At 45.6% G+C, this 48,623-nt stretch carries 42 protein-coding genes and 1 tRNA gene; 29 read left to right on the top strand and 14 right to left on the bottom strand.

The annotated features are described in order from the left end of the window. The first annotated feature begins 307 nt into the window (after positions 1-307). Positions 308-775 carry a DUF6918 family protein gene (locus tag QUB33_RS18880; RefSeq protein ID WP_333352510.1) on the top strand — a complete coding sequence of 156 codons (468 nt, stop codon included), beginning with the start codon at positions 308-310 and terminating at the stop codon, positions 773-775. A 139-nt stretch (positions 776-914) separates the two neighbouring features. On the opposite strand, the gene QUB33_RS18875 is transcribed toward QUB33_RS18880, so the two are convergent. The 3 genes from QUB33_RS18875 to QUB33_RS18865 form a co-directional block, all read right to left on the bottom strand. Then, positions 915-2,387: a HoxN/HupN/NixA family nickel/cobalt transporter gene (locus tag QUB33_RS18875; protein ID WP_333352507.1), complete on the bottom strand. Its 1,473-nt coding sequence runs from the start codon at positions 2,385-2,387 to the stop codon at positions 915-917. 271 nt (positions 2,388-2,658) lie between these two features. Beyond that, positions 2,659-4,065 (bottom strand): tetratricopeptide repeat protein, encoded by a 1,407-nt coding sequence (locus QUB33_RS18870; RefSeq protein WP_333352504.1) that lies wholly within the window; start codon positions 4,063-4,065, stop codon positions 2,659-2,661. Positions 4,066-4,167: 102 nt separating this feature from the next. After that, the gene (locus tag QUB33_RS18865) at positions 4,168-5,382 is read right to left on the bottom strand and encodes a DUF4331 domain-containing protein (protein ID WP_333352501.1); all 1,215 of its coding nucleotides are present in this window, start codon (positions 5,380-5,382) and stop codon (positions 4,168-4,170) included. Positions 5,383-6,005: 623 nt separating this feature from the next. Between QUB33_RS18865 and QUB33_RS18860 the strand changes: the two genes are divergently transcribed. The 4 genes from QUB33_RS18860 (at position 6,006) to QUB33_RS18845 (ending at position 9,029) form a co-directional block, all read left to right on the top strand. Next, positions 6,006-6,575 carry a sigma-70 family RNA polymerase sigma factor gene (locus QUB33_RS18860; RefSeq protein WP_333352498.1) on the top strand — a complete coding sequence of 190 codons (570 nt, stop codon included), beginning with the start codon at positions 6,006-6,008 and terminating at the stop codon, positions 6,573-6,575. Between the two features lie 141 nt (positions 6,576-6,716). After that, complete coding sequence (locus QUB33_RS18855; protein ID WP_333352496.1) at positions 6,717-7,337, top strand: cupin domain-containing protein; 621 nt, start codon at positions 6,717-6,719, stop codon at positions 7,335-7,337. A 212-nt stretch (positions 7,338-7,549) separates the two neighbouring features. After that, entirely contained in the window at positions 7,550-8,023 is a 474-nt protein-coding gene (locus QUB33_RS18850) for a DUF732 domain-containing protein (RefSeq protein ID WP_333352492.1), read from the top strand. 199 nt (positions 8,024-8,222) lie between these two features. After that, positions 8,223-9,029, top strand: a complete 807-nt coding sequence (locus QUB33_RS18845) for a hypothetical protein (protein WP_333352489.1) — start codon at positions 8,223-8,225, stop codon at positions 9,027-9,029. 256 nt (positions 9,030-9,285) lie between these two features. Here QUB33_RS18845 and QUB33_RS18840 read toward each other — a convergent pair whose 3' ends face one another. Further along, positions 9,286-9,885, bottom strand: coding sequence for a class I SAM-dependent methyltransferase (locus QUB33_RS18840; protein WP_333352486.1), 600 nt, complete (start codon positions 9,883-9,885; stop codon positions 9,286-9,288). A gap of 43 nt (positions 9,886-9,928) precedes the next feature. Beyond that, positions 9,929-10,516, bottom strand: coding sequence for an acireductone dioxygenase (locus QUB33_RS18835; RefSeq protein ID WP_190738680.1), 588 nt, complete (start codon positions 10,514-10,516; stop codon positions 9,929-9,931). Positions 10,517-10,872: 356 nt separating this feature from the next. On the opposite strand from QUB33_RS18835, the gene der reads away from it, so the two are divergent. The 7 genes from der (at position 10,873) to proC (ending at position 16,859) form a co-directional block, all read left to right on the top strand. Further along, on the top strand, positions 10,873-12,234 hold the full coding sequence (der, locus tag QUB33_RS18830) for a ribosome biogenesis GTPase Der (protein WP_333352481.1): 1,362 nt from the start codon (positions 10,873-10,875) through the stop codon (positions 12,232-12,234). Positions 12,235-12,395: 161 nt separating this feature from the next. Further along, positions 12,396-13,391 (top strand): energy-coupling factor transporter transmembrane protein EcfT, encoded by a 996-nt coding sequence (locus tag QUB33_RS18825; RefSeq protein WP_333352478.1) that lies wholly within the window; start codon positions 12,396-12,398, stop codon positions 13,389-13,391. A 186-nt stretch (positions 13,392-13,577) separates the two neighbouring features. Next, positions 13,578-14,018, top strand: a complete 441-nt coding sequence (gene acpS / locus QUB33_RS18820; protein ID WP_333352475.1) for a holo-ACP synthase — start codon at positions 13,578-13,580, stop codon at positions 14,016-14,018. Between the two features lie 60 nt (positions 14,019-14,078). After that, positions 14,079-14,348 (top strand): transcriptional coactivator PipX, encoded by a 270-nt coding sequence (gene pipX / locus QUB33_RS18815; protein ID WP_006634205.1) that lies wholly within the window; start codon positions 14,079-14,081, stop codon positions 14,346-14,348. 72 nt (positions 14,349-14,420) lie between these two features. Further along, a complete protein-coding gene (locus QUB33_RS18810; protein WP_190738676.1) occupies positions 14,421-15,086 on the top strand; it encodes a YggS family pyridoxal phosphate-dependent enzyme in 666 nt (221 codons plus the stop codon). Positions 15,087-15,203: 117 nt separating this feature from the next. Then, positions 15,204-15,821, top strand: a complete 618-nt coding sequence (locus tag QUB33_RS18805; protein ID WP_333045108.1) for a cell division protein SepF — start codon at positions 15,204-15,206, stop codon at positions 15,819-15,821. A 192-nt stretch (positions 15,822-16,013) separates the two neighbouring features. Next, a complete protein-coding gene (gene proC, locus QUB33_RS18800) occupies positions 16,014-16,859 on the top strand; it encodes a pyrroline-5-carboxylate reductase (RefSeq protein ID WP_190656554.1) in 846 nt (281 codons plus the stop codon). Positions 16,860-16,895: 36 nt separating this feature from the next. Here proC and QUB33_RS18795 read toward each other — a convergent pair whose 3' ends face one another. The 3 genes from QUB33_RS18795 to QUB33_RS18785 all read right to left on the bottom strand — a co-directional run bounded on the left by QUB33_RS18795 (position 16,896) and on the right by QUB33_RS18785 (position 24,428). After that, on the bottom strand, positions 16,896-19,292 hold the full coding sequence (locus QUB33_RS18795) for a bifunctional serine/threonine-protein kinase/ABC transporter substrate-binding protein (RefSeq protein ID WP_333352470.1): 2,397 nt from the start codon (positions 19,290-19,292) through the stop codon (positions 16,896-16,898). A 168-nt stretch (positions 19,293-19,460) separates the two neighbouring features. Further along, complete coding sequence (locus QUB33_RS18790) at positions 19,461-21,896, bottom strand: bifunctional serine/threonine-protein kinase/ABC transporter substrate-binding protein (RefSeq protein ID WP_333352467.1); 2,436 nt, start codon at positions 21,894-21,896, stop codon at positions 19,461-19,463. Between the two features lie 168 nt (positions 21,897-22,064). Continuing rightward, positions 22,065-24,428, bottom strand: a complete 2,364-nt coding sequence (locus QUB33_RS18785) for a bifunctional serine/threonine-protein kinase/ABC transporter substrate-binding protein (protein ID WP_333352464.1) — start codon at positions 24,426-24,428, stop codon at positions 22,065-22,067. A gap of 178 nt (positions 24,429-24,606) precedes the next feature. On the opposite strand from QUB33_RS18785, the gene QUB33_RS18780 reads away from it, so the two are divergent. Further along, positions 24,607-25,428: a calcium-binding protein gene (locus QUB33_RS18780; protein ID WP_333352461.1), complete on the top strand. Its 822-nt coding sequence runs from the start codon at positions 24,607-24,609 to the stop codon at positions 25,426-25,428. A 119-nt stretch (positions 25,429-25,547) separates the two neighbouring features. On the opposite strand, the gene plsY is transcribed toward QUB33_RS18780, so the two are convergent. The 4 genes from plsY to QUB33_RS18760 form a co-directional block, all read right to left on the bottom strand. Further along, entirely contained in the window at positions 25,548-26,228 is a 681-nt protein-coding gene (gene plsY, locus QUB33_RS18775; protein ID WP_333352458.1) for a glycerol-3-phosphate 1-O-acyltransferase PlsY, read from the bottom strand. Positions 26,229-26,341: 113 nt separating this feature from the next. Beyond that, a complete protein-coding gene (locus tag QUB33_RS18770; protein WP_333352454.1) occupies positions 26,342-27,673 on the bottom strand; it encodes a DUF3086 domain-containing protein in 1,332 nt (443 codons plus the stop codon). Between the two features lie 59 nt (positions 27,674-27,732). Next, positions 27,733-28,125 carry a DUF3119 family protein gene (locus QUB33_RS18765; protein ID WP_015178462.1) on the bottom strand — a complete coding sequence of 131 codons (393 nt, stop codon included), beginning with the start codon at positions 28,123-28,125 and terminating at the stop codon, positions 27,733-27,735. Between the two features lie 63 nt (positions 28,126-28,188). Further along, positions 28,189-28,983, bottom strand: coding sequence for an MlaE family lipid ABC transporter permease subunit (locus QUB33_RS18760; RefSeq protein WP_333352450.1), 795 nt, complete (start codon positions 28,981-28,983; stop codon positions 28,189-28,191). A 186-nt stretch (positions 28,984-29,169) separates the two neighbouring features. On the opposite strand from QUB33_RS18760, the gene QUB33_RS18755 reads away from it, so the two are divergent. Next, complete coding sequence (locus QUB33_RS18755; protein ID WP_333352448.1) at positions 29,170-29,457, top strand: hypothetical protein; 288 nt, start codon at positions 29,170-29,172, stop codon at positions 29,455-29,457. A 45-nt stretch (positions 29,458-29,502) separates the two neighbouring features. On the opposite strand, the gene QUB33_RS18750 is transcribed toward QUB33_RS18755, so the two are convergent. Next, positions 29,503-29,712, bottom strand: coding sequence for a hypothetical protein (locus tag QUB33_RS18750; RefSeq protein WP_333219007.1), 210 nt, complete (start codon positions 29,710-29,712; stop codon positions 29,503-29,505). Positions 29,713-29,952: 240 nt separating this feature from the next. Between QUB33_RS18750 and QUB33_RS18745 the strand changes: the two genes are divergently transcribed. The 15 genes from QUB33_RS18745 to QUB33_RS18675 all read left to right on the top strand — a co-directional run bounded on the left by QUB33_RS18745 (position 29,953) and on the right by QUB33_RS18675 (position 47,804). Continuing rightward, positions 29,953-30,396, top strand: coding sequence for an Hsp20/alpha crystallin family protein (locus tag QUB33_RS18745; protein WP_333352445.1), 444 nt, complete (start codon positions 29,953-29,955; stop codon positions 30,394-30,396). Between the two features lie 139 nt (positions 30,397-30,535). Continuing rightward, complete coding sequence (locus QUB33_RS18740) at positions 30,536-31,015, top strand: hypothetical protein (protein WP_333352441.1); 480 nt, start codon at positions 30,536-30,538, stop codon at positions 31,013-31,015. 1 nt (position 31,016) lies between these two features. Beyond that, positions 31,017-31,409, top strand: coding sequence for a hypothetical protein (locus QUB33_RS18735; protein WP_333352439.1), 393 nt, complete (start codon positions 31,017-31,019; stop codon positions 31,407-31,409). Positions 31,410-31,756: 347 nt separating this feature from the next. Continuing rightward, positions 31,757-32,158, top strand: a complete 402-nt coding sequence (locus tag QUB33_RS18730; protein ID WP_006634220.1) for a fasciclin domain-containing protein — start codon at positions 31,757-31,759, stop codon at positions 32,156-32,158. A 205-nt stretch (positions 32,159-32,363) separates the two neighbouring features. Continuing rightward, complete coding sequence (locus QUB33_RS18725; protein ID WP_333352436.1) at positions 32,364-37,469, top strand: PAS domain S-box protein; 5,106 nt, start codon at positions 32,364-32,366, stop codon at positions 37,467-37,469. 315 nt (positions 37,470-37,784) lie between these two features. Then, the gene (locus tag QUB33_RS18720) at positions 37,785-38,012 is read left to right on the top strand and encodes a hypothetical protein (protein ID WP_190656515.1); all 228 of its coding nucleotides are present in this window, start codon (positions 37,785-37,787) and stop codon (positions 38,010-38,012) included. A gap of 320 nt (positions 38,013-38,332) precedes the next feature. Further along, positions 38,333-39,418 carry an amino acid ABC transporter substrate-binding protein gene (locus tag QUB33_RS18715; protein WP_333352433.1) on the top strand — a complete coding sequence of 362 codons (1,086 nt, stop codon included), beginning with the start codon at positions 38,333-38,335 and terminating at the stop codon, positions 39,416-39,418. Positions 39,419-39,767: 349 nt separating this feature from the next. Continuing rightward, positions 39,768-40,982, top strand: coding sequence for an ABC transporter permease subunit (locus QUB33_RS18710; RefSeq protein WP_333352430.1), 1,215 nt, complete (start codon positions 39,768-39,770; stop codon positions 40,980-40,982). 48 nt (positions 40,983-41,030) lie between these two features. Beyond that, entirely contained in the window at positions 41,031-41,630 is a 600-nt protein-coding gene (locus QUB33_RS18705; RefSeq protein WP_333352427.1) for a hypothetical protein, read from the top strand. Positions 41,631-41,646: 16 nt separating this feature from the next. Next, entirely contained in the window at positions 41,647-42,846 is a 1,200-nt protein-coding gene (locus QUB33_RS18700) for an amino acid ABC transporter permease (RefSeq protein WP_333352424.1), read from the top strand. Positions 42,847-42,894: 48 nt separating this feature from the next. After that, positions 42,895-43,647, top strand: coding sequence for an amino acid ABC transporter ATP-binding protein (locus QUB33_RS18695; RefSeq protein ID WP_333352421.1), 753 nt, complete (start codon positions 42,895-42,897; stop codon positions 43,645-43,647). A gap of 116 nt (positions 43,648-43,763) precedes the next feature. Next, a complete protein-coding gene (uvrC, locus tag QUB33_RS18690; RefSeq protein WP_333352418.1) occupies positions 43,764-45,782 on the top strand; it encodes an excinuclease ABC subunit UvrC in 2,019 nt (672 codons plus the stop codon). A 151-nt stretch (positions 45,783-45,933) separates the two neighbouring features. Beyond that, a tRNA-Gly gene (locus tag QUB33_RS18685) sits at positions 45,934-46,004 on the top strand. 382 nt (positions 46,005-46,386) lie between these two features. Beyond that, positions 46,387-47,064 (top strand): actin-binding WH2 domain-containing protein, encoded by a 678-nt coding sequence (locus QUB33_RS18680; protein WP_333352415.1) that lies wholly within the window; start codon positions 46,387-46,389, stop codon positions 47,062-47,064. 29 nt (positions 47,065-47,093) lie between these two features. Then, positions 47,094-47,804, top strand: coding sequence for a hypothetical protein (locus tag QUB33_RS18675; RefSeq protein ID WP_333352411.1), 711 nt, complete (start codon positions 47,094-47,096; stop codon positions 47,802-47,804). A gap of 26 nt (positions 47,805-47,830) precedes the next feature. Here QUB33_RS18675 and QUB33_RS18670 read toward each other — a convergent pair whose 3' ends face one another. Next, entirely contained in the window at positions 47,831-48,301 is a 471-nt protein-coding gene (locus QUB33_RS18670) for a DUF4276 family protein (RefSeq protein ID WP_445299536.1), read from the bottom strand. Positions 48,302-48,623 lie beyond the last annotated feature (322 nt).

The raw sequence follows: 48,623 nt of genomic DNA, 5'->3' as shown, positions 1-48,623 counted from the left end.
TTTGTGTTTGTAAGGCAATGATCTATATATATATTGCCTTACAGATTTTTTTGAGTTCACTTTTTCAGTGCCATTGGGCTTTAGTCCTCATTAATCTCACCTAATAAGGACTAAAGCCCTTACTACAAACCGTAGGTCAATAATGAGTAGCAGATTGAACATTAATTCCTATAACATACTACTAGACAAATCTCAACATCAGCTTGTCAAGTAAAGACTTTCAAACCTTAAAAAACTTGTGTAATCCTGAGTAAAGGATCAAAATAGATATATAATCCCCTGATGGCTCTCCAAGCTAATAAGCACATTGACTATTAAATCAAGGAAAGCGAAAATGGGACTTAGCGATATTCTATTGAATGAAAACAACAGAGAAAGTTTTGTTGATGACTGTGTAAAGCTGATAGACAAACAAGTTGCAGCAGCGCCGGGATTAGGTGGTCTGGCTCTTAAAGCTGCCTACTCTACTGTCAAGGGGATACGGGCTGACTATTGCGCCCAAGTCGTCGATCAACTTCTGCCAGAAATCTCGAGCGCACTCGATCCGATATGGACTGAAGCAGTAAACCATGGCAACCCAGTCGAATATCTAGCCCAAAGAAAACCTATAGTGGCAGACGAATTGCTCCAGATTAGCGACAAAAAAGCCGAGAAGAGCACAAGAGCGGTTGTTAAAGGCGCCTATGCCAAACTCCGCCCCTCAGCTAAGACTTACGTGGAAAAGGGAGTACCGGATTTAGCCGAAATTATTAATAAATATAATAATGCGGGCTGATAAGTGAGCAACGCCTAAAAAAACAGAATACCCATATCCCCGACTTTTTCAAGAAATCGGGGATATAAAAGAAGACTTATTCGTAAGTTTGTAGTTAGGAGGCAGAGTCCTAATTTTATAGTTATCCCTTGCCAATTACTCACTGAGTCGCCCCCAATATTTTAAACATCGCCTGTCCGGTAATTCCCAACCCCAAAAACATTACAAACATCGCGCTAATCGCAGGCAGAAATTTGACTGCTGTTATCTGTTTTGGCAGTTTATCAAAATTCCGTTTGGCATAAACTAAGATTAATCCGATCGCGCTCAGCACGAAAGCCAATCCCAAACTAAATGCTACCACTAGCGTCATTCCCAAACCAACATTGCCCAAAGCCGACGCGCTCAACAGCATCACCAAAGCGGAAGGACAAGGCAACAAACCGCCGGAAATTCCCAACGCTAATAAGCTTTTCCAAGTAATAGCAGAACCGTCAGCCCCGGGAGGCAAATGCGAGTGAATCCGGCCGTCTCCGTGATGGTGGTAGTGGTGAGATATCTTGGGTTTTACAGGCTTGAATTCTCTCTCCCAACTTCCCCTACTCAAAAGATTCACTGGTTCTTCACATTCCGCAGTAAGGACTTTACTCCTTAAAAACCAGTTTTTATTAAAAATTTTAGTTTTAATTTTTTTGAGAACTTCAGTCCTCACTACCAACCTAGTCTTAATTTTTGATAAGAGTAAGTTAAACCCGATTACGGCTACTAATAAACCAGAGATTAAACTCAGCCAAGGATCTAATTTTTCCGGGTCGATCAAGTTAGAAGCAAACAAAGTAATTCCGCCCACAGCAAACACACCGGCAGTGTGAGTAATTGTAGTGGTCGCTGCTAGAAATAAAGCGTGTACCGGAGTAGCCCGCGAACCAACTAAATAAGCGCCGACTATGGTTTTTCCGTGTCCGGGCGACATCGCGTGCACGCATCCCCAAGCAAATGCTCCCGCTACTGCTAGCAGTAAACTCCAACCGGAATCCCAGATAGATTCCTTTCCTGCTAACAAAAAGTCGCGGTTTTGCGGCGTAAACACAAAGCTTTTTACAGCACCCGCTTGTACAATCGTAGCTTGGCAGCTAGCTGTCGGAACTTCGGGCAAAAACAAATTGTAATTAATCCGCAATTTCTCTGGTTGGGAGATGGAAATTGAGTCAGGTAAAGTGGGGGTTTTATCTTGAGAAGGTGCAGGCCAGGTGTAGTCTAAAATTAAGGTGCTGTGGGTATTGGGCTGCTGGATAACACTGGCGCTTTTAGCTGCTATTTCTAGCGGTTTTACTGCTACCAAGCCTTGAATGTTGCTACTGTTGGTGAGGCGGATTTGTTGGCTAAAAAACTTTTCTAGCTGTGTTTGGTGGCTGCGAACTTCAGCAGGTTGTAGCTGGCTGTCTCGATTGTCGTCGGCGAAGTTTGTTAAGCCGGTTGGGAAAGTTAATGTTATTTCGGTTTGCAAATCGTTGACTACTATTTCTGCTACGGATAAGTCTGACCAGTGCGAGTAAACTGGTCGGATTGAGGTTGTTAGTAACAAGGAAAGTGTCAGAAAAAATAGGATAAATAATTTGGAAACTCGGTTCATTTTGTACTGCATAAATACATTTTTTTCGGTATTTTGTTTTGTTGTTTGTGATTTTTTAGGCGATCGCTCTTTTCGTGAGTCTCACAGTCCGCCAGGGGTTGAAACCCCTGTCTAATAGCGAAAGTCGGTTGAAACCGACTAAAAGATTTTCTAGTTTTTAGTGAAATCTTTTAGTCCTATGCAAGAGGACTTAAGCTTTTAGGCAGGGGTTTCAACCCCTGGCGGATTGACGGAATAGCGAACTTGGCCGAATGGCTGCTATTAGCTAATCTCAAAATTCATAACTTCCCAAACCCAATGCTTGGCGGGATCGATCGTCAAAAGTCGGGTCAATTTCCTTGGACTTTTGAAAATAAGCGCGAGATTCAGCATCCTTACCTAAAGTACGAGCGATCGCACCAGCCCGGTAAAACATACCCGCATCGCGAATACCCGATCGCACTATTTCGGCCATCACTCGATCGGCCTTTTGCCATTCCCCAGCGGCGGAAAGCGCCCAAGCCAAAGTATCCAGCGTCACCGCATCCCGCCGAATTTTAACCTCCTCCTGCATTAACGCCAGCGCTTCCGTTACATCCTGCGATCGACCTTTTTCCAGCAGCAAACTCGCCAAATCCCTGCGGTGGCCAAAACCGCCTAATCCAGAAACCTGTTCCTGTCGCAGCCCCGCTTCTGCTTTGTCGCGAAGTCGCCGGGATTTGATCGCATCTCCCTGCAAATCCTTCACCCTCGCCATACCGCGATCGACAATGCGATCGAACACAGTCGCAGCCCCGCCCGAATAGGCAGAAACCTTGCTGTAATAGCCTTCCGCTTCCCGATAATTGCCCTGCCGCGTCTCCAAATCCGCCAAATAAATCAGCGCCAGCGGGTATCGCGGCACCAACCGCAGCGCTTCCAAAAACAGCGCTTTCGCCTGCACAAACTGCCCACGACGCGCGTAAAATCGACCCAAGAGCGATCGGGCCCGCGCCGAACCAGCAACCTCTCCCGGTTCCTCCGCCGCCATTGCTTGACGGTAATCCTGCAAAACCTCAGCATCTCGGCCCTGAGACTCTCTCACTAAAGCTCTCAAAGTGAGAGAACCCAAGTTCGGAATCCGGTTAACTAAAGCTTCTGCGGCTGCATTTGCCTCGCTCACTTTACCCATAGCTAAGTGAGATGTAACTGAAAGGGCGATCGCATCTTCATTGTCAGAACCCACCTGTTTAGCAAAGCGCAAAGCAGTAGCAAAATCGTGTCTTGCCTCAGCAATTCGAGCTAAAACTAACAGCGCACCTTGGTTGTCAAAAGGCAAATCGGCGATCGACCTTTGAGCCGCTTGTTCTGCCAATAAAAACCAACCTCCCTCCCCTGTAGCGCGAGCCATTTTTAAATAAGATCCCGCCAGTGACGCCCGGTTCAAACCGCTGCGGGAATCAACAGCCAACCGCTGCTGGTAAAAAGCAATTTCTTGCTGAATTGCTTCCTTTTGATTGGGATTATTTCTCAAACTTTCCGAGAAATGATAGCGGTAATTAGTATCGAGATTTTCGGGGCTTTTGTTAGAAAATTTATCGGAAATAACACGCAAATTAGGAGAAAAATTTACTACTACCATCCCCACTAAAGGAACTACTATCAGCAGCCACCACGATAAAATATCCGATTTTATTTCCTGTTTAGTTTTAGTTTTCATACATCCGCGTTAATCAGCGCTCATCTGCGGTTAAAAAAAGCATTTCCGCTCAGTCATTAGCCAAGAATAAATGACTAATGACTAATGACTAATGACTAATCACTAATTAGGCAAAGCCAAGTAAGGAAAAGTCGGTTCTAAAGGTTTGTGTCCCTGAGCCGGATTGCCCGGAGTTCCGTTATAAGAAACGTTATCGCCAACCGGAGAACCAACCAAAGCTCCCAGAGTGATATCAATAACGTCGTCCATAGGCAAACGACCTCCGATCAAGCTTCCTTGAGCATTGGTAGCGCTAGCGTAGCCGCTGGTTTTTGTGGTGTCGATCCGCATGACATCGGGTAAGAAAGCTCCGGCGATCGCATTTGGATCGACATTATCCCGACCGTCCAAAAGATCGACAGCATTCAAAGTAGCAACAGCTTCCTGACGCACCGGAGCAGCAGCAGCGCTCAAATCGGATCTCGGAGGAATATTATTGAATGCTTCCAGATAAGCGGGAGTAACTATCAAACCCTCATTAATTGCAGGTCTTGCCAAACGCTCGAATTGTTTAAAACCGCCCGCTCCATCCCGGATCGAAACTGTTGACCAAACATCAAAAGTATTCGCCCCAGTTCCTGCTTGCAAAAACGCTTTCGGAACGCGCACAGCAATTGTATTGACGTTGTAACCTTTAGTAAAGTCGATCGCTTGATTCGGTTGTTTAAAAGCAGTGCGCGGCCCTGTTCCCAAAGCTGCGGCGCGAACTCGGAAAAATTGTTCCACATCAAAGAAAAACGGGTCTTCGCGTAAACCGGCAAATACAGTCAAGTTAGAACCGCCCACAGGTACTGTATTCAAAACAGCATTAGAATTCAGGGGAGTTGTGGCAATTAGCCCGCCGTTAACTGTAGTCTTAGCAACAGTCTCCGAGCCACCGCGAACAGCAGTTACAGCTACCGCTTGCATACCTTGATTGTTAGGCGGACTGAAGGCAAACCGCAAGATAATATCGGCGCGTCCAGTCGGGGGAGAATTCACGTCACCTACCTGCGAGATGTGAACTTGGTAGAGAGCCGTAGTGCTGAAATAATATTGATAGCGAGCGACCGATCTGGGATTTGAATTCAAAATTAATACTAAATCCCCGTCGGCGGCCCCTGAATTTTGATCTTTTTCTCGAAATACGTAGAGGTCAGTTAAATTGACAGCGCGACCTTTAATATCTACTTCCCCGTCGTCGTGGTCGGAAGCAACAATTATCCCTGGAGTTAATAGAGCAATTAGAGCTACTTCAATAGCTAGTATGGTTCGGCGAATTTTTTTTGTGAGCTTCACAGTTAGCACCTTTATTTCAATGAATTTTTTGCACAAATCAATGGCAAATAGCCCGCATTCGCGGGTTTTACTTTTGTAGCAACAGGTTGAAATCTGTCAACCTGTGGCGTTTTTGCGCTGTTGCTGAGCCTTCTCCTATTGGTGGTATACGAAGGTTTGGCAATTTTGGATCTGTGCTGCCAGATTAATTTATGTAAAAAAGTGTGTTATTGAGGATTTACTCGTTCCCGGACTCTGCTTGGGAATGCCCGATCCGAGACAGAGCCTCATTCGATCTAGTGGAACCCGAGCATCGCTTATATGGGTTCCCAGGCTCTGCTTGGGAGCGAGCATTCCCAAGCTTAGGAACAAGTGAATGGCCCTGGTTTGACTGTTTAGGGTGAGCGCATTTCTTCCTTCTGGATAAAGCGGATTGTTAAGTGTCAAAAAAATTACTAATCAAGTGGTAAAATTCAATATAACTTGGAATTTTAAAAATTCAAAGCACGACAAAATTAGCCTGAAAAGGCATACTCCAGGTTGTACCTCAGACTTCAAACTTACAATTATGTTCTGTAGTGATATACGCCGAAATTTTAATTTTGGATCTGTGCCGTCAAAACAAAAATTTTGGGTACACTGAAATGACAGGCCAGAAGTCAGGCGATGAATCGCTGCTTTTAGTGCAGATTGCCCAGAAAGACCAAACGGCATTAGCTAAACTTTACGATCGCTACGGTCGCCCAAGTTACGCTCTCGCTTACAAAATTCTGGGTTCGGTAGAAGAAGCTGAAGAAGTTGTACTCGATGTTTTTTCCCAAATTTGGCAAAAAGCAGCAACTTACGATCCTTCTCGCAGTCGAGCAGATACCTGGTTGTTCATGCTTACCCGCAGTCGTTCCCTCGATCGCCTGCGAGCGATGCAGCGAACAGTCCGGGCTGCTGAAGCTTGTCTGGAAGATGCGAAGGTACCCATCTCTAGCGTTGCAGAACCGATGGAAGATGCAATGTTTAAAGAACGCAGCGAACAAGTCAAAGCAGCCTTAGAAAAACTGCCAAAAGAACAGCAAGAGGCGATCGAACTCGCCTACTACCAAGGGCTGACTTGCGCGGCGATCGCAGCTAAAACTGGTATCCCGACAGGTACAATCAAAACCAGAATTCGATTGGGTATTTCCAAATTGCGTCAAGCTTTGAGCGAACAATTTTTTTAGACTGTCAAAAAACTTAAATTTTGTTTTTTAACAATCTAAAATTATACCATTTCCCATCATCTATCTTGAGTGCGAAGGCAGCCGACAAATCTCAAATTTAAAATCAACTTAGGCTGAATTACAATTAATGGCGGAAAACAGATGGAAATGATGCCAGACGAGGAGTATAAAATCCTTGCAGCCCTTCAAGCTCTCGATACCCTCGACGAGTCAGAACGCGGCGCATTTGCAGAGAAATTGAAAGAGTCCGCAGAACTGACAAGTGAATTAGCAGCTTTTGAATCGGCAATTGCCGCGATCGCCTACACAGCCCCCCCAGTTCCCGTCGCACCCGACCTCAAAAACCGCCTGTTCCAGCGCATAGCCGAACAGCAGCCAACTCCGACAGAATCAGTCAATTTAAAGCCCATTGTGACCTCCCCAACGGAGAACAATACTCCATCTTTAATCGTGCGATCGCACGAGGTCAAATGGAAATCTTATGGCGTTCCGGGAGTTTCGTTCGGCAAGCTTTACATTGACAAAAAAAAGCGCGAAATTACCTGCTTGATGCGACTAGAGCCTGGAGTAACATTTCCCATGCACCGACACGCTGCCTCGGAGGAAGTGCTTGTATTAGAAGGAGACTTAATTGTAGAAGGGGAAATTTGCCATCAAGGCGACTACATTCGATCGGTTCCCAGTTCCACACATTCGCCCCTCACACAAGGGGGATGTTTGCTGTTAATGAAAACTTCCCTAGACAACGAAATGTTCGTCTGATATTATGTCGGTTGATTTTCCTGCAATGATTTCTTTTCGCTTAGTCGGGGCTGGTTTATGTATGCCGATTTTTAGTAGAAATTCTACAGTGTTGGTGAAACTAGCCTTTCCAAGTATTTCTTCGGTTAATTTAGCCGACACGTTCTAACTAAAGAATACCGCATTGCTCCGCATTCGGCGGTTAAAAATTCCCAATATATCACGTAATTCCCATGCTAAATTACTCGCGTTTAACTGCTGTTCTGTCCGCCGTTATTATACAATTTGTACCCAGCAACCAAAGCGCGATCGCCCAAGAACGCGAAGGATGTTTTCTTGTCAATTCAGCGGGCGAAGTAATTAACTTAAATTTGTTGTGTTCGCCTCAAGAATCAGACATTAAGCTGACAGGAAACGATGGAAAATTTCTCGAAGACTACAAACGCTTAGCAAAAAGCTACTCTCCCGAAGCCACTGATAATTTACTGCAAGCAATCCAAAGGGCCCCTGGTCAAAAAATTGCGGCTGCTAAAAGAATGTGTGCGGAAGCAAAAGCGGGACTTTCTCTGCCGGAATTTAAATTAAGAGCGATCGGGCAAGCTGTCAGTATCGAAAATCCAAGTCTCAAAGAAAGTTTTCTGGCGGATGCCGATATTATTACCACTCTTGCCGCCAACCATTATTGCCCGGAATTAGCCAGTAAGTAATATCATGAAATCTTTAGAGACACGGTAAGGAAGTATCTCAGTTTTGATTTTACAGGAGTGCAAGGGGGACGTTCGCACTCCTAAAAAACGCTTTTTACAAAACTGAGATTCTCCCACGGTAGTGCCGCGTCTCTAGTTGCAGTTACAATATTAATTGTCCTCTTGTCGCGCAACGATCCATGAAATTACCAGACATGAGATGAAACATTTAAAATCAAGTTCCGCCGACTTGCGGGATTTATTCAAAGACAGCATTACAGTTAAATACCTCGCGGAACCGCTGAAAGCTGTCCCCGCTTGCGAAGACGCAGCCAAATTGCGATCGTGGATGGAGGCCCGCGATTTTGACGTGCTCGGTATCGAAGAAAACGGCACGGTTTGCGGCTATGTAGAACGATCGCACTTAATGACAGGCAAGTGCAGCAACTACCAGCAAATTTTTCACCCCTCACAATTAATTGCCGCTTCGACTCCTTTGATGGAATTGCTGCCGCTGCTGCGAGAACAACCGAGATTATTTGTATTAGAAAGCAACAGGATCAACGGTATCGTTACCTGCGGCGATTTGCAAAAAGCACCGGTGCGGATGCTGCTGTTTGGATTGGTGACGCTTCTGGAAATGAATTTATTGCGAATCGTGCGGATTTACTTTCCCGAAGATTCTTGGCAGAAATTCCTTAAGGGCGATCGCATTTTAGCCGCAAAACACCTTTGGGAATTGGGGCGATCGCGAAATGAAGCAATTGACTTAATCGATTACCTGCAATTCTGCGACAAGCGAGATTTAATCCTGAGTTCGGCTGAAATAGTCGATCGGCTGGGGCTCAAATCCAAACGCTACGGGGAGCGTTTTTTAAAGTCAGCAGAAGCATTGAGAAACAAATTAGCTCACGCTCAAGATTTAATTAACGGTTCTTCTTGGCCGGAAGTAATTTTTTTAGCCCAGGAAATAGAAGCGCTTTTGCAGCGTTGCGAAGAAATTGAAATGGCCGCACCCGCTGAATGAGAAAGCATTTAAAAAATCAGAAAGGTTCGAGACTAAGGAATGAAAAATCAATAACTTGCACAATTAAGCCCCAGAAGCCTTGATCCCAGGTAAACTATTGCTCTATTAGTCACCTTATTTATTTTTCATTCTTTAGCCATTAGGAAGCTAATTTAACGGTAAATTCCGAAAAATTCAGTAAAAACGAGCTGCAACTTTTCCAGAACTCCGACTTCAAGAGAGTGCCGACTTCTTTAAGCAGTCGGCACTATATATATTAATCTCTCTTACGAGCAACAATGTGAAAAATATGCCAGTGTTTTTCCTCCCCTAGGGCCGTTACTCCCGGATGTTCTTCTTCGTCAAACCACTCAACATCAAAGGACTTTAGCAGCACTTGAATTTGTTCGCGAGTATGATGAGTGCGATCGGGATAAACAGCCCATGAGTCGCGATCGCCAAACAATTGACCGCAGAAATATCCTCCTGGATTTAGCGATGTCACGATCGTTTCCCAAAGATGGGGGAAATCGGCGGGCTGACAAAAAGGAAGGCAAAAACTGGCATTGATTAGATCGATCGATTGAGGCAAAGTTAACGTTTCAAAACGCATCAATTGAGTTTGGAGCCGATCGCGTTGAATCGGACGAGCCAGCAGGCGATCGAAAGCATTTTGTTCCCTGTCAATCGCTAAAACCCGCCAGCCTCGACGCAGGAGTTCCACCGTATCTCGTCCATCGCCACAGCCTAAATCTACAGCGAATCGAGGACGATCGAGCAACGGTTCCGTGTCAAAAATTGACAAGGCTTTCAGCAAAGTTTCATGCGGCGGGCGACCTTCCACCGCTTGATAGTAAGTCACCCAATCCTGTTTCATCTTCTTCTTCCTCCTCTACAAATTTCCCCTCTTCTTCTGGCTCTTAATTTTTAATTTTTAGTTTCCTGTTAGTATACTGAGGAACCCAGCCTTGAGCACTGGTGTAATACTGCAAGGCTTTCAAGTACAGCGACGGAGTGAGATAAAACCAATGTTCGGTATTGGCAGGCACTTTAATGTATTCTTCAGCTTGCAGCATTAATTGTACCTGAGAGCCGTTAGAATACACAAACCCAAAAACGCATTCCCCAGCTAAAATGTGAAGAACTTCTGCATCTGTGTGGGTATGAGTGCGATCGCTTTGAGTCATCAGCGCGTAAATCTGCTGCGAACCTGGATGCAGCACTTTTAAGTCGCACCACCGATATCCGCTGGCGCGCTTGAACTGTTCAAACTCGCTATTAAAGGCTGCGAGAATCTGCTGTTTTTCTGTAACATTGAGAATGTCTTGAACGAGCAGTTCTTGAAACGCCGGATTTTTGTTTTGGGGCAGGGAATCGATCTCAATATTTAAAACTGCCAGTTGACTCGCGATCGCCCGGATATCCGTATATGTTCTACCGTCTTCTAGTTGCAGAACAGCCATATTACCACCTAATGTGTTGAGCTTTGAGGGAAATTTAGTTTCCATTTTTAAGCTGCTGTTTTAAGCTTTCGTCAAAAACTAAACTCCTGCTTATTTTCAATAATAGCCGATCGCTAAAATCCTATATCTACCTTCATAATCATCAAAGAATTACCACACATGAGATGATTTGTTGAGTTATTTAAGTTTTATTTCTAATTCTCAGAGTCGGGCTGGGAATGCAGATCCATAGGCTGTGGCTATTTTTTAGGGTTCGATGTTTAAACGGGCGATCGGTAAAACAGCGCCTACAGCATGAAAAGACAGAAACACAGGCTCAATCTATAAAATTCCGGTCAGATTAGCTTACAATACAAGACTAAACCTCAAAATTACGGCGCAGCCTAATTGCTGCTACTTTTATGTCTCTACCTATAGTTGCTATTATTGGACGCCCCAATGTAGGCAAATCGACGATCGTCAACCGTTTAGCCAACACCCAAGACGCGATCGTCCACGACGAACCAGGAATCACGCGCGATCGCACTTACAGACCGGCTTACTGGGGCGATCGGGAATATCAAGTCGTAGACACCGGGGGGCTAGTATTCGACGACGAAACAGAATTTTTGCCTTTAATTCGCGAACAAGCAATGGCGGCCCTCGCAGAAGCCAGCGCAGCCATTTTCGTAGTAGACGGAAAAACCGGTCTCACCGGCGGCGACGAAGCGATCGCATCTTGGCTGCGACTGCAAAAAGTCCCAGTCATTCTCGCCGTCAACAAATGCGAATCGGAAAATACAGGACTCACCCAAGCAGCCGACTTTTGGCAATTGGGACTCGGAGAACCTTACCCTATTTCCGGCATTCACGGCAACGGCACCGGCGAATTGCTAGACAAATTAATTACTTACCTTCCCACGGAAGTATTACCAGAAGTTGAGGAAATTAAAGTAGCAATTATCGGTCGTCCCAACGTCGGCAAATCGAGTTTGTTAAACGCATTTCTAGGAGAAAATCGCGCTATAGTCAGCCCGATTTCCGGAACAACCCGCGACGCGATCGACACCATAGTAGAACGCAACGGTAAAACCTACCGCCTGATCGACACAGCCGGAATACGCAAAAAGAAAAACGTCGAATACGGCGCAGAATTTTTCGGGATCAACCGCGCTTTCAAAGCCATCCGCCGGGCCGACGTAATACTGCTAGTAATTGACGCAATTGACGGCGTTACCGACCAAGACCAAAAATTAGCCGATCGCATCAGCGAAGAAGGTCGAGCCTGCATCATAGTCGTCAACAAATGGGACGCAGTAGAAAAAGACTCCGACACCATCTACGAGTACGAAAGAGAAGTAAGAACTCGACTTTATTTCCTCGACTGGGCAGAAATGATTTTTGTTAGCGCCATGAGTGGACAGCGAGTTGAAAAAATCATTGAATTAGTAGACAAAGCCTCCGACGAACACAAGCGTCGCGTCCCTACCGCCGTGATTAACGAAGTCATAGAAGAAGCCACAACCTGGCACTCAGCCCCAGTTACCCGCCAAGGAAAACAAGGCAAAATCTATTACGGTACTCAAGTGCGATCGCAGCCACCGACAATCGCCCTATTTGTCAACGATCCAAAACGCTTCACCGAAAATTACCGCCGCTACATGGAAAGCCAATTCCGCAAACACCTAGGCTTTACGGGTACACCAATGCGGCTACTTTGGAGAGGCAAAAAAGTTCGCGCCAGCGAAATCAGCACAACCAACAGAGCACTGCGCGTGAAGTAATTCTAGACTTTAGATTAAAGAAAAAACGCAGTTTAATAATCAAAGCAAATTGCGTTTCTTTCTTTTCTCTTCCTTCGCGTCCTAGCGCTTACGCGCGGCTTCGCCTAACCCGTCTTCGCGGTTCAATAAATTTATATTATTAAAAATCTAAAATCGACAAAATGGATTTATTGCGATCGCTCCCTATTGGACTTTACCTAGAACAACCCGTAACCTGGCTGCACCGGTTAGACTCCCGCGTAAAACTCGCCTGGTTGATGACATTTTTGATCGCCCCAATACTCGCCAATCCCATCTGGCGGTTGATGCTAGTAGGAATGTTAATCGTACTGACACTAACAGCAGCAATTCCCTTGCGCGTGTGGAAACAGCAAATGGGACTGCTGCTGCTATTCTGTCTATTAGTATTTGGTCTCAGCGCGATCGCCCCCGACGGACTCCGCTCAGAACACCAGCCCCGCATCCCCGCCGACGAATTAACCTTTTCCCAACAGCCCGCAACCCTTCCACCCCGTCAAGAGCCCAAACCCTGGTACAAACCTTTTAACTTAGGCTCAAACTCCCAAATCCCCAATCCCAAAGCCCAAAGCCCAAATCAACTCCCCCAACCCACAAACTACCGTTACGTTGTATTCAAACAAGGCCCGATTAAAATCACCCGCCAATCCCTAGATTTAGCTATCAACGTCAGTACCCTATTTTTCACAGTAATTTACAGCACCAACCTCTACCTTCTCACCACAGCCAGCGAAGAAATCACCGCCGCGATTGAAAACTTAATGCAGCCTCTGCGCCGCTTGAACTGGCCAGTCACCGAAATAGCGCTAACATTAACTTTATCTTTGCGGTTCATTCCCCTAGTATTGGAAGAAATACAAAATTTAGTGCGATCGGTCAGAACCCGAGCGATAAACTGGAAAAAACTCGGATTTCGCAGCGCAGCTCAAGTGTGGTTGATGATAGCAGAGCGGCTGTTAGAAAACTTGCTCCTGCGAGCTGAACAAATTGCCAGCGCCATGAAAGTTCGCGGCTTCACCAGTCCCGATCGACACCGTGTAGAATGGCACCAGTTGCACTTGAAAATCCGAGACTGGATCGCCCTTGGCTGCTTGCTCGTCCTCTGGAGCGCGCGCTTGGTTTGGGGTTGGGACAGTTAAGATTTTAGATTTTAGATTTTAGATTTTAGATTGATTGATGAGATTTGAGATTGAAGAATATTAAAGAATTGGGAATGACTGATCAAGCTCGTCGTTTTGAGCACGGGTCTAGATGTGAGTAAGTTTTGTCTGGTGCGCGACAGTCCTGCTAAAGTAATGGAGACAAATATTTAGAGAACCAAGACCTTGAACATCTATCTTGGGACAGATATCGTATATGTTCCGCGCATACAAGCCGCATTAGACCGGTTTGGCGATCGCTTCCTCGAAAAAGTTTACACGCCCGCCGAACAAAGCGATTGTAGGTCACTAAATTCTCAACACAGCAGCATTAAAGGTAAAATGAATCGAGTTTCCTGCAACCAACTAGCGGGGCGCTGGGCAGCAAAAGAAGCCGTTGTCAAAGCTCTAGGCACGGGATGGCGGGGAATACGCTATGCAGATGTGGAGATTCGGCGCTCCGAAAACGGTGCTCCAAACGTCCAACTGCACGGAACCGCAGCAGCACAGGCCTCTGTTTGGGGAAATTGCCAGTGGCAATTGAGCCTCAGCCACGACGGAGACTATTGCACGGCTACGGCTATCGCTCTTTGTACCCCGCCGTCAAACAACGCCGTCGGGCGATAGAGCGAAACTAAAATCTAAAATCTAAATCTTCAATCTAAAATTGATCGATTGTGAGCGTGAATGACTACCGAAACTTACCTGAATCATCCAAACTTTGGCCTCCTCTTCAGGGTATCCCAGGTTGAAGACAGCCAAGAATTATTTACCACCCTATACGCCCAGCGCCTGTTTTTTTTGGTGACCAACGGCCCAGGGGGGCTGAGATTTGAACCAATCAGCCGCTCCGACGCTCGCCTCATGGTCGAAATTCGCCTGCGAACCCTGCGTCGCAGCGGTCAATATCAGGAGTACGACCAATTGCAGACCATTCACCAGCGCACGTTTCAATAACGAAAATCAGTAATTTGGTAACTGGTAACTGTCTTAATTTTCCTTCCCTCCCGTCAAGAGCGTTGAACACCCATGACCATTGCCTCTCGAATTAACAGCATTCGCCAACACTTGCCGGAATCAGTGCGGTTAATTGCCGTTACCAAACAGGTACCGACTGATGCTATCCGGGAAGCATACGACGCCGGTATCCGGGATTTTGGCGAGAGTAAGGTTCAAGAGACTGCCGACAAACAAAGGCAACTGCAAGATTTACCGGATATCAACTGGCACTTGATCGGCCACTTGCAAGCCAACAAAGCCGCCAAAGCCCTAGAGCATTTCCAGTGGATTCATTCTCTAGACAATTTAAAAATCGCTCAGCGACTTTCGCGCTTGGCGGGCGAACAGTCGTGCTCTCCCCAAGTCTGCCTGCAAGTCAAAATGTTGCCCGACCCGGACAAATACGGCTGGACCGTTCCAGAACTGCTTGCTGACCTTCCAGAACTCAACAAATGTCAGCATATCAAAATTCAAGGTTTGATGACAATACCCCCATTGGGGTTAAATGACTCGCAAATCCTAGAATTATTTAACAGCACCCGCGAACTTGCTGACAAAATCCAACAGCAAAATTTGTCCTGCATTCAAATGCAGCAGCTCTCGATGGGGATGTCGGGAGATTATCATTTGGCAATTCAAGCAGGTGCTACTATGGTACGGCTAGGACAAACCTTATTTGGCTCTAGGAGGGGATAAATAATTCAAATCTTCTAATAAAGACAATTTAGGTTAAATATATAGTAGTCAGCCACCCGCGATTAACGCGCAACGCGAGTATAGTCGGGGCAGCAAAGTCGTGAAGGAGAGTGAATCATGAATATTTTTTCTAAACTGCGAGATTTTGTAGGCATCAACAATGAGCCTGAGTACGATGACGTGTACGACGAAACGGAAGGGGAGCGCTATCAGAACTTCTACCAAGCGCCTGAACCCAACGCCGCTGCCGTCGCAGCAGCAGAAGAAGAACGTCGTCAAAATCGTAGAATGCGGGAGCGGTCAGTAGTAGGATCGACAGGTATGGATGTCGTTGCACCAACTGCGGGAGTAGGGTCAGTAATGAATAACGTGATTGGAATGCCTGGAGCTATGAACGGGATTTCGGAAGTAGTAGTAATGGAGCCGCGCACTTTTGAAGAGATGCCGGCAGCAATTCGAGCGCTTAAGGAACGGAAGTCTGTGGTTTTGAACCTGACGGTGATGGACCCAGACCAAGCGCAAAGAGCTGTGGACTTTGTGGCGGGCGGTACTTATGCCCTGGACGGTCATCAAGAGCGAATTGGCGAAAGTATTTTCTTGTTTACGCCTAGCTGCGTGCAGGTGAGAACTCAGTCTGGTGTGGTTCACGAAGTGCCTCCTGCTCAAGGACGCCCTCGTCCTGCTGCTCCAGCACCGACAGTCTGGCCGGCAGAACAAGCTCCAATCGCTCAGTAGTCAGTATTTAGTAGTCAGTTGACAGTGGTGAGTAGTCAGTAGTCAGTAGTCAGTAGTCAATAGTTAACAACTAATAACTGTGGAATAAACACTGCGGATTAATAACATTAGCTAACAACTAAGTAACCAATGACAACTGACAACTGACAACTGACAACTGATAACTCAAAAGTGACAAGTGACAACTGACTAATGACTAACATAAAATTTGGTACGATCGGCGGCGGGGTAATGGGAGAAGCTCTCTTATCCCGCTTAATTGCACAAAAAGTTTATTTGCCTTCTGAAATATTGGTGAGCGACCCACAACTTCAACGCCGCCAATTTTTGACGGAAACCTACGGGATTGGAACAACAGCCAGCAATCTAGAAGTTGCTGCCGCTACAGAAGTGCTGTTTTTGGCGATTAAACCGCAAGTTTTTGATACGGTAGCTTTGGAATTGGCCGTGGCGGCCGATCGCCAACAGGGCAATAATGGAGAAACGGCTAATTCTGAGCCAGAAGCGCTGGTAGTGTCGATTTTGGCAGGAGTGCCACTGAGCAAGCTCGAACCAGCCTTCCCGGGGCGGGGAGTGCTGCGTGTGATGCCGAATACTCCGGCTACGGTAGGAGCAGGAATGAGTGCGATCGCCTCGGGAAAACTTGTTCAACCGGCTGATTTAGAATTGGTAAAGCGCATCTTTCAGGCCGTAGGAGAAGTGGTAGAAGTGCCTGAGAGTATGCTCGATGCGGTGACAGGGCTTTCGGGTTCCGGGCCTGGTTATGTAGCAATTTTGATAGAGGCATTGACAGATGGCGGAGTGTGTGCAGGTTTGCCACGGGCGATCGCCTCTCAATTAGCTTTGCAAACTGTATTCGGTACGGCGAAGCTAATGCAAGAAACGGGAATGCACCCGGCACAATTGAAAGATCAAGTTACAAGTCCCGGCGGCACGACTATTGCGGGAATTGCTAAATTAGAGAGTAGTGGCTTTCGCTCGGCCCTAATCGAAGCAGTGAAAGCAGCTTGTTTGCGTTCTCAAGAATTGGGGAAATAAGTCAGGAATGACGCCCAGAAACAATCAGAAATGAGTTCAATCGCACTTTAAACCTGCCGCAGCCGCTGTCGGATACTTGACGGGAACAAAAGCTACACCAAACTGTTCTTTTCGACACTTGACAATATGCACCAATTCGCTGGGGGGATTTTTGCGATCGCCCTTCGCATCAAACTGAATAGTTCCTGTTCCTCCTTCCACAATAAAATTCGGAAGAGAAAGCGTTTTTTGCATTCCTTCGCGGCTGGGTTGCTGCTGCATTTCCATTGCCTTAATCAGGGCAATAGTTGCATCGTAAGCTAAGGCGGTATCGGTATTTACCGTTCCTCCCCACAACTTTTGAGCCTGTTGAGGAAATTTTTTATTAACACTGCTTAAGGGATGCCAGGGGACAGAGACGATTAGTTTTTCAAAAGATTTTAACTGGGATACGGCTTCCAAAGTTCTCCACTTGTAGAGTACCCAAATTCCGGCTATCCAATTGCGATTGCCGTTGGCTTTAACCATTGCGATCGCGTTATTTAATGAATTAGTAATTTGACCGTCTGGAGATAACACAATCGCAGTTTCCCCTGTGCGCTGGATTTGATTTAAAGCTGTTTGGGCGTTGAATTCATTTTTGGATAAATCAAAGTCGCGACTTCTGACTATTTTTGCTTTTTTGTCATCTTGAAACTGCCGTTTGAAAGCTTGTGTAAAATAAGAACCAGACGAACTGCCGGGATTGTATAAAACTGTCGCTTGATTTTTGCCTACTGACCGCAGATACTTTGCTAAAGTTTGAGCAGCAAACCGACTCGAATAGGATGTGCGAAAGAAAATTTTTCGATGCTTTTCTATCAGTTCTTCCGTTGTGCTTCCCGGAGAAATCAAAACCAGGTTATTTTGGTCATAAATATCTACCGCTGATAGGGTAATTTCGCTGGCATAGTGACCGACTACTCCTAAAACCTCCGGCTGTTTAACCAGTGTATTTGCTGTTTTAATGGCCTCTGTTTTGAGATTTGTATCGTCAGCAATGATGACTTTAAGACCTTTTCCGTTAATAGTTTTGGCTTCGAGAAAGCTTTGACCGGGAAAGCTTTTATTCCTCTCATTAGCAGCGCTTAATCCTAAATTAACTTGTGTTTGGGCTTGGGCAACGCCGCGCAAAATTTCTTTTGCAGAATCTGCATTAATTACAGAACCATCCTGAGTTCTCAGGATGGGAACGGCAACAGCAATTGTGTAATAATCAGCATTCTTAGCCTGAAGCCAAGCATTGTTCATGTAAATTAAAGTTTCGGGATCGATGCTGTCTTCTTCGTTCCAGGATTTTTTAAATAAATTAAAAGCAGATTGATAATTAGATTTCGCAAACTCCTCAACTCCCCTTTGCTTTAACCGAGGCGAAGAAGTTTTTACTAGGATTTCTTCGCCGCAACTCACAGCATCTCCTTGGATTAAAGGACAAGTTTTAGGTGTAATTGTGCGTAAAAAAATAGGGGTTGCTAGTCCCGCTGTCATTCCCGCAACTGCCAATGGCAACAAGCCAAAGATCGATCGAGAAAACAGCCTGCGTTTCGGTGGTGGTGAATGCAATCCTGTTAGCGCTCGCAAATCCTGTAACACTTCAGCAGCGGATTGATAGCGATCGTTAAAGTGGTAGCGCACCATCTTATTTAAAACTTTTTTTAGCTTGTCGCTAATTTGTACCATCGGGCGCTCGTCAGTGGAGTAATGCCAGACGAGTTCGCCAGTTTTTTGATGGTTGAAAAAATCAGCAATATCTAAACCTGCGATCGCTTGAATGCCGATGATTCCCACAGCATAGATATCGCTGTTAAATCTTGGCTGATTTTTCCACTGTTCCGCCGGCATATAACCCTCAGTACCAATGGCACGAGTTTGAGTTATTTGACCGTTCTCGATCGCCAAAGTACCGATCGCTTTTACCGCCCCAAAGTCAATCACGGCAATTTTGCCGTCTAGCTTGCGCCGGATTAAGTTTGACGGTTTAATATCGCGGTGAATAATACCTTGAGAGTGTACGCACTCTAAAACTGACAAAATATCCAGCAATAAATCAATAACTTCTGACTCCTGAAACTGCCTGAGAGAAGCGAGTTCTTTATTCAGCGGATTTCCTTCGATGTATTCTTGAATTAAGTAAAATTTTCCCTTTTCCAGAAAGCGATCGATTAACTTGGGAATGCGCGGACACTTATCGAGATACTTCAGGGTTTTAGCTTCTTTTTCAAATTGCACCTGCGCCGCCTGCAAAACCTCCGGATCGTTAGATTGAGGCGGCTCAATTTCCTTGACGACGCACAGGGGATTTTCGGGGCTGCCTAAAGCGTCGTTAGCCGTATAGGTTTTAGCAAACCCTCCCTCACCTAATTTAGCGATAATTCGGTAGCGCGCGCGCAGAATATCCCCTGGTTTTAGGCACATAAATTCTCCGATTCCCCAACTGGCTGCACTCGTTGAGGTTGATTTTACCATCGGGCGGGAACGGGTTTATATAGTTTACTCACGAGTATGTAACGCCGCCCTCTGGTGGTTCATGTACCGCGAGCGAGGGCGGCTAACGCAAGAAAATTGAATCAATCAGAAACGAGTTCAATCGCACTTTAAACCTGCCGCTGCCGCTGTCGGATACTTGACGGGAACAAAAGCGAGGCCGAACCGCTCTTTTCGACACTTGACAATATGTACTAAGTCCGGTCGAAAATTTTGGCGATCGCCCTTCGCATCAAACTCAATAGTTCCGGTTGCTCCTGTGGCGCTAAAATTCTGACTCGCAATAGTGTGCTGCATCCCTTCGCGGCTGGGTTGCTGTTGCATTTCTATTGCTGTAATTAGCGTCCGAGTTGCATCGTAGGTTAAAGCTGTGCGGTGGTTGACGTTTCCTCCCCAAAGCTTCCGAGCATTTTCGGCAAATGTGGGGTTGGGAGCAGCTAAGGGATGCCAAGAGGATGATGTCACCAGTTTATTAAAAGACTGTAACTGGGAGGCAGTTTCTAAGGTTTTCTGGCTGTAGATTCCCCCGGTTCCCACTACCCAATTGCGATCGCCATTGGCTTTAATAAGTGCCATCGCATTTTTGACTGCATTCGGGACATGACTCGTACTTAAGACAATGGCTGTTTTCTCAGTTCGCTCGATTTCTTGTAATGCTAATTCAACGTTAAAAGTTTTCTTACATAAATCGAATTCAGTGATGCTGACAATATTTCCTCCTGCTTGTCTAAACTGTTTTCTGAATTCTTCCCACAATGAAGAAGTAGCTTGAATTTCAGGACAATATAAACCCGCAGCTTTTTTGGAACCTGCGTTTTCAATCAGATAGTTCTTGAAGTTTTCAGCAGTAATTTGATGTCTAGGAACAGTGCGAAAGAAAAACTTGCGAGGTTGTTCTGTTAATTGTTCCGTTGTACTCCCAGGGGAAATTAAGACTAAGTTATTTTTGTCATAAATATCGATTGCATACACAGTCATCTCGCTAGTATAGTGACCGACGACGCCCAAAATTTCGGTTTGCTTGACGAGTGAAGAGGCCCTAGCTTTTGCCTCTGTTTTCAGATTGGCATCGTCAGCGATAATGATTCTAATACCCTTGCCCTTAATGGCTTTCCCTGTTAAAAAACTTTGACCTGGAAAGTCGTTATTGCGATCGGAATTAAAGAGTCCTAGGTTGACTTCTGTTTGGGCCTGGGCAATGCCGCGCAGCATTTCTCTAGCCAAATCAGAATTGACAGTACCTCCTTCGCTGTTGCTAATGGGAACGGCAACTGCAAGGGTGTAGTAATCAGCTTTTTTTGCCTTCAAAAGGGCATTATTGATGTAAATTAAAGTTTCTGGATCTTTGCGTTCTTCTTCGTTCCACGATTGTTTAAATAAATTAAAAGCTGCTTGATAATTTGCATTAAACAATTCATTTACTCCCCTTTCTTTTAAGCGAGAGCCAGAGGTTTTTATCAGGAGTTCCTCGCCGCAACTTACAGCATCTCCCTGGATTAAAGGACAAGTTTTAGGTGTAAAAACTTTGTGTATTAAAAATGCTGCTAGCCCGAGGAATCCTGCGATCGCGATCGGCAAGCTGACTCTCAATGTATCTTGCCATTGGCGTTGAGGCTTCGGCAGCAGAGGTTGTTGTGAAGGGGGCGCAGGTGAGTGCAACGCTGTTAGCGATTCCCTACGGGATAGCTTCGCTTCACGCAAATCCTGCAACACTTCAGCAGCGGACTGATAGCGATCGTTAAAGTGGTAGCGCACCATCTTATTTAAAACTTTTTTTAGCTTGTCGCTAATTTGTACCAGCGGGCGCTCGTCAGTGGAGTAATGCCAGACGAGTTCGCCGGTTTTTTGATGGTTGAAAAAATCAGCAATATCTAAACCTGCGATCGCTTGAATGCCGATGATTCCCACAGCATAGATATCGCTGTTAAATCTTGGCTGATTTATCCACTGTTCGGCCGGCATATAACCTTCAGTACCAATGGCACGAGTTTGAGTTATTTGACCCTTCTCGATCGCCAAAGTACCGATCGCTTTTACCGCCCCAAAGTCAATCATCGCAATTTTGCCGTCTAGCTTGCGCCGGATTAAGTTTGACGGTTTAATATCTCGGTGAATAATACCTTGAGAGTGTACGCAATCTAAAACTGACAAAATGTCCAGCAATAAATCAATAACTGCTGACTCCTGAAACTGCTGGCCTGAAATTAGTTCTTGATTCAGCGGATTTCCGTCGATGTATTCTTGAATTAAGTAAAATTTTCCCTTTTCCAGAAAGCGATCGATAAACTTGGGAATGCGCGGACATCGATCGAGATACTTCAGGGTTTTAGCTTCTTTTTCAAATTGCTGTTGTGCTTCTTCCAACAGCCGCGCATCCTTAGATTGAGGCGGCTCAATTTCCTTGACGACGCACAGGGGATTTTCGGGGCTGCCTAAAGCGTCGTTAGCCGTATAGGTTTTAGCAAACCCTCCCTCACCTAATTGACCGATAATTCGGTAGCGCCCGCGCAGAATATCCCCTGGTTTTAGGCACATAAATTCTCCGATTCCCCGACTGGCTGCACTCGTTGAGGTTGATTTTACCATCGGGCGGGAACGGGTTTATATAGTTTACTCACGAGTATGTAACGCCGCCCTCTGGCGGTTCATGTACCGCGAGCGAGGGCGGCTAACGCCAGAAAATTGAATCAATCAGAAACGAGTTCAATCGCACTTTAAACCTGCCGCTGCCGCTGTCGGGTACTGGACGGGAACAAAAGCGAGGCCGAACCGCTCTTCTGGACACTCTACAATATGTACTAAATCGCTGGGATGATTTTGCCGATCGCCATTTTCCGGCGAGTTAAACTGAATGGTTCCTGTTGCTCCCCAAGCCCTAAAATCAGGAGATGAAAGCGTTCTTTGCATCCCTTCGCGACTGGGTTCCTGCTGCATTTCCAATGCTTTTATGAGTGCGCGCGCTGCATCGTAACCTGAAGCTATACGAGTATTTCCCTCTTCTCCCCACAGCGATCGAGCCTGTTGAGGAAATTCTTTGTTAGGGCTGTTTAAAGGATGCCAGCCGACAGAAAGGATTAGTTTTTCAAACAACCTTTGCGGTTGCCCAGATACAAATTCTAACATTTGCGGACACATCAGCATCCATGCCCCGGCAATCCAATTGCGATCGGCGTTAAGTTTTATTATCTCAAATGCGCTGTTTAAGGCTCCCCTAATATGAGGGTCTGGAACTAACACGATCGCAGTTTCTGCGTTCGCCTGGATTTCCTCGATCGCTCTTTGGGCGTTGAAGTCTGTGTTAAATAAATCGAAATCCCGAATGCAGACTATTTTTCCCCCTTGGCGGTCTCGAAAATAGGTTGTGTACTCTTCCTTAAAAGATGCGCTGAATGGGCTTTCCTGATTGTATAAAATTGCTACTTGTTTTTGATTTTTTGCGAGGAGGTAGTCCGCTAAATCTTTAGCGATTAAACTGCTCGTATATTGAGTCCGAAAGAAAAATTTTTTAGGCTCATCTGTCAGCTCTTCCGTGGCTGCACCCGGAGACATCAAAACCAGATTATTGTTATTGTAAATATCTACCGTGTACATCGTCATCTCGCTGCTAGCGTGACCGACAACTGCTAAAATTTCCGGTTGATTTACCAGTGAGATTGCTCTTTGTCTTGCCTTTCTTTCATCGTTCCCATCGTCAGCAATAATTACTTTAAGTCCTTTGCCGTTAATGGCTTGACTTGGTAAAAAACCTCGACCGGGAAAGTCCGGGTCGCTAGCATTGGACAGCCCCAAATTAACTTCTGTTTGCGCTTGAGCCACTCCGCGCAGAAATTCTTTGGCCTGAGCACCAAGCAGAGCAAAACTGTCCGGCTTTCTCCCACAAATGGGAATGGCTACAGCAATTGTGTAATAAGGAGCGTTGCTGGCCTCCAGAAAAGCATTGTTCAGGTAAACTAAAGTTTCTGGATCTTTGCCGTATTCTTTATGCCACGATTGTTTGAATAAATTAAAAGCTTGCTCTGCATTTGAAGCTGCAAACTTTTCAACTCCTCTTTGCTTTAACCGAGGACGAGAACTGGTAAAGAGAATTCTTTCTCCGGCACTTAAATTATCTGGGAGGACTAAACGAGGGTTTGAGTCCACAGGTGTCCTGCTGTCAGTGGCGATCGAATATTCCCCTCCCACCTGCGTCGCAGTCTCAATCGGCGGTGAGGGCGATAGCACCACCGATCGCAAATCCTGCAAAACATCAGCAGCGGATTGATAGCGATCGTTAAAGTGGTAGCGCACCATCTTATTTAAAACTTTTTTTAGCTTGTCGCTAATTTGTACCATCGGGCGATCGTCAGTTGAGTAGTGCCAGACAAGTTCCCCAGTTCTTGGATGATTTAAAAAGTCTTCAATATCTAAACCTGCGATCGCTTGAATGCCGATGATTCCCACAGCATAGATATCGCTGCTAAATCTTGGCTGATTTATCCACTGTTCGGCCGGCATATAACCGTCTGTACCGATGACGCGAGTTTGAGTTATTTGACCCCCCTGAATCGCCAAATTGCTAATACCTTTGACTGCCCCAAAGTCAATCACGGCAATTTTGCCGTCTAGCTTGCACCGGATTAAGTTTGACGGTTTAATATCGCGGTGAATAATACCTTGAGAGTGGACGCAATCTAAAACTTCTAAAATGTCCTGCAATAAATCAATAACTTCTGATTCCGTAAACTGCCTGTCTGAACCGATCTCTTGGTTCAGCGGATTTCCTTCGATGTATTCTTGAATTAAGTAAAATCTTCCCTGTTCTTGAAAGTGCTCGATTAACCTGGGAATGCGCGAGCACTGTTCCAGAGATATCAGGGCTCTAGCTTCTCTTTCAAATTGCACCTGCGCCGCCTGCAAAACCTCCGGATCGTTCGATTGAGGAGGCCCAATTTCCTTGACGACGCACAGGGGATTTTCGTCGGGTTCATGTAGATCGACAGCCCTATAGGTTATGGCAAACCCTCCCTCCCCTAATTGAGCGATTATTCGGTAGCGATCGCGCAGAATATCCCCTGGATTCAGACACATAAATTGTTCTATCCCCTCGACTCGCTGCACTCGTTGGTGTCGATCGTACCACAAATATGACTTTTATGAACTCAAGGTTATGACTTTTATGAACTCAAAGTTATGAATATATGAATTGACTTTGAGAGTGGCTTATTTAATAATCTTGGCATCTGAGATTTGAGGAACAAAATATTTTATGGCTTTACAAAGAGATCTATCAGGAGTGCCTCGCTTAGTTGGCGACAATACATCTGAATCTGTTGAGTTATCCCTCGCTAATTCCCGATTCGGAGGTGTAACTAATTTCCCCTCGGGAGTATGGATGCTTGGAGGTGACGATTCAGTCATAGGCTCAACAGCTAGCGATTTGGTTTATGGCAATGAAGGGGAAGATATTATCAGAGGGAATTTTGGCAACGATTCTTTACTTGGGGGAAGAGGGAAAGACGCAATATATGGAACTGAAGGCAATGACTCTCTAAACGGAGGTCAAGATGGAGATTTACTTTTTGGTGAGAGTGGCAATGATATTTTATTGGGAGGTAAAGGCAATGATTTTTTAGTCAGCGGTAGCGGAAATGACACTCTAATGGGAGGTTTGGGTCGCGACTTTTTAGCAGGTTTGGGTGAGAGTGGTTCACTCAAAATCGGGGGCAGCAACTTGTACGTCCTTCAAGCAGAATCCGGAGTTAGAGATGTCAATAATGCCGATCTCATTGTAGGTTTCAGACAACCTTTCGATAAAATTGGATTAGCAGGCGGTTTGACTGTGAATGATATAGTGTTGGAAAACTTGACAAATGTGCCAATTACGATACAGGTAGAATTTCCGCAAGTTGCGGGTTCTATTGTCACGCCAGAGCAATCACAGCTATTAAAACCTGTATCGATAGTGAGTTCAGGGACTCTGATCAAAGTCAGGAATTCAGGAGATGCAATCGGTTTTGTTGAGGGTGTAACGCCTGTGGACTTGCAAAACAGCATTCTAAACAGCATTATCCCTGTTCAGGGATTCTGAGCTGTATAATGCGCTGCCATGCCTGCTATAAAAGCTTAATTGGAGATGCTGCTAGCGATCGCCCGCGCGCTAAACTGTGGGATTTTTAAGGCGCGATCGCACTTCAATCAAACTAATTATCACTCGCTAGCTGCTGTTTCCAATTTCTCTCCAATCCTTGGTTCAGTACCGTTCAAAAGCCGCTGAATATTGCTCCGATGCCGCACAATTACAAACACACCGCCCGCAATTCCAAACAATACATAAGCCAGCGGCTGATGTAAAGCAAACATCAATCCAGCAACGCTAATTGCCCCGATAATCGAGCTTAAAGAGACAATTCGCGATACCGCAAATACTATCCCGAAAATTCCGAAAGTTCCCAAACCAACTGGCCAGTACAAACCGAGCAAAACTCCCAAACTCGTAGCCACAGATTTACCGCCGGTAAACCCCAGCCAAATAGATTTGCTGTGGCCCAAAACAGCAGAGAAACCCGCCAAAGTTGCCATCCAAGGGAGGACAGTTGCAGTATTTTCTAAACCTGCCGCGGTTGCTAGCTGGCTGGTAAAACTGAGAGAGTAAATGTAGCGGATTAGGACGATCGCACTTACCCCCTTCAACACATCAACCAGCAACACCCCCAACCCCGGCCACTTACCCAAAGTCCTCAGTACGTTAGTCGCACCCGTCGAACCCGAACCAACCTCTCGAATATCAATTCCTAGCATCCATTTCCCCAATGCGTACCCAGTAGGAATCGAACCCAGCAGATAAGCTGCTATTAACAGTGCGCCATTTAAAATTATCCAGCTAGCCATTTTTTAATTTGAGATTTCGTGTACTTTTAAAATTTGCAATCTTTCCCCTAGCATAATTAGCAATTAGCAATTACTAATTAGCAATTACCAATTACCAATTACCAATTACTCAATCAAAAATCCTTAGCAGTCGTCAAAGTTTGCGGGTCAGAAGCAAAGGCCAACCACAGCGGAAATTGCAGCAGTGACAAACTAATTAAATCCTCAGTTTCATCAATGACAATTAGCGGCAATTTGCCATCTTTCACCAGTCGATCGGCTTTTTGAGCCAAAGCCTCCGCAGACTCAAACATAATAATCCCCCGTTCCGGGCCAAAATCGTTGCGAGTAATGCCCAAACAATCCTGCAAACCCCGGCGCCACTCTCCTAAACGTTCGGGACTGTTGGCGAGTACCAAAGTTCGCACCCGCCCGCCGTAGACGCTTCTGAGTACAGAAATAATAGTCGAAGTAATCAAGATATTTTGCAAGCGCGAACCCATAGTCCGCAAAGCACCCCTTCCTCCTTGGGTGAAAAACCAGTTAGAAACTCGTTCCGCGTGGATGGGTTCAAAAGTGCGGCGGAGTTGCCAAGGCGGGCCGTAGTAGTCGGGGACAGTGCGATATTGATCGAGGGTGCGGCGAATTTGTTTGGCTTGTTCTTGAAATCCCTGTTCGGCAAATTTGGGATTTACCGGTGCTGAGGATTGAGACTCCTCAGCAGCAGTTCGCTGTGGTGTCTCTTGCATCGGCGGTGTCAAATCTAAGAGTTCGGCGGTGGCGGCCAAATCCTGCAAACTGCCTACTAGATAGTCTTTGAAACCCTGGACTCGAATTGCTAAATCTTGGGAAACGCCGGCAAAAGTGGTTCGCATTTCCTTTTGAATTCGATCGCGCCGGCGTTCGAGTTTTTCTACTTCGATTTGTAGCGCTTGTTTGCGCTGATCTAGTTGAATCAAGCCGTCTTGTACCAAACGCCCGATCGATGCTTGAGTCTCGCCCAACGCTTCTATAGCATTGGCTTTGTCGGCTTCCAAGGCGGCAATTTTTTCAGTCAAATTTTGTTCTTGCTGCTGCAATTCTTTGACTCTCTGTGCCAACTGTTCGGTAACATTTTCTGGGATGTGCGTTACCGTTGCTGCGGTTGCTGTTGGCTGGGAGTCTGTGGGAAGCTCGATTTGAGCGATCGGACTTTCTGATTCGGCATCGTCGGTGTTGGGTGGAATTGGGGCGATTGCGCCTGCTTCATTCACGAATTCGGCGATTTCGGCATCTTCCTGGGCCAGCGGCGGGTCTGTTTCTGGCGGGAGTTGGGCTGGCAGTTCATCTTCGTCGATCCACAAATCTCGTGTTTGAGATAGAAGTTGATATTCCGTCTCATTCACGGGTAAATCGACTTCGCCGTCACCGCTTGGGGCGGCTGGTTGTGGTTGCGGTTCTTGGGTTGGAGATTCGTCTGAATTCATGGGAAATTTTGTTCGGCGTAGGGCACGGAAAAGTTAAAAATTAAAAATTAACAACTTTTTTAGTCTTGACGGGGACAGCGCTGTTCTAAGCAGGTCTGTAGCATTTTACGATCGAACAGAACCGGCAGAAAGTGAATGCTGTTAATTTCTTTGAAATAGAACAAAATCGGCACTGCGGGCCAAAATATCCGCCAATTTTGCCATTCTCGGTAAGGAAAGCGGCGGATTAAGTTGGACGATCGATAAATGTCCAAATCTGTTGGGGTAAATTGTAGCCGGATGGTGGCGGCTTGATACATCAGAAACAAGCCGAACAGCGAAAGTGGCAAACTAGCCCACTTCTGCACGAACAGCAGCGGTAGGGCCGCCAGTACCAGGACTAGGGGAATCGCATAACTCGGAGCGAGTTCGATCGTATTTGTCGGCGCCGTCGAAGAGGCAGTGGTATTCACGGGTTTAAATCAAGGGTAGTAAAGGAATGTTGCCAATTATTCATATTTTATCCGTTTCCTAGCTTACAAGCCTTTGAGTACGCTAGAGCCCGTCCCCTGAAACATCAGCCAAGTCATGAAAAAGTTCACAATAAAAATAGCCAGTAAAGCCGTCACCACCGCCGTAGTAGTCGATTGACCGACGCCTTTTGCCCCGCCGGTGGTGGTCAAACCCCAGCTAGTGCCGATTACAGCAATCAAACCACCGAATACAAAAGCCTTAATTGCCGCGCTGCAAATATCCCACAGACTCAGGAAATTGCGGACTGATTCTAAAAACACGTTTTGAGAGATGCCGTACATCGTCGTAGCAATCAGCAGTCCGCCGAGGACGCCGGTGACGAGACACATGATTGTTAAAATTGGCAGCATCAAGCAGCAAGCAAGGACGCGGGGAATTACTAAATAGTCGATCGGGTCTGTTCTAAGCATCAGCAGGGCATCTATCTGTTCTGTTACCTGCATCGTGCCGATTTCCGCTGCAAAAGCCGAACCTACCCGTCCCGTCACGATTACGGCTGTTAAGACGGGGCCGAGCTCGCGAGTCAAAGACAAAGCCAAAACGCCACCGACGACATTGCCGGCCCCGAGGTTAATAAATTCCCTCGCTACCTGAATAGTAAATACCATGCCGACAAAACCCGCAGTCAGCAAAGCAATCAGCAGAGATTCCGGGCCGACTGCTGCCATTTGGTCGAGGGTGTTTCGGCGGTGAATTTTGCCCTTCAGCAAGTGCAGCATGACTTGGCCGCCCAATAAAATTGCTGCCAGCAACCGCTGACTCCACAAACTGAGGCTCGAAGATGTAGTGGTGCTCAAGGGGATTTCGAGTGTAGAACAACTGCAAAAAATGAAATCTATCTACAAATCTTAAACAAGTTTTTTCTATAACATTTAAGATTTCTGACAGAACCGGCCACTGACGGCGATCGCTGCCTATCGTAGAAAAGGACAAGTTTTGTTTACTTGCACCTTTCGGCAGTTTAGCTGAATTTACTGACTCTTATGAGCATTTTTCCCAATTTTATTCGCTCTGTACTGCTGACCAGCCTGTTGAGCTTTGTCGCCCCCATATTGTTAATCGGCGCGGGATTGACTAGCTTTTCGCTGATCGGCTTCGTCCCTGCTCTCCAAGGAGTTGGTCGTTCTGGAGAAGACATGATTTTGCAGTTCTTAGCTACTTTCGGCAGCGGCTGTCCCCTCCAGGGCTTTTTCGTCATTGGTCTAACTTTTGGTTTAGTGGGTGCTTTGTTTGATACCTACGCTTCTTATCAGCATTCGCGGTGGAGTTAATTTTGTTTCGTTATATGTGGAATGTGAGATTTTAGGTTGGGAATTCTAAATTAAATCTAAAATCTCAAATTGTTGGGTTCCGATGCGATCGAATAGCGCCACCTGCAATGACTTCGCCCACAAACGGATAGTTGCTAGCAGACAGGAGTGGTGGAGAGCAGAAAATTTTAGACCAAAGTTAAAATTTCCCGATTCATGTGTGGAGTCAATCTCAAATCTCAACTCTCCAACCTCGAAGCTGCTGACTTCGCCCAAAAACGGATACTTGAAATTTTAGACTCTTGGTCAAACTTCCAGATTTATCTGTGGAGTCAATCTAAAATCTCCACTCTCAAACCGACTCACCCAACATTATTGGTCGCAAATGTTCGGTAATGCGATCGACCTTTTTGCGGAAAACCGAATCCCCCTATTTCTGGAGCTGAAATATATTAAATACAGGTTGAGTCAAGTGTTTCTCAACCCTAAAAACTTCAGATAGTCGAGGTATTAGTTATGGCACTTATTCGTTGGGAACCTTTGCGGGAAATGGACTCCTTGCAACGAGAAATGAATCGGTTGTTTGATAGCTTGACTCCGGCAACCGATCGCGCATCTAACGGTGTTTCTTTTCTACCCCCCGCCGAACTCGATGAAACTCCCGAAGCCATCCACCTTAAATTAGAAGTTCCAGGCATGGAAGCTAAGGATTTGGATGTACAAGTAACCGCAGAAGCTGTTGCTATCAGCGGCGAACGCCGTCAGGAAACAAAGAGTGAAGATAAAGGCATGACTCGCTCTGAGTTCCGCTACGGTTCGTTCCGCCGGGTGATTTCCCTACCCGCCCGGGTTCAAAATGACAGCGTAGAAGCTGAGTACAAAAATGGAGTTTTGCACCTGAATTTGCCCAAAGCGGAAGCAGAAAAGAACCGCGTGGTGAAAGTGCAAATCGGCGGCTAATAATTTTTTCCTACTTTAGTTAGTTTGAGTTAATTAGTAGGGGGGCGCAAGGCCCCCCCTATTTGTTTGGGAAATAGATTATTGGTCATTGGGAATTGAAAATTGTGCCGGAAAGCATTGGGCATTGCGAGTTTGAGGAATGATTATTCCTTTTTCCTTCTTCCTTCTTCCATCCATCCGTTACATCCTCAGAAAGCGAATCCGTTGCCGAATTTTCTTGTTCCGATTCTTCAACCGTGCTAAACTCCAAGAAGCAATGGTTGGTGAGGAGACTTGCGTGCCGAGTCAGGGAGTGGGAGGAAATGGAATTGCATCTGAGTTTGGAGACTTAACCGGGATGACTCGCCAAGAAGTCGATGATTTTTTGCGCGGATTGGGTGCAGAAATCAGAACTACTGAAGGGGGTTATCTTGAATACGAATTTGCCGATCGTTCGCGAGTCAATATCCGTCCTGATGGTGAAGTTGTACGCACCCCAGCTCCCAGATACGGTTCAGATGGCCGAAAAATAAACAAAGGTTTGCGTCTTGACAAAGATGGCAGCTTGGTCAAAACACGCGATGAATTTGGCAATAAGATTCCTGGGACGCACAATTCGGGAGAAAAAGTGAGTAATTAATATGCCAGATGACTACAACTTGCTTAATTTAGGTGGACTTACGTCCCTCATCACAAATGTCAATGTGTCTTTGTGGGGGAATGAAATTTTATTTGAATGTATTTACGATCCGACAGGCGATCGATTGCCTTATAGCATAGTATTTCATGACTGCCGAGACATCAGTTGGGAGGTGTTCCATCCTGAAGATGTCAAAGATCCTGAAGCTGATTTGATTGGCCTTCATTTGGGTGAAAACGCGCACCGGAAAGCAGCTTTGATTCATACAGACATTTTTGAAATTTCAATTTTGTACGGCAGTTTTAGCATTCATAAGGGAGAAAACCTAAATGCTCAAGTAGCAGATTTAGAAACAGAGAATTGGGTATCACAACAATCGACAGCAGTATTGTAGAAATTGGAAACCCCCGCCCGGTTAAATTGTGAAGGCGTTAGTAATATTATATCGGGTAAAATAACTATTACAGGACTTACCTACTCCGACTGCTCGAAACTGGTTTTTTTACCTAATCTGCGGCTTTTAACGAAGTATTTTCGTAAAAAACCCGGTTTCTGGGTTCCCATGCGTAAGTCCTATATTATTAGGTTTGTAGTGACGACTGAAGTCCTCAGCAAAAATCTGAGGATTGAAGTCCTCCCTACAAAATAATTACCCATTTTTCAAAAAAGACAGTAGGTATTGTTGCCAGCCTCAGTTTACGATACTTAAGAGAACATTTTTTGCAAATGAGGTAAAACATAATGCCTGATATTGTTGATATTGCCGTAGGTGCGGGTTCGTTTCAAACCCTGGTAACGGCGGTACAAGTAGCTAATTTAGTAGATGCGCTCAAGAGTCCGGGCCCTTTCACTGTCTTTGCACCCACTGACGATGCTTTTGCGAAATTGCCGCCGGGAACTATCACAACCCTAGTGCAGAACGTTCCCCAATTGACCAGGATTTTGATGTTTCACGTCGTATCGGGGAAGTTTATGAAGGCTGATTTGGCAAAACTCGGTTTTGTTACTTCCTTAGAAGGTTCGCCGATTAAAATTGATTGTTCTGACGGTTTTGAGGTGAAAAATGCTACAGTTGTCGCTGCGGATATCGAAGCAGACAATGGCGTCATCCACGTCATCGATAACGTGATTTTAATGGGATAATTTCGCCGTCTAATCTCGCTGCGGGAGCCAAGCAGGTGCTTTGCGGTGCCGCTTTGCTCCCGATCGCGCCCTTGTTTTTTTTATCGGTTGAAGGTAATTTCAATGTAAAAAAGTTGTTTTTTCGGCGGATGTATTTTAAGATGATTGTTTGAAAAAGTTTAAAAATCAATAATTATAATATAAGCAAACCAGTTTGGTGAGCACTATGCAAATCCTAGCCGCCAGCCTCAAAGCAAAAGTCCGCCAGCGTACCTTGGAACTGCAAGTTCTCCACGAACTTACTGCAAAAGTTCAAGCGGCTCTCAGTGTTGAGGAAATTTGCTCTGCGTGTCTGGCAGATCTCGATCGCCTCATTCCCACACAGGCGATCGCAATTTTGACGCTACCGGACGATCAAATATATCTGGAACACTTACAGCCGTTGAGTGCTAGCACCAAAGCCGAAATGGAAGGGCGCTTGCAAGCTGCTCGCGCTGAATGGCTTGCTGGCAATCGGGACTGGGCGCACAACATCACTCCGCCACCAATTGCTCAGTTTCAGTCAGTCTTGATGGCACCAGCCAACCTGGATGACAGTGAAGAATTGTTGGGAGTATTTTTCATTGGTGCAGAGCAAGCAACTGCTTTTAATTTGGAAGACCTTTGTTGGCTCCACACTGTAGCTCAAATTTGTGCCAAACAGTTAGTAACTTTAGGACGTCAAACGACCAGTGCCGATAGATTTTCCAATAATTTTGCTCTGGATTCGGAAAGTCAAGAACTATTGTTGCGGGCTGTAATGGAGGAGGCTCCGGACAGAGTTTTTGCGAAAAATAGAAACTTTAGATACATTTTTGTAAATCAAAGTTTTGCTGAGTATGTGGGAAAAAGTGTTGAGGAAATTATCGGCAAAGATGATATAGAATTAGGGTTTTCAGCCGAATTAGTATTTGGCGATCGCAACAGCCAAATTAGGGGCATCCGCGAGGAAGATCGAGCTGTGCTGGCTGGGGAGAGGGTTCGCAATCCCTACCAGGCGATCGTCTTTGAAGGTGGCAAACAGCACATCTTTGACACGCAAAAAATGCCGCTATGCGATGCAGAGGGTAATATATTTGGGGTTTTGGGTTTTTCTAGAGAGATTGGTCAATTGCAGGCCACAGATGAAGCCAGGAATCAAAGCCAAGCCAAACTGCAAAAAATTACTGCTAGCGTACCGGGTACGGTATATCAAATTGACTTACATCCAGACGGCTCAATGGCTTTCTCATTTGTGAGCGCCGGCTGCCGAGAATTGTATGAAATCGCACCAGAGGAGGCTCAGCAGGATATTAATGTAATTGTTAACATGATTCATCCCGAAGATCGAGATGATTTCCTTAACTCGCTGACGCTTTCTGCTGAAAATTTGCAGCCTTGGCGCTGGGAAGGAAAAATTGTCACTCCGTCAGGAAAACTTAAATGGGTTCAAGGAGCTTCCCAGCCAGAATTTCAAGCATCGGGGGAGATAGTTTACTACGGCTTGTTCACGGATATTAGCGCCAGGAAACAAGCTGAACGGAAGCTGCAACTTTATCAACAAATCTTTTTGAAATCCAACGATGCGATCGCGATCTTAGATCCCCAAGGCTATTACTTAGAAACAAATCAAGCTCACACGGCTTTGCTGGGTTACAGTGCGTCAAAATTGTGGGGAAAAACCCCGGCCAATCAGATGGGACAACAGGCATTTGCGTCGGTACTGCAAAGCTTGGCGGAAACAGGGAGTTACCGAGGCGAAATCACCTTTATTAAGGCTTTGCAAGGCGGAACAGTTGAGGTGGAGCTTTCGGCTTTTGCAGTTCTCAATGATGCTGGGGATGTAGTTTGTTACGTAAGCGTCAAAAGAGACATAACCGAACGCAAGCGAGCTGAGGAAAAACTAAAGCTTTACCGAGAAATATTTTTAAACTCCAATGATGCGATCGTGATTATCGATGCTGACGGGTTTTTCCTCGAACAAAATCGTGCTCACCAAACGCTTCTAGAATACACAGACGCGGAATTAGAAGCAGAAGCGTCGCCGCTGGTTGCGGGCGAGCGCTTTTGGGAAATTGCCCAAAGTTTAGCGGAAACTGGAAGTTTTCGGGGCGAAATTACTAACTCCACTAAAAAAGGCCAGACGCTGGCGATCGACGTTGCGGCATACTCTGTGATTAACAACGCCGACGATATAATTTGTCATGTCTGCGTCAAGCGCGACATTACCGAACGCAAAAAAGGAGAAGAAGAACGGCAAAAATTTGTGTCGCTGATTGAAAACAGCAGCGATTTTATCGGTATGGCTACCCTGAAAGGCCAAACGCTGTTTATCAACGAAGCCGGACGAAAACTGGTAGGTGTAGAGAATCTTTCGGAAGTGCTTGATACGGAGATCTGGGATTATATTGGGCTCTATTTTCAAGAGAAATTCAGTCAAGAGATTTTGCCAACAATCATCACTCACGGCCAGTGGCAAGGAGAAGGTCAAATGCAGCACTTGGGCAGCGGACAACCCATTGATGTTGTGATGAATGCTTTTCTGGTCAAGCACCCTCAAAGCACCGAACCGCTGTGCTTTGCTGCGGTAATTCGCGATGTCACCGAACGCAAGCAAGCTGAGAGAATGCTGCAGGAACAAGCAGAACAAGAACGGCTTGTTTCGGCGATCGCCCAGCGAGTCCGGCAGTCTCTCAACCTCACTCAAACTCTGAGCACTGCTGTACAAGAAGTGCGGCAGTTGCTGGCAACTGACCGCACAGTAATTTATCGTTTTGAGTCCGACCAAACAGCGGTTGTTGTTGTGGAATCTGTAGGCGATGATTGGATGCCACTGCTGGGCAGAGAAGTTCCAATGACATCCTTTGGGGAAAGTTATGTATCTCTATATAGTGCTGGACAAATTCAAGCAATGGCAGATATTTATACTGCCAGTTTGAGTGAAAAACACCGAGATTTACTTGCTAGTTTGCAGGTCAGGGCTAATTTAGTTGTCCCAATTTTTATAGGCGATGAAAGTCAGGAGTTGGCAACAGAATATTTGCCCAAAATTCCCCGAATAGGCTCCCAGGGAAGGAGTTTGGAAACGAGTCAAAATCGGTTGTGGGGATTGCTGATTGCCCATCAGTGCAGAGGCCCGCGCGTTTGGACTGATTCTGAGGTGGATTTACTAGGAAGGTTGAGCGTACAGTTGGCGATCGCCATTCAGCAATCTACTCTTTTTGAGCAAGCGCAGCAAGCCCGAGAAGCCGCCCTAGAAGCGTCTCGAATGAAGTCGTTATTTTTAGCAAATATGAGTCACGAAATCCGTACTCCCATGAATGGAGTGATGGGGATGACTGATTTGCTGCTGAAAACGAATCTTACTCCCGAACAGATTGACTTTGTACAGACGCTGAAAGTCAGCAGCCAAAATTTACTCTCTATCATTAACGATATTCTGGATCTCTCCAAACTGGAAGCCGGAGAAATGCGCTTAGAAATACTAGAATTTAACCTCAGTATCTGTATGAACGAAGTGCTGGATTTGTTGGCAACTCCCGCACAAGAAAAAGGTATAGAAGTGGTGGCACTAATTGAGAGCGACGTGCCGCTGCAAATTAAAGGTGATGCAGCGCGGTTGCGGCAAATACTCACTAATTTGATCAACAATGCGATTAAGTTTACAGAAGCAGGAGAAGTGGTAATTGAGGTTGCTAATGCTAGCGCTCCTGGGTTATTGGCAGCTAGCGACAATCAGAAAATTTTAGAGAACATCGAACCGTTAAAAATAGAAAACAATGAGTCGATGCTCCTGCTGTTTAAAGTCACAGATACAGGAATAGGGATTTCTGTCGAAGATCAAAAAAAGCTGTTTCAATCTTTTACTCAAGTTGATGCCTCTACAACAAGAAAATATGGTGGCACAGGTTTGGGGCTGGCTATTTCTAAGGAGTTGGTGGAGTTAATGGGGGGGCAAATCGGTGTGGAAAGTACCCCTGGCAAAGGCTCTACTTTTTGGTTTACTGTGCCGACAGTTAAGGAAAATTTAACTGCTGTCGGCACAGCGTGCGAAGTGAATTTGGAAACGGTGCTGGCGGGGCGAAAAATGTTAATTGCTAGCGACAAGCCGACAGTGCGAAAAGTGTTAGTGAGAATGGCTGTTGTGTGGGGAATGGAGGTTGAGGAGGTTGAGAACGGTTGGATGACGATCGCATCTCTGTACAAAGCTGTCAGCCTTAATTCCCCTTACGATATTGTTTTGGTTGATATTCAGTTGCCGGAAATGGTGGCGGGAAGTCTCGAACGCTTGAGGATTTCTGAGCCGGCAATGCAGCAGACAAAGTGGGTGGTGCTGACTTCAATGACTCAGCTTGGAGAGGCGAAACGCTTGGTAGATAGCGGTTTTAGTGGCTATTTAACTAAACCTGTGAAAGCTCACCGACTATTTGATTGCTTGGCGAATGCGATCGCCCCGAGTACGCTGATTGATGAGTCGCAGACAAATCCAACTTCCAATCGAGCCTCGGCTATTGACAACCGGGACTTAGCAAGTTTAAAGATTTTGTTAGTTGAAGATACTCCAATCAATCAAAAAGTTGGTCTGAATCAACTCAGAGTTTTGGGATGCGCGGCGGATGTGGCCAATAACGGTGCAGAGGCTGTATCTATGGTTGCTCTGAAAAAGTATGACATTGTGTTGATGGACTGTCAGATGCCGGTTTTGGACGGTTACGAAGCAACGCTGCAATTGCGCCGCCTAGAAGCGGCAGATGTTGCTGCTGGCAAGATGCAGCCGCATCAAAAGACGGTGGTGATTGCGATGACTGCGAATGCTTTGAAGGGCGATCGGGAAAAGTGTCTGGCGGCGGGCATGGACGATTATATTAGCAAACCTATTGCGATTGAAAAGTTAAAATCGGTACTAGAAAATTGGTCCGCCAAGCTAAAAATTGAAACTCCCAAGTTTAAGGGCGAGGAACTTCAAAATTCTGAGCCAGATATCGAATCGGTAGTCGATATGGCACGTCTGCACGAAATTTCGGGCGCTGATTTAGAGTTTGAGCGGGAAATACTGCAAGCTTTTGTGGTGGATACTGGTAGTTATTTAGAAGCTGCTAAGGAGGCGATTGGCTCGGGAAATATGGAGACACTCGCCCGCCACGCTCATCAAATTAAAGGTGTCAGCGCTACGGCGGCGGTGCGGTTAATGCCCGACATGGCAGATCAGCTTCAAAATCGGGCTGAATCTAATGATTTGGAGGGGGCTACAAAAATCATCGCTGAATTAGAAATAATTCTGGCGGAGGTTGAAAAGTTGGTGGCTAGTGAGTAATCCATCAATTTGGTTTTGAACCGGGCTATCGGGCCCGATCGCGGACGGCTCTTGGCAGCCCCCACGATCGCTCGCGTGTAAAGATTTTTAATCTTTTATCAAGATATTTATCTCAATGTGACGGAATTGGGAACTCTTATAACATCTTGTGTGTTGTAGCTTATGACACTACTACATTAAGTTATTGTGGTCAAATATAAAATAATCATTAAGCCGAGCGAGATGAGTGCGCTTTTCGTCGATCGGCTTGAGACACCAAGACCAGCTTTTCGCTATCCCCGCCCATTAGTGCGTATTTACGCTCAACGAGGTTTTATGACTCCAGTCATGTTACGCCAACTCTGGTCATTAATTGAGACCACCCAAGCCACTCTGTTAGTTAATTTGGACGATGCCACCCTGGTACAGTGGCTGCTGAAACAGTTAAAGACCAACTCTGCGCTTAATGGCAAAGAAGCAGATGTGTTGGACGAATACATCCAGTCTCGGCTTTCCCTAATCCGCGATTTAGCTGAGCAGCGGCTAGCACCAGAGCTACTGTGAGCGCATTCAATCAAAATCAGATAAATATTCCAGGGAAAGGCGATTGTCCCTCGCGCTGGGCAGAAATAGCAGAAAAGAAACCGGGTTTCAAGGATAAATCTTAGGTTTGACGACCAGACCTCCAGCCGGAAACCGGGTTTCTAATTCTGGGCTCCCAGTTTGCTCAAAAAAAAACAGGCGGGTAGTCGGTGCAGGTGCCGCAGTGCAGCACCGGATGCAGAACGGCTAATTTGAAGCCGGAGGCTTTTGTAGATCGCCGATCGCCACAGTTCTCGACAGCTACAAGGTAGGATTGTCAGGAAAGCGTTCTACTAAAATCTATGCGTAAATGGGGATTTCTGCTACTAGCAAGTGTGTTATTTGCGACACCGTTGGCATCTTGTAGGGATCGATCGGCACAAACCGGACAAACAACAGCAACAACTACTGCAGGCGGCAATTCGCAACAAGGTTCAAGCCGGATAGATACAATTGTCAGCCGCGGCAAACTGATTTGTGGCGTCAGCGGCGAACTGCCGGGTTTTAGCTTTTTAGACGAAAAGGGCAAATACTCCGGACTGGATGTGGATGTGTGCAGGGCTGTGGCGGCGGCAATATTTGACGATCCCGAAAAAGTCGAGTACCGAAAGCTCAATGCTAAAGATAGATTTACAGTTTTGCAGGCCGGAGAAATCGACATTCTCAGCCGAAATACCACCTACACGGCCAGCCGCGACAGCACTACCGGACTGGAATTTGCCCCGGTGATCTTTTATGACTCTCAAAGCATCATGGTCAAAAAAGACAGCGGCATCAAAAGTTTAAAAGATTTTGCGGGCAAATCTATCTGCGTGCAGACAGGTACGAGTACCGAACAAAATTTGTCCGACCAAATGCGAAGATTAGGAGTTAAATACACTCCTGTGGTGTTTGAAGATGTGAATGCTGTCTTTGCTACCTATCAAGAAGGTCGCTGTCAAGGTGTTACTGCCGATCGATCGCAGCTAGTCTCGAAGCGGACAACTCTGCCGAATTCCGAGAATAATGTTGTTTTGCCGATCGTGATGTCAAAAGAACCGTTAGCCCCAGCGGTGAAAAGCGGCGATCCTAAATGGGCTGACGCCGTGAGATGGATCGTTTTTGCTGCGATTGAAGCTGAAGATTTGGGAATTAATTCAGGAAATGTAGACCAACTTGTGGCAAGCACTACAGACCCCAGCGTCAAACGTTTGCTAGGAACAGAAGGAGATTTAGGTAAAGGTTTGGGACTCCCGAACGACTACGCAGTCCGCGTTGTCAAGAAAGTCGGGAATTACGGGGAAATGTACGATCGCAACCTCGGCCCCAAAAGTACACTTAAGTTAGAACGGGGTCAAAACAGACTCTGGAAAGATGGCGGTTTGCTTTACTCGCCGCCGTTCCGGTAATTTTAGTTAACTGTTGACTGTTGACTGTTGACTGTTAACTGTTAACTGTTGACTGTTGACTGTTGACAGTTAACTAACCAGATATTTTAGACAGCAAGGTACTCCGCGCTTACCCGACTTGTAAGGTGCTTGCTAGGTGTACGCTACAAGATATTTTAGGCAGGCTAAAGTTAGGTATAGTTCAATACGGTTCAGTTAAGCTCGATCCCCCCTAACCCCCCTTAAAAAGGGGGGGACAAGAACTTACTCAAAGTCCCCCTTCTTAAGGGGGATTTAGGGGGATCTCCGAGGAATAAATAGTTTTAACTGAACCGTATTGAGGTCTAGTTCGATCCCTCATTAAACAGTTATGAATCCAGAACCTCAACCGGGCAAATCGCAGAAACTTCCCAATTTTAAAGATATATCTAAACTGCTGCGGGACGATCGCTTCTGGAAAATTGCCGGACAGGCGATCGCCCTAATTTTAGTAATAATTGTCATCGCCCTTCTTTGGGACAATCTCAGCGCCAATTACTCGCAACTGGGGATTGCGTTTGGATTTGATTTTCTCAATTCCCAAGCATCTTTTGATATCGGCGAAAGTGTAATCCCCTACAGTCCCGCCAACAGTTACAGACAAGCTTATTTTGTCGGTTTAATTAACTCGCTGCGGGTCATGGGTATCGGCATTATTTTCGCAACCGTTGCGGGTTTGACTGTAGGAATTGCGCGCCTTTCCGACAATTGGTTGCTGCGAAATTTGGCTGGTTTGTACGTAGAAATTTTGCGGAATACGCCGTTATTGCTGCAATTATTTTTCTGGTATTTTGCAGTTTTCATTTCCCTGCCAAAACTCGAAGACAATCAGCAGATGAGGGGGCCGATTTACTTGACAAATCGCGGCATTGCTGTACCTTGGCCTGTGGCTTTGCCGGGTTTTGAGATTTGGTTGATTTTGCTAACTGTCGGAGTTTTGGCGGCGGTGGCGCTGTGGATGTGGCGGGCGCGGGTGATGTTGGAAGAAGCTAAGCCGGGAAGACAGTTGTTTTGGGCTGTAGGTGCGATCGGGCTGAGTGCAATCTTAGCTTGGATTATTACCCAAAATCTGCCTTTTCGCCTAGATTTCCCCCGCCTGACACCAGCATTGCAACTCGAAGGAGGATTAAAATTCACTCCAGAATTTGCAGCCCTGGTGACAGGGCTCAGCTTGTATACTGGCAGTTACATTGCAGAAATTGTCCGGGCCGGAATTCAGTCAGTATCGAGAGGCCAGTGGGAAGCGGGAAAGTCTTTGGGGCTGAAGTCTGGAACAATGATGCGGATGGTAATTTTGCCACAAGCTTTGCGGGTGATTGTGCCACCTTTAACCAGTCAATATCTGAACTTAGCTAAGAATTCGAGTTTAGCGGTTGCGGTTGCTTATCCCGACGTTTATTTTGTGGTGGGGTCTCCGACCTTGAATCAGACCGGTCGGGCGATCGAAGCAATGTTAATTATCATGGTAACATATCTAACAATTAGTTTGATAGTTTCTCTGTTCATGAATTGGTACAATAAAACTGTACAAATCAAGGAAAGGTAAAGAGTTAATGTTGGAAATTTTACAACGGCGGTCAAAGGAAATAGAAAAATGGCTTACAGTGATTTTAGTTTAGAGGGCGCAGTCAAAACATTTGAATTAAAGTATTCGGAAGTCGCCGATTTGTTTGGCAAAGAACCCAACTTAGAATGCAGCCAACTACTAGGAGAAACTCTCAAGCGCAGTGTACCGTTAGGTCTGGCAAGTAACACCCAGAAATCCCGCGCTGAAATGATTACAGCACCAATTTTAATTGAACTTAGAGAACAATTACAAAATCGAATTAGCTTATTTTCCGGTATTGACTTTAATGTGGACTCCGAAAGAGGCTTAGACGGTAGTTGCGATTTTTTAATTGGCAATTCATCAGGACTTTTGTTAGTTGTTGCACCAGTCATTATAATTGTAGAAGCAAAACCGGAAAATCTCAATAGTGAATTGGGACAGTGCGTAGCAGAAATGCTAGGCGCTAGAATATTTAATGAACGTGAATGCAACGATATTCCTGCGATTTTTGGCGCTGTAACTAGCGGGACTAACTGGAGATTCCTAAAATTAAAAGACCAAGTAATTGAAATAGATTTAACAGAGTATTACCTCAGAGATGTTAATAAAATTTTAGGAATCTTAGCGAACAGTATGAGAAATTAATAATAACTAAAAACTGATGGAAACAATACCTGTACTTCCGCCCCCAGCCACCGAATCGCCTACCCCTTGGAATTGGGCGCGCAAAAATTTATTTAGTACCTGGTACAACAGCATTCTGACAGTAGTTTGCCTAATTATCGCCTTCCAAACTATTAAAGGAATTATTGTTTGGGCAACAACAAAAGCTCAATGGCGCGTATTAGAAGCCAACTTGCCGCTATTTTTCGCCGGCAGATTTCCCAGCGAATCCTACTGGCGGCTGTGGATAGTAACGGCCATCATTGCCTTGTTGGGAGGATTAACTTGGGGAAACATTCAGCGGCAAGAACGTCTTTGGAATCCGCCTTTACTAATTATACTCGGTGCTGCGGTTGTGGGTGCGGTCATTTCGCCGATCGACCTAACCTCTCGCCTCTACCTCTTAGGAATTATTATCGCAGCCGCCGCCAGCTATGCCATCGGAAGGCAAATTCACCCAAAAATCATGGACTGGATGCCGGCAATTTGGGTTCTTTCCTTCCCAATAGTTTTGTGGCTAATTAAAGGCGGGTTGGGTTTGACAGAAGTGTCAACAAATGATTGGGGCGGTTTAGTATTGACGCTGTTTTTAGCAGTTATTAGTATTGTGCTTTCCTTTCCTTTGGGAGTATTGCTAGCACTCGGGAGACAAAGTTCTTTGCCAGTTGTGAGACTGTTATCAACATTATACATTGAAATTATTCGGGGTTTACCATTAATTGGCATTTTGTTTTTGGGTCAAGTGATGCTGCAACTCTTCTTGCCGCCTGAATATCCGAAATTGGATAGAGTAATTAGAGCCATTGCTGGATTAACGTTATTTAGTGCAGCATACTTGGCTGAAAACGTGCGCGGAGGCTTGCAGGCCGTGCCCAGAGGACAAATAGAAGCAGCTAGGTCGATCGGACTCAATACACCCCTGCTTACAATTCTCATTGTACTGCCTCAAGCATTACGAATAGTCATTCCTGCGATCGGCGGTCAATTCATCGGATTATTTATGGATACATCCCTGCTGTCTCTATTCGGAATGTTAGAATTAATTGGAATATCCCGCGCAGTTTTAGCAAATCCTTCCTATATCGGAAGATACGCCGAAGTTTACATATTCGTCGGGATTATTTATTGGATATTTTGCTACTCAATGTCCCTAGCAAGCCGCAAAATAGAGCGAACTTTAGGCGTAGGTCAAAGGTAAAAAATCTGCGTTCATCCCCGTTCATCAGCGGTTTAAAAACAAAAAAATATGGAAACTAAACCCAGAATCCCAGAACAAGTAATCGTAGCAGAAAACGTCCACAAATGGTACGGACAATTTCACGTACTGCGCGGCGTCAGCCTGACCGTAAACCGAGGTGAAGTCGTGGTCGTGATGGGGCCCTCTGGTTCGGGAAAATCAACGTTTATTCGCACATTCAACGCATTAGAAGAGTACCAACAAGGTAAAATTACGATCGACGGAATCGAACTTTCCCACGACTTACGCAACATTGAGACAATTCGCCGCGAAGTAGGAATGGTGTTTCAGCAATTCAACCTGTTTCCCCACTTATCAGTCTTGCAAAACGTCATGCTAGCTCCGGTGTGGGTGCGCCGCTGGCCGAAGAAAAAAGCCGAAGAAGTGGCGATGCAACTGTTAGAAAGAGTGGGCATTTTGGAACAAGCAAAAAAATATCCCGGACAGTTGTCTGGAGGACAGCAGCAGCGGGTCGCTATTGCACGTTCTCTAGCAATGCAGCCTAAAATCATGCTGTTTGATGAACCGACATCAGCATTAGATCCGGAAATGGTGCGGGAAGTGTTAGATGTAATGCGAAATTTGGCTCAAACTGGAATTACAATGGTGGTGGTGACTCACGAAGTCGGGTTTGCGCGCGAAGTTGCCGATCGCATTGTATTGATGGATGGCGGCGTTTTAGTTGAAGAAGCTGAGCCGGAAGAGTTTTTTCAGAATCCGAAGGAAGAACGCACCCGCAAGTTTTTATCTCAGATATTGTAACTGATTTTCCAGTTTAATAGGTGGGTTTGGCGACGATCGCAGCAGTCAAAATAGACATAATTAAGGTAAAATAAAAGAGTGTACAATCAGTCTCTATTTTGCTGAGATAGCTTGCAATGCCATCCACAAAAACTCTGCCGTTAGTTAAAGACTCGGAACGCCTAGAAAGTCGCCTCAAAGAAATTCCGGCGGTTCCTGGTGTATATTTAATGCGAGACGAGAGCGATCGCATCCTTTACATCGGCAAATCAAAAAAACTCCGAAACCGCGTCCGTTCCTACTTCCGCGAAAGCCAAAATCTCAGCCCCCGCATCGCGATGATGGTGCAGCAAGTGCGCGAAATTGAATTCATCGCCACCGACACAGAAGCGGAAGCTTTGGCGTTAGAAGCAAACCTCGTAAAACAGCACCAACCTTACTTTAATGTCCTCCTCAAAGATGATAAAAAATATCCTTATTTGTGCATAACCTGGTCGGAGGAATACCCGCGCATTTTTATCACCCGCAAACGCCGCGCAGGTAGTGCAAAAGACCGCTACTATGGCCCCTACGTTGATACAGGGGCGCTGCGGAGTACGCTGCATTTAATTAAGCGGATTTTCCCTCTGCGGCAGCGCCCTCAACCGCTATTTAAAGACCGTCCTTGTTTGAACTACGACATCGGGCGCTGCGTTGGCGTTTGTCAAGGGTTAACTTCGCCGGAGGAATATCATAAAATCATCCAAAAAGTAGCGATGATTTTCCAGGGAAGAACTCAGGAATTACTCGATATTTTAGAACCCCAAATGGAAGAGGCAGCCGAAGATTTAAACTTTGAAACGGCGGCGCGCATTCGTGACCAAATTAAGGGTTTGCAGTCTTTGAGTGCGGGTCAAAAAGTGTCTTTGCCCGACGATACGGTTTCCAGAGATGCGATCGCACTTGCTGCAGACACCCAGCACGCTTGCGTCCAATTGTTCCAAATTCGCGCTGGTCAACTGGTCGGAAGATTGGGATTTATGGCGGAAATACCGGCCCAACCCCCCGTTGCCAAGGAGGGGCAAGAGTTATCTCAACTTTCTCTTTCCTCCCCTCCTGGGCAAGGGGGGGAACGAGGGGGAGTAGAGGCCGGAGCGATTTTGCAGCGGGTGCTGGAAGAACACTATCAAAATGTCGAATCTGTAGAAATTCCCAGCGAAATTTCTGTGCAGTACGAATTGCCAGAAGCGGAAATATTAGCAGATTGGTTGAGCAACCGTAAGGGGCGAAAAGTTACGATTTTGACGCCGCAGCGGCAAACTAAGGCTGAGTTGATTGAGATGGTGGAACGCAATGCTGAGTATGAATTGGCGAGAATGCAAAGATTGAGCGATCGCAATTCTCAAGCAATGGAAGATTTAGCAGAAATTCTCGATTTGCCAGAAGTTCCTCGCCGCATAGAAGGTTACGATATTTCTCACATTCAAGGTTCTGACGCCGTAGCTTCCCGCGTGGTATTTATTGACGGTTTGCCCGCCAATCAACACTACCGCCATTACAAAATTAAAAATCCTGAAATTAAATCGGGTCATTCTGATGATTTTGCTAGTTTAGCAGAAGTTATCGGTCGCCGATTCCGAGGATTAAAGGAAGAAGAAAGAGGGAAGAGGGAAGATGGATTTAGCGATTTAGAAGAACAGAAAGAACTCAGCAATTTATCCTCAGATTCTCCTACTATTTCCGACAAACCAGACTTAATTATGATAGATGGCGGCAAAGGTCAACTGTCAGCAGTTGTGGCTGTTTTGCGGGAGATGAATTTGCTAGAAGAGTTGCGCGTTGTCAGTTTGGCAAAGCAGCGAGAGGAGATATTTTTGCCGGGGGAATCTTTGCCGCTGCAAACTAATTCTGAGCAGCCTGGGGTACAATTATTGCGGCGGGTGCGGGATGAGGCGCACAGGTTTGCTGTGAGTTTTCACCGCGATCGCAGAAGCGAGAGAATGAAGCGATCGCGCCTTGATGAAATTCCCGGATTGGGACACCACCGACAAAAACAATTGTTGGCACATTTTCGGTCGATCGACTATCTCCGTTTAGCGACTCCCGAACAGTTGGCAGAAGTTTCTGGGATTGGCCCGCGTCTGGCGCAGCAAATTTACGATTATTTCCATCCGTAAAGTCTTACGCAGCATCGGAGACGGGGATTGTCGGGGTGAGGGGGCGATCGGGCCGCAAGTCCCGATTCAGCCTGTGTGAGGGAGGTATTCAAAAATTTTGCACAGGCCTATTGCAATCCCCAGAGACTTGTGGTATGTTTAGTTTCTGTGCGCGGGCATAGTTTAGTGGTAAAACTTTAGCCTTCCAAGCTAACTATGCGGGTTCGATTCCCGCTGCCCGCTTGCGCCTACAAAAACCTCAAACCAACGAGAAATCAAAGGTTTGAGGTTTTTTATTGCCCAGAATACGGCTGAGTCGGGGGTCAAAGTGACTATCAAATGACTATCAAATGACTACGAAATGACTACGAAATGACTATCAAATGACCTTTTTGGACACAATTTGGAAACAATGTGACTAGAATTTAACTATAAATATCCAGCCGATAGTCAATAGCGGTAAGGTGTGTGGCAGAAGAGCACCCTACATAATTAGGTTCTCTGTAAGTCCTGTCTCTTCAAGAATAATTGGTTAACATAGAGTGCCCTGATTTGCCAAGCTTGCCAAGCGCACTCAGCTTGAGTTATGACTGATTCGGAGTTGCATCAGTCACAAGGAGAGCCCGTGAAATATTTTTCAGTAGTAATGTATTTGCTGCGGGAACGGCAACAGTTCCTCGAAGAAATTCGCCAAGGTGTCAAGCTCAAATCTAAAATTTTCGGTTTGTTGATTTCTAGTACCGTATTTTTTGCGATTTACGGAGCGATATTAGGTGCCTCTAGTACGTGGATGCAATGTCTGGTTTCAGCAATTAAGTTACCAGCACTTTACTTGCTGACGCTGATTATCTGCTTTCCCACACTTTACTTTTTTAATGTCATGTTTGGTTCAAAACGAACTTTTGAGCAGTATTTGACATTGTTGATGACAGCGATGGCGATGATTAGCGTTTTGCTGTTTGGATTTGCACCTGTTAGTTTGTTTTTCCTCATAAGCAGTACCAATTACAATTTTTATCTGGTGCTGAATGTTGCTATCATGGCAATCACAGGATTTTTGGGAGTAAGTTTCATTTATCAAGGAATGCACTTTCTTTCAGAACAAGATGCGGAAGGCAAAGACATCAGGTTAAATATTTTGCGCTTCTGGTTGGGACTTTATGCGTTTGTTGGCAGTCAATTGGGATGGACGCTGAGACCGTTTTTTGGCGCACCGGGACAAGCTTTCCAACTGTTCAGAAACCGAGACAGCAATTTTTATATGAGTCTGTGGCAATCAATTATGTCTCTGGGAGGATCGTAATTAATCCCAATTAAAGGAGATTTTGAAGAGTGATACAAGCGGATTTGGAACAGTTAAAAATTCCTGAGAAGGAGTTGGAGGATTTGAGCGGAATAGCTTTGAGCGACGGTTTTGCAGCGGATTTTTACCGACCTGCTGCATTACGGGACGGGAAAAAGCTGTTTTCTCTTTTGTTGAATGAGTTGCTGATATTTTGTGTGACATTAGTTGTTTCGCTGCCTGTTGCTTTACTGGCTAATAAACATAATGTTGGTTCATTTAGCGATGCTGAAATATTTGTCCGGGTTTTACAAATAACTTTGGGTTTGTCGCTGGCGATTACTGTTGCTTGGAATGTCTATAAATGGGTTAAGGCAAAGCCTCTAGTAACGCTGGCGGGTCTGCTGGATGAAGTTGAGAAGTATCATGAGGTGATTCAGGCTTTAGATATTATCGATCGCCTAACGGCTGCTGGCAATTTACAAGCCAACTTAATTAAGCGAAGAGATGCAATTGAGGCCTTAAAAATTACTAGAGAAAGTTTAGTCTGTGCTTTAAAAACAGAGAGAATTCTCAGGGAAAATCAGCAATTTATCGGTCGCCGTTACGAGCTATTTGCTAATATTGAAAGTAATTTGGCTGCTTTGATGGCGGTGGATGTGAGCGATCGGGCGACTGAATACGGGCGGTTGCTGAATGAGGCTTTGGAAATTGGGATGAGCGTACACAAAGAGGTAAGAAAGTTACAAAATGGCAAGTAAATAGGGATTACATACACGCAATGTATTTATGTCTCTTCTAGGATTTTGGTAATTATTGTTGTGAAAAGGCGATCGCAACTAGGAGAAGCCTTGCGTACCTTCTCAATATCTAAAAGTGCTAATAGTTTTGGAGCGTGTCGTGTTTTGTGATATTTACCTTTAGAGGTTTTATTAGTGGCTGATATCAGCCACTTACTCAGGTTGTATTTGGAAACTTTCTCCACGCTTTGATTTCCCAGCCTTTTGTGAAGATAATCTTCTTTAAATCCGCCATTATAAAACTTGCTTAAAGCATCAATATCAGCAATAAACCAAGCCTCCATAGTTTGTACCATTAAGTGGCAACAGGCATCATCACGCCCCTGGGTCGCCAAAATCCAAGGTTGGTCTTCTTTTCTGCTCCTTAAATGCTCCCAAGGTGTGTGAGTTTCAGAAACAGGAGATTCAGAATCCACAAGCAAAACATTAAAAGCATCTGGATAAGATTCCATACTCATTAGGAAATCTTCGCAAGCATCGCGGCGAGAGCCAGACATGATGGACAGGATTTTTATGCCTTTGCTCTCTGCGAGATCGTAGAGTTCTTTGAAGAGATGAACAAAACCCGCTCGCAGCCCCGCTGTTGTCTCTTTTCCTGCCGGAATTTTGCTCCTAAATCCCGGACGTTTTTGAGGTATATTTTCTGTTGTACTTTCATCTTCACTTTCATCTTCACTTTCATCTCCAATGCCTTCAATATAAACAATACTCCGGACAGTTTTTAAGCAGCCAAAGTACCATAAGACAAGACTGAAGGAAGATTAGGATGGTTTAAAATCA

The sequence above is a fragment of the Microcoleus sp. B3-A4 genome, assembly GCF_036705385.1.
Taxonomy (GTDB): domain Bacteria; phylum Cyanobacteriota; class Cyanobacteriia; order Cyanobacteriales; family Microcoleaceae; genus Microcoleus.
The sequence above is the reverse complement of the archived record's forward strand: the minus strand, read 5'-3'. Positions and strand labels throughout refer to the sequence as shown.

Excerpts from the sequence above, each read along its gene's own strand:
- QUB33_RS18875 (WP_333352507.1), bottom strand. The coding sequence starts at position 2,387 with ATGAACCGAGTTTCCAAATTATTTATCCTATTTTTTCTGACACTTTCC.
- QUB33_RS18870 (WP_333352504.1), bottom strand. The coding sequence starts at position 4,065 with ATGAAAACTAAAACTAAACAGGAAATAAAATCGGATATTTTATCGTGG.
- QUB33_RS18860 (WP_333352498.1), top strand. The coding sequence starts at position 6,006 with ATGACAGGCCAGAAGTCAGGCGATGAATCGCTGCTTTTAGTGCAGATT.
- QUB33_RS18855 (WP_333352496.1), top strand. The coding sequence starts at position 6,717 with ATGGAAATGATGCCAGACGAGGAGTATAAAATCCTTGCAGCCCTTCAA.
- QUB33_RS18850 (WP_333352492.1), top strand. The coding sequence starts at position 7,550 with ATGCTAAATTACTCGCGTTTAACTGCTGTTCTGTCCGCCGTTATTATA.
- QUB33_RS18845 (WP_333352489.1), top strand. The coding sequence starts at position 8,223 with ATGAAACATTTAAAATCAAGTTCCGCCGACTTGCGGGATTTATTCAAA.
- QUB33_RS18840 (WP_333352486.1), bottom strand. The coding sequence starts at position 9,885 with ATGAAACAGGATTGGGTGACTTACTATCAAGCGGTGGAAGGTCGCCCG.
- QUB33_RS18835 (WP_190738680.1), bottom strand. The coding sequence starts at position 10,516 with ATGGAAACTAAATTTCCCTCAAAGCTCAACACATTAGGTGGTAATATG.
- der (WP_333352481.1), top strand. The coding sequence starts at position 10,873 with ATGTCTCTACCTATAGTTGCTATTATTGGACGCCCCAATGTAGGCAAA.
- QUB33_RS18825 (WP_333352478.1), top strand. The coding sequence starts at position 12,396 with ATGGATTTATTGCGATCGCTCCCTATTGGACTTTACCTAGAACAACCC.
- pipX (WP_006634205.1), top strand. The coding sequence starts at position 14,079 with ATGACTACCGAAACTTACCTGAATCATCCAAACTTTGGCCTCCTCTTC.
- QUB33_RS18810 (WP_190738676.1), top strand. The coding sequence starts at position 14,421 with ATGACCATTGCCTCTCGAATTAACAGCATTCGCCAACACTTGCCGGAA.
- QUB33_RS18805 (WP_333045108.1), top strand. The coding sequence starts at position 15,204 with ATGAATATTTTTTCTAAACTGCGAGATTTTGTAGGCATCAACAATGAG.
- proC (WP_190656554.1), top strand. The coding sequence starts at position 16,014 with ATGACTAACATAAAATTTGGTACGATCGGCGGCGGGGTAATGGGAGAA.
- QUB33_RS18795 (WP_333352470.1), bottom strand. The coding sequence starts at position 19,292 with ATGTGCCTAAAACCAGGGGATATTCTGCGCGCGCGCTACCGAATTATC.
- QUB33_RS18790 (WP_333352467.1), bottom strand. The coding sequence starts at position 21,896 with ATGTGCCTAAAACCAGGGGATATTCTGCGCGGGCGCTACCGAATTATC.
- QUB33_RS18785 (WP_333352464.1), bottom strand. The coding sequence starts at position 24,428 with ATGTGTCTGAATCCAGGGGATATTCTGCGCGATCGCTACCGAATAATC.
- QUB33_RS18780 (WP_333352461.1), top strand. The coding sequence starts at position 24,607 with ATGGCTTTACAAAGAGATCTATCAGGAGTGCCTCGCTTAGTTGGCGAC.
- plsY (WP_333352458.1), bottom strand. The coding sequence starts at position 26,228 with ATGGCTAGCTGGATAATTTTAAATGGCGCACTGTTAATAGCAGCTTAT.
- QUB33_RS18770 (WP_333352454.1), bottom strand. The coding sequence starts at position 27,673 with ATGAATTCAGACGAATCTCCAACCCAAGAACCGCAACCACAACCAGCC.
- QUB33_RS18755 (WP_333352448.1), top strand. The coding sequence starts at position 29,170 with ATGAGCATTTTTCCCAATTTTATTCGCTCTGTACTGCTGACCAGCCTG.
- QUB33_RS18745 (WP_333352445.1), top strand. The coding sequence starts at position 29,953 with ATGGCACTTATTCGTTGGGAACCTTTGCGGGAAATGGACTCCTTGCAA.
- QUB33_RS18740 (WP_333352441.1), top strand. The coding sequence starts at position 30,536 with ATGATTATTCCTTTTTCCTTCTTCCTTCTTCCATCCATCCGTTACATC.
- QUB33_RS18735 (WP_333352439.1), top strand. The coding sequence starts at position 31,017 with ATGCCAGATGACTACAACTTGCTTAATTTAGGTGGACTTACGTCCCTC.
- QUB33_RS18730 (WP_006634220.1), top strand. The coding sequence starts at position 31,757 with ATGCCTGATATTGTTGATATTGCCGTAGGTGCGGGTTCGTTTCAAACC.
- QUB33_RS18725 (WP_333352436.1), top strand. The coding sequence starts at position 32,364 with ATGCAAATCCTAGCCGCCAGCCTCAAAGCAAAAGTCCGCCAGCGTACC.
- QUB33_RS18720 (WP_190656515.1), top strand. The coding sequence starts at position 37,785 with ATGACTCCAGTCATGTTACGCCAACTCTGGTCATTAATTGAGACCACC.
- QUB33_RS18715 (WP_333352433.1), top strand. The coding sequence starts at position 38,333 with ATGCGTAAATGGGGATTTCTGCTACTAGCAAGTGTGTTATTTGCGACA.
- QUB33_RS18710 (WP_333352430.1), top strand. The coding sequence starts at position 39,768 with ATGAATCCAGAACCTCAACCGGGCAAATCGCAGAAACTTCCCAATTTT.
- QUB33_RS18705 (WP_333352427.1), top strand. The coding sequence starts at position 41,031 with ATGGCTTACAGTGATTTTAGTTTAGAGGGCGCAGTCAAAACATTTGAA.
- QUB33_RS18700 (WP_333352424.1), top strand. The coding sequence starts at position 41,647 with ATGGAAACAATACCTGTACTTCCGCCCCCAGCCACCGAATCGCCTACC.
- QUB33_RS18695 (WP_333352421.1), top strand. The coding sequence starts at position 42,895 with ATGGAAACTAAACCCAGAATCCCAGAACAAGTAATCGTAGCAGAAAAC.
- uvrC (WP_333352418.1), top strand. The coding sequence starts at position 43,764 with ATGCCATCCACAAAAACTCTGCCGTTAGTTAAAGACTCGGAACGCCTA.
- QUB33_RS18670 (WP_445299536.1), bottom strand. The coding sequence starts at position 48,301 with ATGAGTATGGAATCTTATCCAGATGCTTTTAATGTTTTGCTTGTGGAT.